This is a genomic window from Ollibium composti, from assembly GCF_004801285.1.
In the GTDB taxonomy this organism is placed as follows: domain Bacteria; phylum Pseudomonadota; class Alphaproteobacteria; order Rhizobiales; family Rhizobiaceae; genus Mesorhizobium; species Mesorhizobium composti.
This window is the reverse complement of the sequence record NZ_SSNY01000007.1, coordinates 1-57,671: the sequence shown is the minus strand read 5'-3', so window position 1 is coordinate 57,671 and position 57,671 is coordinate 1. Positions and strand designations below refer to the sequence as shown.

Annotated in this window: 43 protein-coding genes, 1 tRNA gene and 8 pseudogenes (1 of these 52 running past the window's edge); 18 read left to right on the top strand and 34 right to left on the bottom strand. The window is 61.5% G+C overall.

Annotated elements, in window-relative coordinates:
* The 8 genes from glgX to E6C48_RS12975 all read right to left on the bottom strand — a co-directional run.
* Nucleotides 1–59, bottom strand: partial view of a glycogen debranching protein GlgX gene (gene glgX / locus E6C48_RS13010; protein ID WP_136357850.1) — the 5' portion only. 1,939 nt of this gene lie to the left of the window's left edge; 59 of the gene's 1,998 nt are visible here — the first part of the coding sequence; the start codon lies at nucleotides 57–59; the stop codon falls past the left edge of the window.
* Nucleotides 60–229: 170 nt separating this feature from the next.
* Nucleotides 230–1,858: an alpha-D-glucose phosphate-specific phosphoglucomutase gene (locus E6C48_RS13005; protein ID WP_136357848.1), complete on the bottom strand. Its 1,629-nt coding sequence runs from the start codon at nucleotides 1,856–1,858 to the stop codon at nucleotides 230–232.
* A 3-nt stretch (nucleotides 1,859–1,861) separates the two neighbouring features.
* On the bottom strand, nucleotides 1,862–3,307 hold the full coding sequence (glgA, locus tag E6C48_RS13000) for a glycogen synthase GlgA (RefSeq protein WP_136358213.1): 1,446 nt from the start codon (nucleotides 3,305–3,307) through the stop codon (nucleotides 1,862–1,864).
* A gap of 35 nt (nucleotides 3,308–3,342) precedes the next feature.
* Entirely contained in the window at nucleotides 3,343–4,605 is a 1,263-nt protein-coding gene (gene glgC, locus E6C48_RS12995; protein WP_136357846.1) for a glucose-1-phosphate adenylyltransferase, read from the bottom strand.
* Nucleotides 4,606–4,623: 18 nt separating this feature from the next.
* The gene (glgB, locus tag E6C48_RS12990; protein ID WP_136358211.1) at nucleotides 4,624–6,810 is read right to left on the bottom strand and encodes a 1,4-alpha-glucan branching protein GlgB; all 2,187 of its coding nucleotides are present in this window, start codon (nucleotides 6,808–6,810) and stop codon (nucleotides 4,624–4,626) included.
* 168 nt (nucleotides 6,811–6,978) lie between these two features.
* The gene (locus tag E6C48_RS12985; protein WP_136357844.1) at nucleotides 6,979–7,299 is read right to left on the bottom strand and encodes a type II toxin-antitoxin system PemK/MazF family toxin; all 321 of its coding nucleotides are present in this window, start codon (nucleotides 7,297–7,299) and stop codon (nucleotides 6,979–6,981) included.
* Nucleotides 7,293–7,547 (bottom strand): AbrB/MazE/SpoVT family DNA-binding domain-containing protein, encoded by a 255-nt coding sequence (locus tag E6C48_RS12980; protein WP_136357842.1) that lies wholly within the window; start codon nucleotides 7,545–7,547, stop codon nucleotides 7,293–7,295. The genes E6C48_RS12985 and E6C48_RS12980 overlap by 7 nt, the downstream gene beginning before the upstream one ends.
* A gap of 95 nt (nucleotides 7,548–7,642) precedes the next feature.
* Entirely contained in the window at nucleotides 7,643–10,111 is a 2,469-nt protein-coding gene (locus E6C48_RS12975; RefSeq protein WP_136357840.1) for a glycogen/starch/alpha-glucan phosphorylase, read from the bottom strand.
* 366 nt (nucleotides 10,112–10,477) lie between these two features.
* On the opposite strand from E6C48_RS12975, the gene E6C48_RS12970 reads away from it, so the two are divergent.
* From E6C48_RS12970 to E6C48_RS12960, 3 genes are all read left to right on the top strand, one after another.
* A complete protein-coding gene (locus tag E6C48_RS12970; RefSeq protein ID WP_136358210.1) occupies nucleotides 10,478–11,650 on the top strand; it encodes an ROK family transcriptional regulator in 1,173 nt (390 codons plus the stop codon).
* A complete protein-coding gene (locus tag E6C48_RS12965) occupies nucleotides 11,647–12,570 on the top strand; it encodes a carbohydrate kinase family protein (RefSeq protein ID WP_136357838.1) in 924 nt (307 codons plus the stop codon). The genes E6C48_RS12970 and E6C48_RS12965 overlap by 4 nt, the downstream gene beginning before the upstream one ends.
* A 203-nt stretch (nucleotides 12,571–12,773) precedes the next feature.
* Nucleotides 12,774–13,913, top strand: a complete 1,140-nt coding sequence (locus E6C48_RS12960) for a DegT/DnrJ/EryC1/StrS family aminotransferase (protein ID WP_136357836.1) — start codon at nucleotides 12,774–12,776, stop codon at nucleotides 13,911–13,913.
* A gap of 62 nt (nucleotides 13,914–13,975) precedes the next feature.
* Here E6C48_RS12960 and cysQ read toward each other — a convergent pair whose 3' ends face one another.
* The 4 genes from cysQ to E6C48_RS12940 form a co-directional block, all read right to left on the bottom strand.
* Nucleotides 13,976–14,776, bottom strand: coding sequence for a 3'(2'),5'-bisphosphate nucleotidase CysQ (gene cysQ, locus E6C48_RS12955; RefSeq protein ID WP_206086499.1), 801 nt, complete (start codon nucleotides 14,774–14,776; stop codon nucleotides 13,976–13,978).
* Nucleotides 14,760–16,712, bottom strand: a complete 1,953-nt coding sequence (gene cysN, locus E6C48_RS12950) for a sulfate adenylyltransferase subunit CysN (RefSeq protein ID WP_136357832.1) — start codon at nucleotides 16,710–16,712, stop codon at nucleotides 14,760–14,762. Before cysN ends, cysQ begins: the two co-directional genes overlap by 17 nt.
* 2 nt (nucleotides 16,713–16,714) lie before the next feature.
* Nucleotides 16,715–17,611, bottom strand: a complete 897-nt coding sequence (gene cysD / locus E6C48_RS12945; protein ID WP_136357830.1) for a sulfate adenylyltransferase subunit CysD — start codon at nucleotides 17,609–17,611, stop codon at nucleotides 16,715–16,717.
* A gap of 291 nt (nucleotides 17,612–17,902) precedes the next feature.
* On the bottom strand, nucleotides 17,903–18,490 hold the full coding sequence (locus E6C48_RS12940) for a biotin transporter BioY (RefSeq protein WP_136357828.1): 588 nt from the start codon (nucleotides 18,488–18,490) through the stop codon (nucleotides 17,903–17,905).
* A 116-nt stretch (nucleotides 18,491–18,606) separates the two neighbouring features.
* Between E6C48_RS12940 and E6C48_RS12935 the strand changes: the two genes are divergently transcribed.
* Nucleotides 18,607–19,515, top strand: a complete 909-nt coding sequence (locus tag E6C48_RS12935) for an MBL fold metallo-hydrolase (RefSeq protein WP_136357826.1) — start codon at nucleotides 18,607–18,609, stop codon at nucleotides 19,513–19,515.
* Between the two features lie 4 nt (nucleotides 19,516–19,519).
* Here E6C48_RS12935 and E6C48_RS12930 read toward each other — a convergent pair whose 3' ends face one another.
* Both E6C48_RS12930 and E6C48_RS12925 read right to left on the bottom strand, forming a co-directional pair.
* A complete protein-coding gene (locus E6C48_RS12930) occupies nucleotides 19,520–20,311 on the bottom strand; it encodes a DUF1499 domain-containing protein (protein WP_136357824.1) in 792 nt (263 codons plus the stop codon).
* 81 nt (nucleotides 20,312–20,392) lie between these two features.
* The gene (locus E6C48_RS12925; protein WP_136357822.1) at nucleotides 20,393–22,021 is read right to left on the bottom strand and encodes a fatty-acid--CoA ligase; all 1,629 of its coding nucleotides are present in this window, start codon (nucleotides 22,019–22,021) and stop codon (nucleotides 20,393–20,395) included.
* A 160-nt stretch (nucleotides 22,022–22,181) separates the two neighbouring features.
* Between E6C48_RS12925 and E6C48_RS12920 the strand changes: the two genes are divergently transcribed.
* Together E6C48_RS12920 and E6C48_RS12915 are read left to right on the top strand one after the other, a co-directional pair.
* The gene (locus E6C48_RS12920) at nucleotides 22,182–22,568 is read left to right on the top strand and encodes a hypothetical protein (protein ID WP_230978752.1); all 387 of its coding nucleotides are present in this window, start codon (nucleotides 22,182–22,184) and stop codon (nucleotides 22,566–22,568) included.
* A 116-nt stretch (nucleotides 22,569–22,684) separates the two neighbouring features.
* Nucleotides 22,685–23,089: a DUF427 domain-containing protein gene (locus tag E6C48_RS12915; RefSeq protein WP_136357820.1), complete on the top strand. Its 405-nt coding sequence runs from the start codon at nucleotides 22,685–22,687 to the stop codon at nucleotides 23,087–23,089.
* A gap of 10 nt (nucleotides 23,090–23,099) precedes the next feature.
* Here the strand turns inward: E6C48_RS12915 and ppdK are convergent, their stop codons facing one another.
* Entirely contained in the window at nucleotides 23,100–25,766 is a 2,667-nt protein-coding gene (ppdK, locus tag E6C48_RS12910; protein WP_136357818.1) for a pyruvate, phosphate dikinase, read from the bottom strand.
* Nucleotides 25,767–25,953: 187 nt separating this feature from the next.
* Between ppdK and E6C48_RS12905 the strand changes: the two genes are divergently transcribed.
* A complete protein-coding gene (locus tag E6C48_RS12905; protein ID WP_136357816.1) occupies nucleotides 25,954–26,298 on the top strand; it encodes a VOC family protein in 345 nt (114 codons plus the stop codon).
* Nucleotides 26,299–26,382: 84 nt separating this feature from the next.
* Nucleotides 26,383–26,457 (top strand) — tRNA-Gln (locus E6C48_RS12900).
* Nucleotides 26,458–26,578: 121 nt separating this feature from the next.
* Here the strand turns inward: E6C48_RS12900 and E6C48_RS12895 are convergent.
* The 7 genes from E6C48_RS12895 to E6C48_RS12865 all read right to left on the bottom strand — a co-directional run bounded on the left by E6C48_RS12895 (nucleotide 26,579) and on the right by E6C48_RS12865 (nucleotide 34,673).
* Nucleotides 26,579–28,531 (bottom strand): polysaccharide biosynthesis protein, encoded by a 1,953-nt coding sequence (locus E6C48_RS12895; protein ID WP_136357814.1) that lies wholly within the window; start codon nucleotides 28,529–28,531, stop codon nucleotides 26,579–26,581.
* Nucleotides 28,532–28,728: 197 nt separating this feature from the next.
* Complete coding sequence (locus E6C48_RS12890) at nucleotides 28,729–29,937, bottom strand: DegT/DnrJ/EryC1/StrS family aminotransferase (protein WP_136357812.1); 1,209 nt, start codon at nucleotides 29,935–29,937, stop codon at nucleotides 28,729–28,731.
* A gap of 11 nt (nucleotides 29,938–29,948) precedes the next feature.
* Complete coding sequence (locus E6C48_RS12885) at nucleotides 29,949–30,578, bottom strand: acetyltransferase (RefSeq protein WP_136357810.1); 630 nt, start codon at nucleotides 30,576–30,578, stop codon at nucleotides 29,949–29,951.
* Nucleotides 30,575–31,186: a sugar transferase gene (locus tag E6C48_RS12880; protein ID WP_136357808.1), complete on the bottom strand. Its 612-nt coding sequence runs from the start codon at nucleotides 31,184–31,186 to the stop codon at nucleotides 30,575–30,577. Before E6C48_RS12880 ends, E6C48_RS12885 begins: the two co-directional genes overlap by 4 nt.
* A gap of 204 nt (nucleotides 31,187–31,390) precedes the next feature.
* Nucleotides 31,391–32,524: a non-hydrolyzing UDP-N-acetylglucosamine 2-epimerase gene (wecB, locus tag E6C48_RS12875; protein ID WP_136357806.1), complete on the bottom strand. Its 1,134-nt coding sequence runs from the start codon at nucleotides 32,522–32,524 to the stop codon at nucleotides 31,391–31,393.
* Nucleotides 32,521–33,633 carry a UDP-2-acetamido-2,6-beta-L-arabino-hexul-4-ose reductase gene (gene wbjC / locus E6C48_RS12870; protein ID WP_136357804.1) on the bottom strand — a complete coding sequence of 371 codons (1,113 nt, stop codon included), beginning with the start codon at nucleotides 33,631–33,633 and terminating at the stop codon, nucleotides 32,521–32,523. Before wbjC ends, wecB begins: the two co-directional genes overlap by 4 nt.
* Nucleotides 33,634–33,638: 5 nt before the next feature.
* Complete coding sequence (locus E6C48_RS12865; RefSeq protein WP_136357802.1) at nucleotides 33,639–34,673, bottom strand: polysaccharide biosynthesis protein; 1,035 nt, start codon at nucleotides 34,671–34,673, stop codon at nucleotides 33,639–33,641.
* 286 nt (nucleotides 34,674–34,959) lie between these two features.
* Between E6C48_RS12865 and E6C48_RS23175 the strand changes: the two are divergent.
* Nucleotides 34,960–35,116, top strand: a pseudogene (locus tag E6C48_RS23175) (transposase); the annotation flags it as partial.
* 227 nt (nucleotides 35,117–35,343) lie between these two features.
* Here E6C48_RS23175 and E6C48_RS23170 read toward each other — a convergent pair.
* Together E6C48_RS23170 and E6C48_RS12855 are read right to left on the bottom strand one after the other, a co-directional pair.
* A pseudogene (locus E6C48_RS23170) lies at nucleotides 35,344–35,479 on the bottom strand (transposase domain-containing protein); the annotation flags it as partial.
* A 101-nt stretch (nucleotides 35,480–35,580) separates the two neighbouring features.
* Nucleotides 35,581–35,928 (bottom strand): annotated as a pseudogene (locus tag E6C48_RS12855) (tyrosine-type recombinase/integrase); the annotation flags it as partial.
* A 294-nt stretch (nucleotides 35,929–36,222) separates the two neighbouring features.
* On the opposite strand from E6C48_RS12855, the gene E6C48_RS12845 reads away from it, so the two are divergent.
* Both E6C48_RS12845 and E6C48_RS12840 read left to right on the top strand, forming a co-directional pair.
* Nucleotides 36,223–37,321 (top strand): IS3 family transposase gene (locus tag E6C48_RS12845; RefSeq protein ID WP_230978750.1). Its coding sequence is split into 2 segments (ribosomal slippage): nucleotides 36,223–36,476 and nucleotides 36,475–37,321, totalling 1,101 coding nucleotides; the frame shifts between segments, so codons are not numbered across the junction.
* Nucleotides 37,322–37,599: 278 nt separating this feature from the next.
* Nucleotides 37,600–38,790 carry a glycosyltransferase family 4 protein gene (locus E6C48_RS12840; RefSeq protein ID WP_136357798.1) on the top strand — a complete coding sequence of 397 codons (1,191 nt, stop codon included), beginning with the start codon at nucleotides 37,600–37,602 and terminating at the stop codon, nucleotides 38,788–38,790.
* A gap of 203 nt (nucleotides 38,791–38,993) precedes the next feature.
* Here E6C48_RS12840 and E6C48_RS12835 read toward each other — a convergent pair.
* Nucleotides 38,994–39,167: pseudogene (locus tag E6C48_RS12835) on the bottom strand (IS21-like element helper ATPase IstB); the annotation flags it as partial.
* Between the two features lie 41 nt (nucleotides 39,168–39,208).
* Nucleotides 39,209–39,612 (bottom strand): annotated as a pseudogene (locus tag E6C48_RS22825) (IS21 family transposase); the annotation flags it as partial.
* A 334-nt stretch (nucleotides 39,613–39,946) separates the two neighbouring features.
* Between E6C48_RS22825 and E6C48_RS12825 the strand changes: the two are divergent.
* Entirely contained in the window at nucleotides 39,947–41,095 is a 1,149-nt protein-coding gene (locus E6C48_RS12825; protein ID WP_168734523.1) for a glycosyltransferase, read from the top strand.
* Nucleotides 41,095–42,372, top strand: coding sequence for a hypothetical protein (locus tag E6C48_RS12820; RefSeq protein WP_136357792.1), 1,278 nt, complete (start codon nucleotides 41,095–41,097; stop codon nucleotides 42,370–42,372). Before E6C48_RS12825 ends, E6C48_RS12820 begins: the two co-directional genes overlap by 1 nt.
* Nucleotides 42,373–42,584: 212 nt before the next feature.
* On the opposite strand, the pseudogene E6C48_RS12815 reads toward E6C48_RS12820, so the two are convergent.
* Together E6C48_RS12815 and E6C48_RS12810 are read right to left on the bottom strand one after the other, a co-directional pair.
* Nucleotides 42,585–42,821, bottom strand: a pseudogene (locus E6C48_RS12815) (integrase core domain-containing protein); the annotation flags it as partial.
* A gap of 161 nt (nucleotides 42,822–42,982) precedes the next feature.
* A protein-coding gene (locus E6C48_RS12810) for an IS3 family transposase (RefSeq protein ID WP_136357790.1) occupies nucleotides 42,983–44,088 on the bottom strand; the annotation gives its coding sequence in 2 pieces (ribosomal slippage) (nucleotides 42,983–43,827 and nucleotides 43,827–44,088; 1,107 coding nt in all).
* 83 nt (nucleotides 44,089–44,171) lie between these two features.
* On the opposite strand from E6C48_RS12810, the pseudogene E6C48_RS22820 reads away from it, so the two are divergent.
* Nucleotides 44,172–44,344: pseudogene (locus tag E6C48_RS22820) on the top strand (transposase); the annotation flags it as partial.
* A 21-nt stretch (nucleotides 44,345–44,365) separates the two neighbouring features.
* Here E6C48_RS22820 and E6C48_RS12800 read toward each other — a convergent pair.
* Complete coding sequence (locus tag E6C48_RS12800) at nucleotides 44,366–45,787, bottom strand: hypothetical protein (protein ID WP_136357788.1); 1,422 nt, start codon at nucleotides 45,785–45,787, stop codon at nucleotides 44,366–44,368.
* 331 nt (nucleotides 45,788–46,118) lie between these two features.
* Between E6C48_RS12800 and E6C48_RS12795 the strand changes: the two are divergent.
* The 3 genes and pseudogenes from E6C48_RS12795 to E6C48_RS12785 all read left to right on the top strand — a co-directional run.
* Nucleotides 46,119–46,432 (top strand): annotated as a pseudogene (locus tag E6C48_RS12795) (integrase core domain-containing protein); the annotation flags it as partial.
* A gap of 488 nt (nucleotides 46,433–46,920) precedes the next feature.
* Nucleotides 46,921–47,994: an acyltransferase family protein gene (locus E6C48_RS12790; protein WP_330998604.1), complete on the top strand. Its 1,074-nt coding sequence runs from the start codon at nucleotides 46,921–46,923 to the stop codon at nucleotides 47,992–47,994.
* A gap of 158 nt (nucleotides 47,995–48,152) precedes the next feature.
* Nucleotides 48,153–49,286 (top strand): hypothetical protein, encoded by a 1,134-nt coding sequence (locus E6C48_RS12785; protein ID WP_136357784.1) that lies wholly within the window; start codon nucleotides 48,153–48,155, stop codon nucleotides 49,284–49,286.
* A 303-nt stretch (nucleotides 49,287–49,589) separates the two neighbouring features.
* Here the strand turns inward: E6C48_RS12785 and E6C48_RS12780 are convergent, their stop codons facing one another.
* The 4 genes from E6C48_RS12780 to E6C48_RS12765 all read right to left on the bottom strand — a co-directional run bounded on the left by E6C48_RS12780 (nucleotide 49,590) and on the right by E6C48_RS12765 (nucleotide 55,909).
* The gene (locus E6C48_RS12780) at nucleotides 49,590–50,819 is read right to left on the bottom strand and encodes an O-antigen ligase family protein (RefSeq protein WP_136357782.1); all 1,230 of its coding nucleotides are present in this window, start codon (nucleotides 50,817–50,819) and stop codon (nucleotides 49,590–49,592) included.
* A gap of 237 nt (nucleotides 50,820–51,056) precedes the next feature.
* The gene (gene smc / locus E6C48_RS12775; protein ID WP_136357779.1) at nucleotides 51,057–54,515 is read right to left on the bottom strand and encodes a chromosome segregation protein SMC; all 3,459 of its coding nucleotides are present in this window, start codon (nucleotides 54,513–54,515) and stop codon (nucleotides 51,057–51,059) included.
* 27 nt (nucleotides 54,516–54,542) lie between these two features.
* On the bottom strand, nucleotides 54,543–55,280 hold the full coding sequence (locus tag E6C48_RS12770) for a DsbA family protein (RefSeq protein ID WP_136357777.1): 738 nt from the start codon (nucleotides 55,278–55,280) through the stop codon (nucleotides 54,543–54,545).
* A gap of 131 nt (nucleotides 55,281–55,411) precedes the next feature.
* Nucleotides 55,412–55,909 (bottom strand): DUF721 domain-containing protein, encoded by a 498-nt coding sequence (locus E6C48_RS12765; protein ID WP_136357775.1) that lies wholly within the window; start codon nucleotides 55,907–55,909, stop codon nucleotides 55,412–55,414.
* Between the two features lie 65 nt (nucleotides 55,910–55,974).
* On the opposite strand from E6C48_RS12765, the gene mutY reads away from it, so the two are divergent.
* The gene (gene mutY, locus E6C48_RS12760; protein WP_230978749.1) at nucleotides 55,975–57,108 is read left to right on the top strand and encodes an A/G-specific adenine glycosylase; all 1,134 of its coding nucleotides are present in this window, start codon (nucleotides 55,975–55,977) and stop codon (nucleotides 57,106–57,108) included.
* A 450-nt stretch (nucleotides 57,109–57,558) separates the two neighbouring features.
* Here the strand turns inward: mutY and E6C48_RS12755 are convergent.
* Nucleotides 57,559–57,671 (bottom strand): transposase domain-containing protein (locus E6C48_RS12755; RefSeq protein ID WP_136357771.1); only part of this gene is annotated, 113 nt, incomplete at its 5' end.

The following is a 57,671-nucleotide window of genomic DNA, read 5'->3' as shown; positions in this document are numbered from 1 at the left end:
GTGACGGTAGCGCCGAGGGGTATGGTCGAGCCCTTCCCTTGTGAATATGGCTGCTGCATTGGCCGAAGCCCCCCCTCTCCGGCTCGCTAGGCTCGCCACCTCTCCCCCTGCCCGGGGGAGAGGAAACACCGGCCGCAAGGTTCCACGCTCTTCCTCTCCCCCGTCGAACAGGGCTTGCGAAGCAAGACGGAGTGGGGGTCGATTATCCGACAGCAGAAGAAGAGAGACTTCACGTAATCACGCTCGGCGCGGCACGACCGGTGTGGCTGTGTATCCCGGCGATGTCGTCCGCAGCCGCGATCAGGTCGGCAAGCGCTTCCTGCGTGTCGATGCCGTGTTTGGATGGGTCCGCCTCATAGCGCTCCATATAGACGCGCAACGTGGCGCCGGAAGTACCCGTTCCGGACAGTCGGAAGACGACGCGCGAGCCACCGGCAAACATCACGCGGACGCCCTGATGCTCGCTGACCGAGCCGTCGACCGGGTCGTGATAGGAAAAGTCGTCGGCTTTCTCGACGGTCAGGCCGCGCACCTGCGTTCCCGGCAAGGAATCCAGTTTCGCCCCAAGATCCTTCATCAGCGCGTTGGCTTTCTCGCTCTCGACCTCCTCGTAGTCGTGGCGCGAATAGTAGTTGCGGCCGTAAGTCGCCCAGTGCTTGGTGACGATGTCCTTCACGCTCTCGCCGCGAGCGGCGACGATGGCGAGCCAGAACAGCACCGCCCAAAGCCCGTCCTTCTCGCGCACATGGCTGGAGCCGGTACCGAAGCTCTCCTCGCCGCACAGAGTCACCTTGCCAGCATCCAGAAGATTGCCGAAGAACTTCCAGCCGGTCGGCGTCTCGTAGCAGCCGACGCCGAGCTTTTCAGCCACACGGTCTGCGGCGGCACTCGTCGGCATGGAGCGTGCAACGCCGGAAATGCCCTTGGCATAACCCGGCGCCAACTTCGCGTTGGCCGCGATGATGGCGAGGCTGTCGGATGGGGTGACGAACATGCCCTTGCCGACGATCATGTTGCGGTCGCCGTCACCGTCGGAGGCGGCGCCGAAATCCGGACCGGACGGGCTCATGACGTCGTCATAGAGTTTCTTGGCGTGGACGAGGTTCGGATCGGGGTGATGGCCGCCGAAATCGGGCAGCGGTTTGAAATTTCGGCAGGTGCCGACCGGCGCGCCGAGGCGGTTTTCCAGAATCTCCTTGCCGTAGGGGCCGGTCACCGCGTGCATGGAATCGAAAGCCATGCGGAAGCCGGACTTGAACAGCGCCCTCAGCGCGTCGAAGTCGAACAGGCTCTCCATCAACTCGGCATAGTCCTTGACCGGATCGATGACCTCGACCGTCATGCCGGCGACCTCGACGGTGCCCACCTTGTCGAGATCGACCGCGCCGATATCGGCGATGCGGTATTGGCTGATCGCCTTCGACTTGGCGAAGATGGCGTCGGTGATCTTTTCCGGCGCCGGGCCGCCGTTTTCGGCATTGTACTTGATGCCGAAATCTTCCTTCGGCCCGCCGGGATTGTGGCTGGCCGAGAGAATAATGCCGCCGAAGGCCTTGTATTTGCGGATGATGTTGGAGGCGGCCGGCGTCGACAGGATGCCGCCCTGTCCGACCATCACCTTGCCGAAGCCGTTGGCGGCGGCGATCGCCAGCACCTTCTGGATAACCTCGCGGTTGTAGAAGCGGCCGTCGCCGCCCAGCACCAGCATCTTGCCCTCAAAACCGTCCAGCGCGTCGAAGATCGACTGGACGAAGTTCTCGACATAGTGCGGCTGCTGGAACACCGGCACTTTCTTGCGCAGGCCGGAGGTGCCCGGCTTCTGGTCGTCGAAAGGTTTGGTGGCGACGGTGCGGATCATTCTTCAAACAGCCTTTCTCGATAGGAGCGAGCGGTAGAGCCCGGCATATTTTTCCGCGCTCCTGTCCCAAGATAGATCGGCTTTCATGCCCTGCCGCTGGATCGAGGCCCAGATCACCGGGTTTTGATGCAGCTCGACCATCCGGTGAACGGCGTGGAGCAGCGCCTCGCCGCTGTTCGGCGCGAACTGGAAGCCGGTGGCGGCGCTTGCCTCGACGGCCGCCTCGTTGGCGTCGATGACAGTGTCCGCGAGCCCACCGGTGCGGGCGACGACCGGCACGCAGCCGTAGCGCAGGCCGTAGAGCTGGGTCAGCCCGCAGGGCTCGAAGCGCGACGGGATGAGGATGGCGTCGCTGCCGCCCTGCAGCAGATGCGACAGCGCCTCGTCGTAGCCAATCACCACGCCGATGCGGCCGCGATGGCGGGCGGCGGCAGCGAGCAGCGCGCCTTCCAGCCCGGCGTCGCCGGAGCCGAGCACGGCTAGCCGCGCGCCGGCGGCGACGATGCCGTCGGCCACGGCGGCGAGGATGTCCATGCCCTTCTGCCAGGTCAGCCGGCTGACGATGCAGAGGAGTGGGCTATTGTCGCGGTCGAGGCCGAAGCGCTCCTCAACGGCGGCCCTGTTGCGCGCGCGCGCTTTCAGCGTTTTGGCCGAATACGGTGCGGCAAGATGCTTGTCGGTGGCCGGATTCCAGATGTCGGTGTCGATGCCGTTGACGATGCCATGGAGATCGCCGGCGCGCAGGTTGACGAGGCCGTCGAGGCCCATGCCGAATTCCGGCGTGCGGATTTCCTGCGCATAGGTGGGCGAGACGGTGGTAAGCGCCCACGCCGCCTGCAAGCCGGCCTTGAGGTAGCCGACGCCACCATAATATTCGACGCCGTCCAGCGTCATTGCCTCGGCCGGCAGGCCGAGTTCGCCGAAGATGCCGGCGCCGAACTGCCCCTGAAAAGCGAGGTTATGGACAGTCATCACCGAGGGCGTGGCGGGCGCGCGGCCATAGCGCATATAGGCCAGCGTCATCGCCGCCTGCCAGTCGTGCGCGTGCACCACGTCGGGGTGATATCCGGCCACGGCGCCGCCGGCGATGTCGCCGCCGACGCGGCTGAGCGCGGCGAAGCGGCGCCAGCTGTCCGGCCAGTCACGGCCGGCCGCATCGCCATAGGGGCTGCCCGGGCGGTCAAACAGATGCAGCGCATCGAGCACCAGAAGATCCAGCCCCGCGGCCTCGGCCGCCAGCACGGAAGCCTTGCCGCCGAACAGGGCCGGATAATCCGCCACGGTCTTTGCCTGCTTCAGCGCCTCCATCACCGCCGGGTAGCCGGGCACGAGCGAGCGCATGGCGACACTCTTTCCCTTCAAGGCAATGGGCAGCGCGCCGGCGACGTCCGCCAGGCCGCCGGTCTTGACGAGCGGGAAGATTTCGGAGGCGACGGAGAGCACCTGCATGTTTTTGTCCGTCATTCGGCCTGCTTCCGGAACCGTCATCCCAGCTTGTCGATCATCGGCTGGGTGATCAGGCAGATGCCCTTTTCCGACACGCGGAAGCGTTTGGCGTCCAGCGCCGGGTCTTCGCCGACCACCAGCCCTTCGGGGATCTTGACGCCGTGATCGATGACGACGCGCTTCAGCCGCGCGTTGCGGCCGACGGTGCAGTCGGGCAGCATCACCACCTCTTCCAGCTTGGAATAGGAATTGATGCGCGCGCCGGTGAAGATCAGGCTGCGGCGCAGCGAGGCGCCGGAAACGATGCAGTCGCCCGACACCAGCGAGGAGATCGCCTCGCCGCGGCGCCCCTCCTCGTCATGCACGAACTTCGCCGGCGGCTTCAGTTCGGCATAGGTCCAGATCGGCCAGTCGCGGTCGTAGAGATCGAGTTCGGGCGTCACATCCGTCAGGTCGATATTGGCCTCCCAATAGGCGTCGACCGTGCCGACGTCACGCCAGTATGGCAACGCTTCCTGGCTGGAGCGCACGCAGGACTTGGCGAAGCGGTGGGCGATCGCCTTACCGCCCTTGACGATCTTCGGGATAATGTCCTTGCCGAAATCGCGGCTGGAATTCGGATCGGCTGCATCCTCGCGCAGCAACTGCATGAGGAATTTCGTGCGGAAGACGTAGATGCCCATGGAAGCGAGCGCGAAATCCGGCTTGTCGGGGATGCCGGGCGGATCGGCCGGTTTCTCAACGAAGGCGATGATGTTGTCCTTGCCGTCGACATGCATGACACCGAAACCCGTCGCCTCCATGCGCGGCACTTCGAGACAGCCCACGGTGACGTCGGCATTGGCGTCGACGTGCTGGCGCAGCATCAGTTCATAGTCCATCTTGTAGATGTGGTCGCCGGCCAGGATGACCATGAATTCCGGATTGTAGCTCTCGATGATGTCGATGTTCTGGTAGACGGCGTCCGCGGTGCCCTCGTACCACTGGGTTTCCGACACGCGCTGCGAGGCCGGCAGGATGTCGAAGCTCTCGTTGCGTTCCGGCCGCAGGAAATTCCAGCCGCGTTGCAGGTGACGGATCAGGGAATGGGCCTTGTACTGCGTCGCCACGCCGAGGCGGCGTATGCCGGAATTCAGCGCGTTGGACAGCGCGAAGTCGATGATGCGGGTCTTGCCGCCGAAATAGACGGCCGGCTTGGCGCGCCGGTCGGTCAGTTCCTTCAACCGGCTGCCACGCCCACCTGCCAGCACGTAGGCCATCGCGTCGCGGGCCAGCGGCTGGGTTCGTTTCATATCGGCCATGTTACCCTCCCAAGACCCTCATTCGGAAACGAATTCAAGCATCAATGTGGCAAGCGGCGGCAAGGTGAGCAGAGCCGCCGCCCTCTCGCCCTCGGCCATGGCCTTCACGGCCGCGCCGTTGCCCACGCCGGACCCGCCATAGTCGGCGGCGTCGGTGTTGACGATCTCGCGCCATGCGCCGGCGTGCGGCAGCGGCAGCCGATAGTTCTCGCGCGGCACCGGCGTGAAATTGCAGACGACCGCGACCGGATTCGCGCCGGGCGCCTTGCGCAGCCAGGCAAAGACGGAGCGCTGCTTGTCGTCGACGACCAGCCATTCAAACCCTTCCGGCTCGCAGTCGCGCGCGTGCAGAGCCGGATAGTTGCGGTAGAGACGGTTCAGGTCCTTCACCACCTTCTGCATGCCGCTGTGCGGGGCGTATTGCAGCAGGTCCCAGTCGAGCGCCCTCGCCTCGCTCCATTCGCGGCGCTGAGCGAATTCCTGCCCCATGAACAGCAGCTTCTTGCCGGGATAACCCCACATGAAGGCATAGAAGGCCCGGAGCGTGGCGAACTTCTGCCAGTCGTCGCCCGCCATCTTCGAGATCAGCGTGCCCTTGCCGTGAACCACCTCGTCATGGCTCAGCGGCAGGACGAAATTCTCGCTGAAGGCGTACATCAGCCCGAAGGTGAGTTCGTCGTGATGGTGCTGGCGATGGATGGGCTCACGCGCGAAATATTGCAGCGTATCGTGCATGAAGCCCATGTTCCACTTGAAGCCAAAGCCGAGGCCGCCTTCGTGAACCGGTTTCGACACCTTCGGCCATGATGTCGATTCCTCGGCAATGGTGACGACGCCGGGGTGGTGGCCGTAGAGCTCCTTGTTCATCTTTTGCAGGAAGGCGACGGCTTCCAGATTCTCGCGGCCGCCCTTCTCGTTGGGAATCCATTCGCCGGCTTTGCGCGAATAGTCGAGGTAGAGCATGGAGGCGACGGCATCCACGCGCAGCCCGTCGACATGGTATTTCTCGGCCCAGTAGAGGGCGTTGTTGACGAGGAATTCGATGACCTCGCGGCGGCCGAAATTGTAGATCAGCGTATTCCAGTCCGGATGAAACCCCTTGCGCGGATCCTCGTGCTCGTAGAGCGCGGTGCCGTCGAAGCGCACCAGCCCGAACTGATCGACGGGAAAATGCGCCGGCACCCAGTCGAGGATGACGCCAACGCCGGCGCGGTGGGCGCCGTCGACGAACCGGGCGAAGCCGTCAGGATCGCCGAAGCGCGCAGACGGGGCATAGAGGCCGGTCGTCTGGTAGCCCCAGGACGGATCATAAGGATGCTCCGAGATCGGCAGAAACTCGATATGAGTGAAGCCCATGTCGACCACATAGGGGATCAGCCGGTCGGCCAGTTCATCCCAGGTCAGGAATGTGCCATCCTCGTTGCGCTGCCAGGAACCGGCATGGACTTCGTAGATCGCCATCGGCTGGCGCCGCGGATCGGCGCCGCGCCAGAACGTGCGGTGCGCCTCGTCGCCCCATTGGTGCTGTGACGGCTCGGCCGTCACCGAAGCCGTGGCCGGCCTCAGTTCCGACTGGAAAGCGAAGGGATCGGCCTTGAGCGGCAGCCGGACGCCCTGCGCGCCGATGACCTCGAATTTGTAGGGCCGACCGGCACCGATATCGGGAATGAAGATTTCCCAGATACCGGTGTCGCGGCGCAGGCGCATCGGGTGGCGGCGGCCGTCCCAGTCGTTGAAGTCGCCGACGACAGAGACGCGTTTGGCGTTCGGCGCCCAGACGGCGAAATGGACGCCGCCCGCACCTTCGTGGTCGATCAGGTGGGCGCCGAGCTTGTCGAAAAGCCTGAGGTGCGAGCCCTGGGCGATATAGTAGTCGTCCATCGGCCCGAGCACAGGACCGAAGGAATAAGGGTCGGTCAGCCACCATTCGCCGCCGGCGTTTTCCGCGTGATAGCGCAGCGGCTGGCGCTTGCGGATCGACAGTTTTCCCTCGAAGAAACCGGCCTCGTTACGCTTCGAAAGTTCGCCTATCGCCTTGCCGGCCAACGTGTGGGCCGTCACGCGCTCGGCATGAGGAATGAAGCAGCGGGCGACGAAACCCTTGCCGGCAGCCTGCACGCCGAGAACCGCGAACGGATCGCCATGCGTGCCCGAAACAATGGCGGAGACATCGCCGGCTGATGCCAGTCCGTCCGTTCCGCCCATCGTCGCGGTCGCACGCGGCTTCTTCGTCAAGCGGCTCCCCTTTCCGGGTACAACAATACGTTGCCGTTTCTCATGCAATCACATCAGGCAGGCACGTTCCAGATATCTTTCGCATATTCGCGGATGGTGCGATCGGAGGAGAATCAATTCATCCGACAGTCCCTCTCGTTATTCCTCATAAAGTTCCCGCAACGTTCGCAGAGCCTGCACCAGCACATCGTTGGAGACCTGGCCCAGGCACTTGATCAGCCGTCGCTTGTCGAGTGCCCGCGACTGCTCCAAAAGAATCAATCCCTCGACGCCCTGAAACGACACCGGCACCCGGAAGCCGGCCGGCCGGCTGCCCGAAGTCATCGGCGCGACAATGACCGTTCGCAGATGATCGTGAATCTCAGGGGGCGATATGATGAGGCAGGGCCGAGTCTTATGGATCTCGCTGCCAATCGTGGGATCAAGCGCGGCAAGCCAGACGTCCCCGCGCTTCACCATGTGAGGCCGGCATCCTCGTCATTGCCGAATTCCGGCCATACAATCATGTCGTCCCCCTCGGCGGCGAGACGCCGCGCATCCTCCGCCCAGCCCTTACGGGCGGGTCCCGGCGCGCGCTCGATGACAATCCGGCCCTGCTCGAGCCGCAAGTTGACGCTGTCGCCCGCTTGCGCACCCAATTCCGCGAGCAGCGGCTTCGGGATTATGATCCCGGCCGAATTGCCGAATTTCTTCACCGCGCTCAACATCGCTGTCTCCTTGCCTCACTGATCCATATAGAACGCAGCACCGTTCGTTACAACAATGTTATTACACCAATCTTCCTATTCCAGCCCCCTCCCGGTCACGCAGGCACGTTCCAGATATCTTTCGCATATTCGCGGATGGTGCGATCGGAGGAGAACCAGCCGACACGCGCGACGTTGCGGATGGCCCGGGCGTACCAGGCGGGACTGTCGCGCCAGACGTCGTCGATGGAGCGTTGCGCGGCGGCGTAGGCGTCGAAATCGGCGGCGACCATGAACCAGTCGCTGTCATAGAGCCCGTTCATGAGGTCGCGATAGCGGTCTGGGTCGTCGGGCGAGAACACGCCGGACGAGACGGCGGCTATGGCCTGCGACAATTCACGCGAGCCTTCGATGATCGCGCGCGGCTGGTAGCCGTTGGCACGCCGCTCGGCCACCTCGTCGGCCTTCAGGCCGAAGATGAAGATGTTGTCGTCGCCGACGCGCTCCCTGATCTCGACATTGGCGCCGTCTAGCGTGCCGATGGTGAGCGCGCCGTTCAGCGCGAACTTCATGTTGCCGGTGCCGGAGGCCTCCATACCGGCCGTCGATATCTGCTCCGACAGGTCGGCAGCCGGCATCATCACCTCGGCGGCGCTGACATTGTAGTTGGGAACGAACACCACCTTGAGCAAGCCACGCACCGACGGATCGCCGTTGATGACTTTCGCCACATCGTTGGCCAGTTTGATGATGAGCTTGGCGTTGTGGTAACTGGGCGCCGCCTTGCCGCCGAAGAACTTCACGCGCGGCACCCAGTCGCGTTCCGGGTGCGAGCGGATCTGGTCGTAGAGCGCAATGGCTTCGAGGATGTTGAGAAGCTGGCGCTTGTATTCGTGGATACGCTTGATCTGAATATCGAACAGCGCCGACGGATCGACCTTGATGCCCAGCCGCTCGGCGACCAGGGTGGCCAGCCGCTCCTTGTTGGCGCGCTTGACGGCGGCGAACTTGTCGCGGAACCCGGCATCCTCGGCGAAGCGATCGAGATCGTGGATCGCCTCGATGTCGTCGAGGAAACGGTCGCCGATCGTCTCGCGCGCGAGTTCCGTCAGGCCCGGATTGCACTGGAACAGCCAGCGGCGCGGCGTTATGCCGTTGGTCTTGTTGTTGATGCGGTTCGGATAGAGGCTGTGCAGGTCGGCGAACACCGTCTGCTTCATCAGTTCGGTATGCAGTGCCGACACGCCGTTGATCGAATGCGAGCCGACGAAGGCGAGGTTGCCCATGCGAACGCGGCGGTCGCCGTTTTCCTGAATCAGCGAGATGCGGGCGATCTGGTCGCCGTTGAAGCGGCCGGTTGCGCGCGCTTCCAAGAGCACCGCAGCATTGATGGCATAGACGATCTGCATATGGCGCGGCAGAAGCCGCTCGAACAGCGGCACCGGCCAGCTTTCCAGCGCTTCCGGCAAAAGCGTGTGGTTAGTGTAGCCGAAAGTGCGCCTGGTGATGTCCCAGGCCTGATCGAAATCGATGCCGTGGACGTCCATCAAAAGCCGCATCAGTTCCGGCACGGCGACCGCCGGATGGGTGTCGTTCAGGTGGATCGCCGCCTTGTCCGGCAGGGATCCGAGATCGCCATATTGACTCAGATGTCGCTGGAGGATGTCCTGCAAGGAGGCCGAGGAGAAGAAATACTCCTGCCGGAGCCTGAGTTCCTGCCCTTCCTTGTGCGAGTCGGCCGGATAGAGCACACGCGACAGGGCGTCTGCCTTGTTGCTTTCGGCCAGCGCGCCCATGTGATCGCCGGCATTGAACTTGTCGAGCAGGATCGGGTCGACCGGCATGCCCGACCACAGGCGCAGCGTGTTGACGCGGTTGGCCCGCCAGCCGACGACCGGGGTGTCGTAGGCGACGGCGAGCACGCGCTCGCCGGGCTTCCAGACGTGGCGCTCCAGACGCCCGTCCTTGTCGGTCACGGATTCGACCGAGCCGCCGAAGCCGACCTCGAAGGCACGCTCGCGGCGCTCGAACTCCCACGGATTTCCGTGGTCGAGCCAGGTTTCGGGCAGCTCGACCTGCCAGCCGTCCTGGATTTCCTGACGAAACATGCCGTTGGCGTAGCGGATGCCGTAGCCGTGCGCCGGGATGTCGACGGTGGCCATCGATTCCATGAAACAGGCGGCGAGCCGGCCTAACCCGCCATTGCCAAGTGCAGCGTCCGGTTCGAGCTGGGCAATCGCATCGAGATCGACGCCGAGCGAAACAAGGGCCTGCCGCATCGTCTCCATCATGCCGAGATTGGAGAAGGCATCGCGCATCAGACGACCGATGAGGAATTCGAGCGACAGGTAGTAGACGCGCTTTTCCTGCCGGTCGTAGGCTTCCTTGGTCGCCTCCATCCAATGATCGATGACGCGGTCGCGCACCACCTGTATGGACGCAGTCAGCCAGTCGTAGCGGGTGGCGACGGTGGTGTCCTTGCCGACGCGATAACGCAGCACCCTGAGGATCTCGGCGGCGAGAGCCTGAGGGTCCGGATCTTCCGGGAGAGCCTGTGGAATTTGAACAGTCTTTGCGCTCGCCATGTGGCCTCTGGTAATTGGCTTTCGAAACGGTGCGACCGCGGCCGCTCACCCCGTTCTATCATTCCATCCGTTTCATGCTAGCCGATATCTCTTGTCGTTTTCAATCGATTTAAATCTTGCCAACCGCAATGGACAGCACTGCATGATCGGCGCCCAAGCCAGCCTGCGAGGAACGCCTTAGCATCAGTTTGACAATAAATAAATCACTCTTATTTATTATTGACAGCCTTGCCAAGCTTGCGCAATTTGACGAGAAAACAGCGCGGAAGGCAACGGCGGGAGGACGGGGTGGACGGCGACGTTATCAGGCACGGTTCGCGCGAAGCCGCGACGGGCCCGCTCCATCGCGGCACGAACCAGAGCGGCATGCGTGCCCATAACGAACGGCTGGTGCTGTCGCTGGTGCGCCAGCACGGCAGCCTTGCCAAGTCTGACATCGCCCGCATGACCGGGCTCTCGGCGCAGACCGTCTCCGTCATCATGCGCGAGCTGGAGGCCGACGGCCTGCTCGTTCGGCAGGCACCGGTGCGCGGGCGCATCGGCCAACCGTCCGTGCCGATGGCTCTCGACCCGGACGGTGCCTTCTTCATCGGCCTCAAGATCGGCCGGCGCAGCGCCGAACTGGTGCTCATCGATTTCCTCGGCAGCGTGCGTTCCATGCTGCACCATTCCTATCGCTACCCGACGACCGGCGAGACCGTGGCATTCGTCGCCACCGGTTTGAAGGAGTTGCGCAGCGGCCTCGACGCCAGGCAGAACGGGCGTATCGCCGGCCTCGGCATCGCCATGCCGTTCGAACTCTGGAACTGGATCGACGCCGCCGGCGCGCCCCGCGAGGTCATGGACGCCTGGCGCCATTGCGACATACGCGCCGAGATCCAGGCCCTGTGCGACTTCCCGGTCCACCTGCAGAACGACGCGACCTCCGCCTGCGGTGCCGAGATGGTGTTCGGGCAGGCAGCCAGCCTGCGCGATTTCGTCTATTTCTATATCGGCGCCTTCGCCGGCGGCGGCATCGTGCTAGACGGCAGGCTCTACGGCGGCAGGACCGGCAACGCCGGGGCGCTGGGCTCGATGCCGGTACCGGGGCCGGACGGCAGGCCGACCCAGCTCATCGACAGGGCTTCCATCGCTGTCCTGGAAAGGACGCTCGCCGCGCGCGGGATCGAAGCGTCGCATCTGTGGACCTCGCCCCAGGACTGGGGCGACATCGGCCCGGAACTCGACGCCTGGATCGCCGACGCGGCGGACGCGCTGGCCTACGCCATCGTCGCCGCCTCTTCGGTGATCGATTTCGAGGCGGCCGTCATTGACGGCTGGATGCCGACCGCGGTGCGCCGCCGGCTGGTGGAGGCGGTGGCGAAAGCCGTCGGCCGGATCGATGCCGAGGGCCTCAAGCTGCCGGTGGTGCGTGAAGGAACCGTTGGCATCCATGCGCGTGCGCTGGGCGGGGCGAGCCTGCCTCTTTCCGAACGATTCCTTCTCGGCGCCACGGCCCTCACCGGCGCGACCCACATGGAAGAAAGCAGGCCATCATGATCCTGTGTTGCGGCGAGGCCCTCATCGACATGCTGCCGCGCCGCTCGGCCGCCGGGGAACCGGCCTTCGCGCCCTATGCCGGCGGTGCGGTGTTCAACACGGCCATCGCGCTCGGTCGCCTCGGCGTGCCGGTCGAATTCTTCTCCGGCCTCTCCACCGACCTGTTCGGCCAGCAGATCGCGCGCGTCCTGGCCGAAAGCAGGGCCGGCACGCGCTACGCCCACTTCTCGGCGCGCCCGACCACGCTCGCCTTCGTCGATCTGAAGGACGGCCATGCTACTTACGTCTTCTACGACGAAGGCACGGCCGGGCGCATGCTTTCGCCCGAGGACCTGCCCGACCTCGCCGGCGACGTCGAGGCGCTGCTGTTCGGCGCCATCAGCCTCATTCCAGAGCCCTGCGGTTCCACCTATGAAGCCTTGATGGCGCGCGAGCACGCGAAACGGGTGACGATGCTCGACCCGAACATCCGCCCCGGCTTCATTCCCGACCGTGCCAGGCACGCCGAGCGCATCCGCCGCATGATGACGATGGCCGACATCGTCAAACTGTCGGACGAGGACCTCGCCTGGTTCGGGGAAGCGGGTTCCGCGGAAGATGTCATCCGGGGCTGGCTGGAGCGCGGCCCCAAGCTCATTGTACTGACGCAAGGCAGCAAGGGCGCCATAGGCTACACACGCAACCATGCCGTCACCGTTATGCCGCGACAGGTCGAGGTCGTCGACACCGTCGGCGCCGGCGACACTTTCAATGCCGGCATCCTGGCCTCGCTGCATGAGCAGGGCCTGCTGACGAAAGCAGCCCTCGGCAACCTGCCGCGCGACGCCATCGAGCAGGCGCTCAACCTCGGCGCACGCGCGGCGGCCGTCACGGTTTCGCGCGCCGGCGCCAATCCACCCTGGCGGCACGAGATCGCCTGAAGCCAGCCGGGGCAACCACGCCAATCACAATATGTTGCGCGCCGTCACCAGCTTGGCGACGAGACGAGAATCCGGCCGGAACCCGGCCGTTTCCACCGTCAGTCGGTAACAGGCGCGCCTTGCGGCCGAAGGGCTGCGCCTTTCGTGACAGCTGCAACTCTGCTACCAGCGACCCCACATCAGATTGAGAAGTGTGGAACGTCATGCAATTCATCGATCTCGGCGCCCAGCGCGAGCGCATCAGCAGCAGGTTGAAGGCGGCCATCGATGCGGTGGTCGAGGAAGGCCGCTACATCCTCGGCCCGCAGGTCGCGGAGTTCGAAAAGAAGCTTGCCGCCTATGTCGGGGTCGAGCATGTCATAGCCTGCGCCAACGGCACCGACGCCCTGCTCCTGCCGCTCTATGCCTCCGGTATCGGACCCGGTGATGCCGTGTTCGTGCCGAGCTTCACTTTCGCGGCGACCGCCGAGGTGGTGGCGCTGGCCAAGGCCGAGCCAGTGTTCGTCGATGTCGATGCCGACACCTATAACATCGACCTCGCAAGCCTCGAGGCGGCGATCGCCATGGTGAAGAAGGAAGGCCGCCTGAAGCCGAAGGCGATCATCCCGGTCGACCTGTTCGGGCTCGCCGCCGACTACGACGCCATCATGGCGATCGCTAGGCGCGAGAACCTTTTGGTCATCGAAGATGCGGCGCAGTCCATCGGCGGCTCGGCCGACGGCAAGATGTGCGGCGCGTTCGGCCATGTCGCCGGCACCAGCTTCTATCCGGCCAAGCCGCTCGGCTGCTACGGCGACGGCGGTGCGATGTTCACCAACGACGCGGCTCTTGCCGACAGGCTGCGCTCCTTCGCTTTCCACGGCAAGGGCGAGACGCAATATGACAACGTCCATGTCGGTATCAATTCGCGCCTCGACACGCTGCAGGCGGCGATCCTGATCGAGAAGCTGGCCATCATCGAAGACGAGATGGAGGCGCGCCGGACGGTGGCGCAGCGCTATGCGGACGGCCTGGGCGACGTGGTCAAGGCCGCGAACAATCCCGGCCACGGTCGCTCGGCTTGGGCGCAGTATGCGATCGAAACGCCGAAGCGGGACGGGCTCAGGGCGCACCTGACCGAAAAGGGCATCCCCTCGGTCATCTATTACGTCAAGCCGCTGCACGAGCAGGTCGCCTATCGTGACTATCCGCGCACGCCGACCGGGCTGAAGGTTTCGGAGACGCTGCCGCAAAACATCCTGTGCCTGCCGATGCATCCCTATCTCAGCGAAGCCGACCAGGACCGGATCATCGAGACGATCCGCAATTATGTCGGCTCCAACTCGGCCGAGGCGGCGGAGTAGCGCCGCGCACCCCTCCGCCAAGGCCTCGGGCGTCCGATTCGCTCTCGGCTAAGCGCCCTTCCCTACCTGCCCTTTGCGATGAAATGCGGATTGGCGAAATCCGCGTCGTCGGGCTGGTTGCGCTTGCCGTAGCGAAGCGGCGCGCCGTCCAGCGTGACGGTGACGCCGCCGGCGGCGCGCAGCACCGCGTCGCCCGCCGCGGTGTCCCATTCCATGGTGCGGCCGAAGCGCGGATAGACGTCTGCCTCCGCGCCCGCCACCAGGCAGAATTTCAGCGACGAGCCGACCGAGACGATCTCGGCCCCGCCGAGGCTCGCGATATAGGCTTCGGTTTCAGGCGTGTTGTGCGAACGGCTGGCGACGACGGCGAGCGGCTTCACGCCCTGGCGCGCGGCGATCGGCCGGCGATCCGCGACACGGAAATCAGCATCGACCTCGGCAGCCTCGGCATGGCCGGGCAGGCCGGAATAGAGCTTGCCGGTGCAAGGCGCGAAGACCACGCCGACCTGCGGCACGCCGTTACGGACCAGCGCGATGTTGACGGTGAAGTCGGTGCGGCGATTGACGAATTCCTTCGTGCCGTCGAGCGGATCGATGAGGAAGAATTCCGCGCCGAGATCGGCCGGCACAATGCCTGCCGAAACTTCTTCCTCGGCGACGCAGGGGACGTGCGGACAAGCGGCGCGCAGGCCGGCGAGGATGATTTTTTCCGCCTTCCTGTCGGCTTCGGTGACCGGAGAGGCGTCGGCCTTGCGGTCCACCTCACAGCCTTCCCGATAGACGCGCATGACCTCGCGGCCGGCTTCCAAGGCCAGCCGCTCGAACAGCGCCACCAAAGCCGCGTCGTCAGATACCGCCGCCATCGTCGTAACTGTCCTCCGCAAGGTCGCGCTCCGCCAGCCAGCGGTCGAGAATATCCACCATGTCTTCGGGCGTGCGGCCCAGCGTCTTTAGGCGGACTTCGGGGTTTTCGGGAGCCTCGTATGGCGAATCGACGCCGGTGAAGTTCTTGATCTCGCCCTTCAGCGCGCGGGCGTAAAGGCCCTTGGGATCGCGCCGGGCGCATTCCTCGAAGGGCGTATCCACGAAAACCTCGACGAATTCGCCGCCGACCATCAGCTCGCGCGCCATGCGCCGCTCGGCCTTGAAGGGCGAGATGAAGGACACGATGACGATCAAACCGGCATCCGCCATCAGCTTCGCCACCTCCGCGACACGGCGGATGTTTTCCACGCGGTCGGCATCGGTGAAGCCGAGATCGCGGTTCAGGCCATGCCGGACGTTGTCGCCGTCCAGCAGGTAGGTGTGGCGGCCGGTGGCGTGAAGCTTCTTCTCCAGGAGGTTGGCGATGGTCGACTTGCCGGAACCCGACAGGCCGGTGAACCAGAGAACGGCCGGACGCTGGTTCTTCATGTCGGCGCGGGCGCGCTTGCCGACGTCCAGCGACTGCCAGTGGATGTTCTCCGCACGACGCAGGGGATGCAGGATCATGCCCGCGCCGACGGTAGCATTGGTGATGCGGTCGACGAGGATGAAAGCGCCGGTCGCCCTGTTCTGCGCGAAGGGATCGAAGACGACAGGCGCGCGCGTGGCGATGCTGACGACACCGACCTCGTTCATGGCCAGCGACTTCGCCGCCTCATGTGCGAAGTCGTTGACGTTGAGCCGATGCTTCAGCTCGGAAACGGTCGCGCTCGCCTGGTCGGTGGCGGTGCGCAGGATGTAGGAACGGCCGGGCAGCAACGCCTGCTCGTCGAACCATACGATGTTGGCGGCGAACTGGTCGGCAACCTGGGGCCTTGCGGCCGCCGCCACCAGCATGTTGCCGCGCGAAACCTCGATCTCCTCGTCCAGCACCAGCGTAACAGCCTGCCCTGCCATAGCTTCCTTCAGGTCACCGTCCCGTGTGACGATGCGCTTCACGCGCGCCGACGTTCCCGATTTGGCGACGACGATCTCGTCGCCCTCGGCAACGCTGCCTGACGCTATCGTGCCGGCGAAACCGCGGAAGTCGAGATTGGGCCGGTTCACGTATTGAACGGGGAACCGGAACGGCAGCGCAAGTGCCTCGTCCTCGACGGCCACGGTCTCCAGATGCCCGATCAGCGTCGGCCCGGCATACCAGTTCATGCGCGGCGAGCGCGCGGTGACGTTGTCGCCATAGCGAGCAGACAAGGGGATAGGGACGATGGACTTGAAGCCGAGGTCGGCCGCGAAGGCGCGATAGTCTTCCGCGATCTTTGCGAACACCGCCTCGTCGAAACCGACGAGATCGATCTTGTTCACCGCAACCACGATGTGGCGGATGCCGAGCAGCGAAGCGATGATGGAATGGCGTCGTGTCTGGCGCAGGACGCCCTGACGGGCGTCCACGAGCACGATGGCAAGATCGGCGGTGGAAGCGCCGGTCGCCATGTTGCGCGTGTACTGCTCGTGGCCGGGCGTATCGGCGACGATGAACTTGCGTTTCGGCGTGGCGAAGAAGCGGTAGGCGACATCGATGGTGATGCCCTGCTCGCGCTCGGCCTCCAGCCCGTCGACCAGCAGGGCGAAATCGACCTCCTCGCCGGTTGTGCCGTGCTTGCGGGAATCGCGCTCCAGCGCGGCGAGCTGGTCCTCGAATATCTGGCGCGTATCGGACAGGAGCCGACCGATCAGCGTGGACTTGCCGTCATCCACCGAGCCGCATGTCAAAAAGCGCAACAGCGACTTCTTCTCCTGCGCGAGCAGGTAGTCACGCACGCTGTCTGTTCCGGCGGCCGTGCGGGCTTCGGAAAGGGTCTCGGCGGTCGAGCGCATCGTCAAAAATACCCTTCGCGCTTCTTTTTTTCCATGGAGCCGGCTTCGTCGCGGTCGATGAGGCGGCCCTGCCGCTCGGAGGTGCGTGCCGTCAGCATCTCGCCGACGATGGCTTCCAGTGTGTCGGCATCGGATTCGATGGCGCCCGTCAGCGGATAGCAGCCGAGCGTACGGAACCGCACCATGCGGTTTTCGACGCGCTCGCCGGGCCTCAGCTTCATGCGCTCGTCGTCCTTCATGATCAGCATGCCGTCGCGCTCGACCACCGGCCGCGGCCTGGCGAAATAGAGCGGTACGATGGGGATGTCTTCCTGCAGGATGTACTGCCAGATATCGAGCTCGGTCCAGTTGGACAGAGGGAAGACGCGGATCGACTCGCCGGCAGAAATGCGTGTGTTGTAGATGTTCCACATTTCAGGCCGCTGGCTCTTCGGGTCCCAGGCGTGGCTCGCATTGCGGAAGGAGAATATGCGTTCCTTGGCGCGCGACTTCTCCTCGTCGCGCCGCGCCCCGCCCAGCGCGGCGTCGAAACCGTATTTGTCGAGCGCCTGGCGAAGCCCTACCGTCTTCATGATGTGGGTGTGGGTGTTCGAACCATGGTCGAACGGATTGATGCCATCCCTCACCCCCTCCTCGTTGATGTGGACGAGCAGGTCGAAGCCGAGCTTCTTCGCCATCTCGTCGCGGAAGGCGATCATCTCGCGGAACTTCCAGGTGGTGTCGACATGCAGGAAGGGAAACGGCGGCTTGGCCGGATAGAAGGCCTTCATCGCCAGATGCATCAGGACGGACGAATCCTTGCCGACGGAATAGAGCATCACCGGCTTGGAGAAGTTCGCCGCAACTTCACGGAAGATGTGGATGGATTCCGCTTCGAGGCGCTGGAGATGGGTCAACATGGCTTTGGCCTGGAAAGCTCGCTAGGCGGGTACAGACTGTGGCGCCTTCGGCACTATGCGTCCGGTCGTGCCCGCGTTCTAGCAGGTCGATATGCCCCCTTACAGAAAGGCGCCCGCAGGATCGATCCGGTTTGCGAACATTATATTTGCCATTCGGCACGAAGACGCAAATTCCTACCATGCGCCCGATACACACACGGCCCGGTCATCGCCGGGCCGCGTGTCGATCTGAAATCGTGTGCCGCTGCTGTCGCGTGCTCCGGCAAGCCGGTACGCCAAGCGGCCTTCAGCCTATTTCCTGATCAGCGACCATACGGCCGGCACGGAAACCGCGGCCAGCGCCAGCTTGACCAGGTCCGGCACGATGAACGGAAGTACGCCGAACTGCCAGGCCTTTTCCGCGCCGATCAGCGTGGCCAGCCAGGCGAAGCCCATGGCCATCATGATGACCTCGGCCGCCATGAATGCGCCGAACAGCTTGAAGAGGTTGCGGTCGAAGCCACGGTCGGCCGCCCAGCCGGCGATGGCCGCCATGACGACGAAGCCGGCGAGATAGCCGCCGGTGGTGCCGAGCATATAGGCGATGCCGATGCCCTTTTCCGGCGTGCTCTGGAAGACCGGCAGGCCCATGGCGCCTTCGGCAAGGTAGAGCAGAAGCGTGGCAACGCCGAGGCGCAGGCCGAAAGCCGAGGCGATCAGCAGAACCGCCAGCGTCTGCAAATTCATGTCCACCGGCCCGAGCACCACCTTGGTCTTGGCCGACAGGGTCAGAAGCAGGGTTCCGCCCAGCGCCAGGCCGAACTGCATGGCGAGGCGCGCCGCCCGATTCTGCGGCAGGGCCAGTGAAACGAGGGGACGCATTGTCGTAGCGAGAGCCATTTGTCTTTCCATTCCCGATTTCAATCCGGCGCCTGACAAGGCGTCGCATTTTCCTATATTGAGTCCGGCGTCCTGCGGCAATCCATTTTGCCTCCCGTCCCCAGCGCGAGCCTGCAATGTCCCTGAAATTCGATGCCAGCTTCGATCCTGCCTACGGTAGCGCCGTCGCGGTGGCGCCCGGCGTGATGCGGCTTACCGCCCGCAATCCGAGCCCGTTCACCTTCCACGGCACCAACAGCTATCTGGTTGGCCAGGATACGCTGGCGGTCATCGATCCAGGTCCCGACGACAACGCCCATCTGCAAGCGCTGCTTCGTGCGATCGACGGGCGGCCGGTCAGCCATATCTTCGTCAGCCATACCCACAAGGATCATTCCCCACTGGCCGCACGGCTCCAGCAGGAAACCGGCGCGACGGTGCTGGCCGAGGGTCCGCACCGGCCGGCCCGCGCCTTGCGGACGGGCGAGGGCATCCGGCTCGACGCCAGCGGCGACCTTGCCTTCCGGCCCGACGCGACGCTGGCGGACGACGCGCTGACATCGGGCGACGGCTGGGCGATCCGCACGGTGCTGACGCCGGGCCACGCCGCCAACCACGCCGCCTTCGCGCTGGAGGGTAGCGGAATCCTTTTCTCGGCCGACCACGTCATGGCCTGGTCGACCAGCATCGTGGCGCCGCCGGACGGCGCGATGGCCGACTACATGCGCTCGCTCGACAAGCTCCTGGCGCGCGACGACCGGCTGATGCTGCCGGGGCACGGCGGCCCCGTCACCAAGCCGCGCGTCTTCATGCGCGGCCTCAAGGCCCACCGGAAGATGCGGGAACAGGCCATACTGGACCGTATCGAGAAAGGCGACCGGACGATCCCCGAGATCGTGGCGGCGATCTACCGCGAAACCGATCCTCGCCTGCACGGCGCCGCCGGCCTTTCCGTGCTCGCCCACCTGGAAGACCTGGTGGCGCGCGGCGCGGTCGAAACGGACGGCGAACCGGCGCTCGGCGGCGTCTTCCTGCCGGTGCGCTGAGCCGTTACTGGGCCGCGTCGGGACCGATCTGGCCGTTGATCTGCTGGTCGAGTTCGGCCAGGAATTCGACGATGCGGGCTGCGTTGTCGCCGAGGTCGTGGCGGCCATAGCGGGAAGCGGAGCGCATATCCACCAGCGTGGCGTCGTCTTCGGAAACCACCCGGATCGCCACATCGGCCGGCAATTCCAGAACGAAACTCGGGGCCACCGCGGCGATGACCAGTTCGCCGCTCGCCTCGTCCGCCGGCGGGATCGGTGCGGCCAGCCGCCAGCCGCGCCGTTGCAGGACGGCCGCCACCGCATCCACCACCGCGTCGAACGGCAAGTCGTAGCGGCGCCCCGCCACCAGCGGATAAGTCTCGTCCTGCAATCGCCGCTCGCCGGGCGTCGGCTCCGTCAGGGCGTTCATGTCCGGCGTCCGCTCCGCCGCCGTCGTCAATAGCAAGGGATCGTCCGTATCCGTCGCTATGTCGCGCAGCGGCGGATACGTCGCGATCCAATAGGCCGCGACGCCATAGGGTGCCAGAACCAGCAAGGCGATCATCGCACCGACCGTCAGGTCGCGGCCGCCGAGATCGCCGTACTGCCACAGCTTCGAGAAGGCGAAGCCGGCGAAGATCAGCGCGACGGCCGCGAGCAGAGCCACGATCGCCAGCACCCACAGATAGGCCAGATGCTCGACAAGGCCGAAATGGTGGCCGACCCACACGCAGATCAGCAGGACGGCTGAGAAGGCCGCAGTCCGTCGTGCCCATCCGGCCGCCCTCGTCGTCCGCCGTTCCGGATATTCGGTCATCTGCTGCGCCGCACCACTCACCCCGCGTCGAAGCCTTATCGGCTTTTGCGACGCGATTGAAGCCGAAAGGCGCGCGATCCTTCAATCCGTAGGCAGGCGATAGTCGCTGAACTGCTTGCGAAGCGCCGTCTTCTGGATCTTGCCGGTGGCGGTGTGCGGAATCTCGGCGACGAAAGTCACGTCGTCCGGCATCCACCACTTCGCGACCTTACCCTCCATGAAATCCAATATATCGTCCCGCGACGGCTTCCGGCCCGGCTTGCGCACGGCCACCAGCAACGGCCGCTCGCCCCATTTGGAATGGGCGACGCCGATGACCGCGGCCTCCGCCACGTCGGGATGGCCAACGGCGAGGTTTTCCAGTTCGATGGTCGAGATCCACTCACCGCCGGACTTGATGACGTCCTTGGCGCGGTCGGTGATCTGCATGTAGCCGTTGGGGTCGATATGGGCGACGTCGCCTGTGTCGAACCAGCCGTCGGCGTCGAACTGCTCGGCGCCGGCGCCGCCATAATAGGCACGCGCGACGGCCGGGCCGCGCACCTTCAGGCGACCGAACGTCTTGCCGTCCCACGGCAGGTGGTTGTCCTCGTCGTCGGTAACAGTCATTTCGACGCCGAACTGCGCGTAGCCTTGCGTCTGCTGGACGTCGAGCCGGGCGCCGCCCTCCAGTCCGGCATATTCGGGCTTGAGCGTGCACAGCGTGCCGAGCGGTGACATTTCCGTCATGCCCCAGGCGTGGACGACCTCGACGCCATAGTCGTCCTGGAATTTCTTCGTGATCATGCGCGGGCAGGCCGAGCCGCCGATGACGACCTTGTTGAGGTAGGGCAGTTTCCTGCCCGTCTCCTCCAGATATTGCAGCAGCATGAGCCACACCGTCGGCACGGCGGCGCTGAACGTCACCTTCTCGGTGTCGAGCAGTTCGTAGATCGAGGCGCCGTCCATCTTGCCGCCCGGCATCACCATCTTGGCGCCGATCATCGGGCAGGCCTGGCCGAGACCCCAGGCGTTGGCGTGGAACATCGGCACCACCGGCAGCACCACGTCGCGCGAGGAAAGACCCATGGCATCGGGCATGGCCGCGATCATGGCGTGCAAGACGTTGGAGCGGTGGCTGTAGAGGACGCCCTTCGGCTCGCCGGTCGTGCCGGAGGTGTAGCACATGCCGGCCGCGGTGCCCTCGTCGAACGTCTTCCAGCGGAAATCGCCGTCCGCCTCGGCCAGCCATTCCTCGTAGGCGACGGCGTTGGCGAGCGTCGTCTGAGGCATGTGCGCACTGTCGGTCAGCACGATGACCTGTCGCAGCGACTTCACCTGCCCGGCAATCTTTTCGACCAGCGGCAGGAAGGTGAGGTCGACGAAGACGGCCTTGTCCTCGGCATGGTTCATGATCCAGACGATCTGTTCGGCAAACAGGCGCGGGTTCAGCGTGTGATAGATCGCGCCGATGCCCATGATGCCGTACCATGCTTCCAGGTGGCGGGCCGTGTTCCAGGCCAGCGTGGCGATGCGGTCGCCGAGCCCATAGCCGTCGCGCTCCAGCCGCTGCGCCACCTTAAGCGCGCGGCTGCGCAACTCGGCATAGGTGGTGCGCACGATCGGCCCTTCCAGCGAGCGCGACACGATCTCGCGCCTGCCGTGCTGGATCGCCGCCTCGTCGATCAGCTTATGGCAAAGCAGCGGCCATTCCTGCATCAGACCGAGCATGTCGTTCCTCCCGTTTTTTCAGGCATTGTGAAGCGAACGCCGACAATGTCCAGCGACCTGTTCGGCCCTTGAACAAAGGTAGAATGCGTCACAATCCGGCCATTGTCGGCGGGAATCGTAATTTCCGGCGGGGTGCCGTTGGCGAATGGATGAGGTTCGCATGGGCGCGCAACTCGAAGACAAGGACATGGAAGACAAGAGCCTCGAAGACGGGGCTTTGGAAGAAAAGCTGGCCGAGAGCCTGGCAGACCTCGTGCCGGAGACTCATACCGTTTCCGAAGGCGAATTCGCCGAGGTCGTCGGCGGAGCGCTGGAAGCCGTCGGCGGCAGGTTGCTGTTCAAGATGCGGCTCGACAGAAACGGCGAGAGCGAGCATGTGGCCGCCGCGTCCATTGGCGACGGCGGCGAGCGCCAGTTCCTCGTGCTCACCCTGCCCGCCAGCGGCGGGGCGCTGAAGGTGGAGGCAGCCTCCAAAAGCGAGAACCCGGTCGCCAGCCTGGCCGCTTCCTATGCCGGACTGATGGATGTCTTCCAGGCGGCCGCATAACGGCCCTTCCAAAGGTCTGCACCGAGGCAAACATGGGTCAAACGGTCCGGCGAAGCCGCGATGTTGCGGAACATGCCGGCTCGGCGCACGTTATGCGGCAAAGATGGAGACGCCGCATGGACAATCCTTCACCGGGTTTTAAGAGCAATCCTTCGCACCACATTCCGGTCGACCCGTTCGATGGCGTGGTGACCGTGCGTTTTTCAAGTGCGGTCATCGCTTCCTCGAAGAACGCCAAGGTCCTGAAGGAGGCCGGGCACGCCGACGTGCTCTATATCCCTTTCGAAGACATCTACTTCGACTTCCTTCGCCGCAGCGAGACTTCGACGCACTGCCCCTACAAGGGAGATGCGAGCTATTGGAGCGTGATCGCGGCAGGAGAAGCGCGCCCGGATATCATGTGGGCCTACGAGCATCCCTACGACGAGATGCTCGCCATTCGCGGCCACGGCGCCTTCTACCCCGAAAAGGTGTCGATCGAGGCGACGGCCGCAGCCGCGACGGACAGGCCGATACCCTGAACCCGGCCGGTCAGTTCTTGCCGCGCACCGCCGCCTGCGCGGCGGCCAGCTTGGCGATGGGCACACGGAAGGGCGAACAGGACACGTAGTCCAGACCGACCTCCTCGCAGAAGCGGATCGAGGCCGGGTCGCCGCCATGCTCGCCGCAGATGCCGAGCTTTATTCCCGGCCGGGCCGCCCTGCCCTTTTCCGCCGCCAAGCGCACCAGTTCACCGACGCCTTCGATATCGAGGGAAACGAACGGGTCCTGCTCGATGATGCCCTTGTGCCTGTACGTTTCCAGGAAAGAGGCGGCATCGTCGCGCGAAATGCCGAAGGTGGTCTGGGTGAGGTCGTTGGTGCCGAACGAAAAGAACTCGGCCGTCTCGGCAATGACGTTGGCGCGGATCGCGGCGCGCGGCAGCTCGATCATCGTGCCGACGAGATAGTCGATGTGGACGCCGGTCTCTTCCATCACCGCCTTCGCGGCCTGGTCGATGCGGGCCTTCACGTAGTCAAGTTCCTTGACCAGACCGACCAGCGGCACCATCACTTCCGGCACCACCAGTTGCCCTGCCTTGCGGCCGGCCTCGACGGCGGCCTCGAAGATGGCGCGCGCCTGCATCTCGGCGATCTCCGGATAAGAGACGGCGAGGCGGCAGCCGCGATGACCCAGCATCGGGTTGAACTCGTGCAGCGCCTCAGTGCGCTGGCGCAGCTTGTCGGCCGAGACGTTCATGGCCGCGGCGACCTCGGCGATTTCCTCCTCGGTCTTCGGCAGGAACTCATGCAGCGGCGGGTCGAGCAGGCGGATCGTCACCGGCAGGCCTGCCATGATCTCGAACAGTTCGAGGAAGTCGGCGCGCTGCATGGGCAGCAGCTTGGCAAGCGCGGCACGCCTGTCCTTTTCCGTATCGGCCAAAATCATCTCGCGCATGGCGACGATACGCTGGCCGTCGAAGAACATATGCTCTGTACGGCACAGGCCGATGCCTTCCGCGCCGAAGGAGCGGGCCATGCGCGCGTCCGCAGGCGTTTCGGCATTGGTGCGCACCTTCATGCGCCGGGCAGCATCCGCCCATTCCATGATGGCGGCGAAATCACCCGAAAGCTCGGGTTGCAGCATCGGCACCGCGCCCTTCAGCACCTGGCCGTTGCCGCCGTCGATGGTGATGACGTCACCTTTCTTCAAGGCGGTCCCCATCGCCATCAGCGTGCCTGTGCGATGATCGACACGCAGCGAGCCGGCGCCTGAGACGCAAGGCTTGCCCATGCCGCGCGCCACCACCGCAGCATGGCTGGTCATGCCGCCGCGCGTGGTCAGGATGCCCTCCGCCGCGTGCATGCCGTGGATATCTTCCGGGCTCGTCTCGACGCGCACCAGGATGACCTTGCGCCCGACCGCCTTGGCCTCCTCGGCCTCGTCGGAGGAAAAGACGATCTCGCCGGTGGCCGCCCCCGGCGAGGCCGGCAGGCCGATGCCCAGCACGTCACGCTTGGCCTTCGGGTCGATGGTGGGATGCAGGAGTTGGTCCAGCGAGGCCGGATCGATGCGCGCCACCGCCTCCGCACGGGTGACCAGGCCCTCGTTCGCCATATCCACCGCGATCTTCAGCGCCGCCTTGGCCGTGCGCTTGCCCGACCGCGTCTGCAGCATCCACAATTTGCCGCGCTCGATGGTGAACTCCAGATCCTGCATGTCGCGGTAGTGCTTTTCCAGCCTCGACGATATGTCGACGAAGTTCTGGAAGGCATCCGGCATTAGCTTCTGCAAGGAAGGCTTGTCGGAGCCGGCGGCGATACGAGCGGCCTCGGTGATGTTCTGCGGCGTGCGGATGCCGGCCACCACGTCCTCTCCCTGCGCGTTGACCAGGAATTCGCCATAGAGCGACTTTTCGCCGGTCGAAGGGTTGCGGGTGAAGGCAACGCCGGTAGCCGAGGTTTCGCCCATGTTGCCGAACACCATGGCCTGCACGTTGACGGCCGTGCCCCAGCTCTCGGGAATGTCGTGCAGCCGGCGATAGGTGATGGCGCGCGCATTCATCCAGCTCGAAAAGACCGCGCCGATGGCACCCCAGAGCTGTTCCTGCGGGTCCTGCGGAAACGGCTTGCCCAGTTCCTCCTCGATCCGCGCCTTGTAGAGGGCGATCACCTCCTGCCATTCCAGCGCGGTCAGATCGGTATCGAGCTCGTGACCGAGGCTCGCCTTGCGATCCTCGAGGATCTCCTCGAATACCTCGTGATCGAGACCGAGCACGACATTGCAATACATCTGGATGAAGCGCCGGTAGCTGTCATAGGCGAAGCGCTCGTCGCCGGAATCTGCGGCCAGCGCCCCGACCGTCTCGTCATTGAGGCCGAGATTGAGCACCGTGTCCATCATGCCCGGCATCGACGCGCGGGCACCGGAGCGGACTGAGACCAGCAGCAGCTTACCAGGATCGCCGAAGCGGCGGCCGGTAAGCCTGCCGACATGGTTCAGGGCTTCCTCGACCTCGCCTTCGAGAGCCGCGGGATAGGAACGGCCGTTGGCATAATACCAGTTGCAGGCTTCGGTGGTGACGGTGAAGCCGGGCGGCACCGGCAGGCCCAGACTGCACATCTCGGCAAGGTTGGCTCCCTTGCCGCCGAGCAGGTTGCGGTCGCTCGCGCGCCCTTCGGCCGCGCCGTCGCCGAAGGTGTAGACCCACTTGGTCATGTTCGCTCCCTAGCCTTCCAGGTTGGCGGACATCCTGTGCGGACGTTCGTCGGGAGCGATAGAATGCTGCGGTGCGAAAGGCAAGAAGTGCGGCGGCGTACAATCGATTAAGAAAAAATCTTGCCCCTGCTCTTGCCCGGTCGGGATACAAGATATAGAACATAAAGGGAACAAAAAGGACGGTGCCATGAAACAGACAGGCAAGCTCGACTATCTGGAATTGCCGGCGGCGCACGGCAGGCTCGACAGCGTCAAGGCGTTCTACAGTGCCGCTTTTTCATGGTCCTTCACCGACTACGGGCCGACCTATTCGGCCTTCGACGAAGGGCTGGAGGGCGGCTTCCAGGCCGATGCGGCAGAGGTGGCGGCAAAGCCGCTGCCGATCCTCTATTCGGAAAAGCTGGAGGAAACGCTGCTTGCCGTCACAAACGCCGGCGGAACGATCGTCAAACCGATCTTTTCCTTTCCCGGCGGCCGGCGTTTCCACTTCCTCGATCCCGCCGGCAACGAACTGGCCGTGTGGGGAGATTAGGCACTTTGGCGATCGTAGGTGATTGTGCTTTTTGACGGCTCTGCCTATAAGGCCGCTCACATTCGATCCGACGTGATCGAACGTTGGGGCGTCGCCAAGTGGTAAGGCATCGGTTTTTGGTACCGACATTCCCAGGTTCGAATCCTGGCGCCCCAGCCACTTTCCGGAAAGCCATCAAGAGCAGCCTCATTTGCTCCCCGTTCAGGACGGCTTGATCGTTTGGCGTGAATCTACTTGGCGGGCTTTGTAGCGCAGGCATTGGCGGCCCTGCTGCCGCAGCTCAGAACGAGCCCGCCCTCCGGTCCAGAAACGGCTCGTCTTCCGGTTGACGCCAGCTATTCGCGGCGGTCGGCGCCGTTTCGCCGTTCCAGTTGAAGCCGGCAACCGTGCGCATCAGCACGCCAGCAAGCATGGCAACGTCCTGTCTCTCGACGCAGTGGCGTATGGTCTCGATCTCCCCGGCAAGCTGCTCAGGCGGGACAAAACTCTCACGCGCCATCATGATGTGCGAATTCGACGTGCGTTGCGGATCGTTGCCGATAAGAAGTTCCTCATAGAGCTTCTCACCCGGCCTCAGGCCAACGATCTTGATTTCGATATCGCCATAGGGATTGGCGGGCGTGCGCTCGACATGACCGGACAGGCGGATCATCTTGCGCGCAAGATCGATGATCTTGACCGGGTCGCCCATGTCCAGCACGAAGACCTCCCCGCCCTGCGCCATTTGCGACGACTGGAGGACGAGGCCGACAGCCTCCGGGATGGTCATGAAATAGCGGATGACCTCGGGATCGGTGACGGTCAACGGACCGCCCGATGCGATCTGGCGCCGGAAAAGCGGAACCACCGAGCCGCTGCTGCCCAGCACGTTGCCGAAGCGCACCATGGAGAAAACGGTCTTCTGTCCTGGTTTCGCCGCCAGCCCCTGGACGATCTGCTCGGCCAGACGCTTGCTTGCGCCCATGAAATTCGTCGGGCGGACGGCCTTGTCGGTGGAAATCAGGGTGAAGCGCTCGACGCCTGCCGCTTCCGCCTGGTTCGCCACGATTGCCGTACCGAGTATGTTGTTCGTCGCCGCCTCAATCGGGTTGGATTCGACCAGCGGCACATGCTTGTATGCGGCGGCATGATAGACGAGCTGCGGCTTGTGCCCCTCCATCACCATCCTGACCCGGATTTCGTCGCGGATGGAGCCCAAGCATGAGACGATCTCGGTCGGCACCTTCAGTTGCGGCGCCAGCCGGCGCAATTCGTCATCGATCATGTAGAGGCTGAACTCGTTGTGATCGAACAAGACCAGCTCGGCCGGCCCCAGTGAAAGGATCTGTCGGCTCAGTTCGCTGCCGATCGAACCGCCGGCACCGGTAACCAGCACCGTCTTGCCAGCTATCCTGGACCTGTCCAGAGGCGTGACGATCGGCGCCCGTTCCAAAAGGTCGATAATCTGCAACTCCTGGATCTCGTCGATCCGCGCGGTACCGCGCGCCAGATCGAGGATGCCGGGAATCGTCCGCACACGAACCTGGAGCGCTGCCAGCGAATCGACGATCTGGCGCCGCCGCTCGATACCGGCGCTCGGGACGGCGATCAGAATATCGCTGATGCCGAAGCGGGCGACGACTTCGGCGGCATGCCTGGGATCGATGACCGGACGCCCGTGCAGACGCCAGTTATGCTTTGCCGGATCGTCGTCAAGAAACCCCCTGACCCGATATTCGGGAGTCATGGCCAGGGCCTCGCAAGCCTGCGCGCCCGCCTGGCCGGCACCATAGATCAGCACGTTCTTGACCGTCGCCACCCCCGGCACGGCCCGAATGAGCAATTGCGAGGCGACCACGCGGCTACCAAATACAAGCGTAAAGAACAGGATAGGCTGAAGAATGCCGATCGAACGGGGCACGCCGGGAAATTTGGCGATGAAAAGAATAAGGCTCAACAGGATACCGTACAAGAAGACGGCGCTGGCAACGGCAGCAAGGCTCGAAGCGCCCGAATAACGAAAAATCGCCCGATACAGACCCAGCCTGACAAAAAAAGGAATGAAAAGGAAAGCAGCTAGGCCGTAAGGGACCCATTCAAAATTGCGAGGCGCGTGATCCACATCCAGCCTGAGCGAAAAAGCCAGCCACATCGCCACCAATGACATCACTACATCGGCAAACAGGGCGAAAAGCTGCTTCTGTCGCCGCGGCAGACCGATCAGTTTGACGCTAATATCCAGTATGGGTGCCATAGATTGGCCTTCTACAGGCGCGCATTGGATGACGGAAGCCGAAAAAGAAGAAAGGGCACCGATACTCTCATGAGCACTCTCCGCAAAAACTATCTTGATCAGATCTTTTCCGGATTGGCCGACCTTACAAGCAACCCCGCGATGGCATGAATCGAAAACGGATCGGATTCGTACGTCGCTAGCCTTGCGAAGGAAGATCAGACCGCGGCCCTGCGCAAGACGTCTGACACCACCGCTGCCGTCTTGGCGATTTCCTCGCTCCGCAACGTCGGGTGCACCAGGAACATCAGGCTCGTCTCGCCAAGCGCGCGCGCGATCGGCAAGGGTTCGGCAGGGCGCCATCCGGTGCCGTCGAACGCCTTCTCAAGATAGACCTCTGAACAGGATCCCTGATAGCAGGGAACGCCGGCACCGTTGACCTCGCTTACGATACGGTCTCGGGTCCATCCGGCTGCAAGATTCTCCGGACGGACAAAGGCATAGAACTTGTAGAAGGCGTGGCGGGAGCCGTCATTCCTGCCGGCAATGTCCTGGTGCAAGGCCGGTACGCGCACAGGGCCATCCGCTCCGGCGAGGCGCTCCAAGGCCTCCCGGATCCCCATCGCATTCCGGGTCCGTGCCTGCGTCCATTCGCTCATGCGCCGCAACTGGATGCGCCCGATCGCAGCCTGCATCTCCAGCATGCGCCAGTTGGTGCCGAAGCTTTCGTGCAGCCAGCGGAAACCGGGCGGGTGCGCACGCTCGTAGACAGCCTCCCAGCTTTTGCCGTGATCCTTGAAGGACCACATGCGTGACCACACTTCGGGATCGTCCGTCGTCACCATGCCGCCCTCGCCGCCGGTGGTGACGATCTTATCCTGGCAGAACGACCATGCGCCGACATGCCCGATCGAACCGACGGACCGGCCTTTGTAGCGGGCGCCATGAGCTTGGGCGCAGTCCTCGATAATCTTCAAGCCGCGAGCGGCGGCGAGATCCATGATCGGGTCCATGTCACAGGGCCAGCCGGCCAGATGTACCGGGATGACGGCTCTGGTGCGCGGGGTCAACACTGCGGCAATGGTGTCGGCTGTGATGTTGCCACTGTCACTATCGACATCGGCGAAGACCGGAACGGCTCCTGCGTTCACCACGCACGAAACCGATGCGAGGAAGGTACGCGGCGTGACCACCACCTCGTCGCCCGGCCCGATGCCCAAGCCATGCAAAGCAAGATCGAGCGCCAGCGTGCCGTTGCCGAGCGCGATGGCATGGCGCGATCCGGTCCACTCCGCAAATTCGCGTTCGAATTTGCGGCATTCCTCGCCGGTCCAATAGTTGACCCGGTTGGATCGCATGACACCTGCAACGGCCTCCACTTCCTCTTCGGAAAAGGCGGGCCAGGGTGAAAAGGGCGTATTGAGCATAAGCAGAGGTCCTATCTGGCGTTCTTAAGCACACGGGCAGGAACACCGACATAAGTTAGACCATCAGCAAGGTCCGACACGACAGCAGCTCCTACGCCGACCATCACCTTTTCGCCGATCCTAGTTCCCTGGCGAACCGAGCAGCCGGTTCCAAGCCATGTCCGTTGACCAACGACAACGCTTCCAGACAGTGTCGCCCCAGGGGCAATGTGGCTGCCAACGCCTATCTCACAATCATGGTCGATGCGTGCGCCGGTATTGACGATCACCGCATCCCCTATCCGCGCGTCGGTGTTGATAATCGCACCGGCCGCAACGAATACTCCATTGCCGATGAGCGCGCCACGGCTGACGACGGCCGACGGATGAACGATGCTGGGCGTCTCAAACCCTAGCTGCCGTATGTCGTGGAACAGCCTCAGGCGCAGATCGCCGTTTCCCACTGCAGCAATCGCTGCCGGCCAGTCAGGCGCGAAGTCCGCCGTCGCAGCGAATGGCCCGAGCACCTTGAGACCACGAGGTTGATGCGCCGATCCTACATCGTCGAGAAAGGCAACCTCGTCATAGCCACATTCGAATGCGGCATCGGCAACCACGCGACCATGTCCACCACAACCGAGGACAAGCAGCGACCGTTTCACCGGGCGCGCCCGTTGCCGTTTCGGGTGCCTGAAAAGCGCGGCATGGTCGCCTCGCCCTCGGCCGATATGCCGGAACGCTTCAGCACACGGACAACCGTGAGCGCGACGATCTTCAAATCCAGGAAAAACGACCGGTTGTCGACGTACCAGACATCAAGCGCGAACTTGTCGTCCCACGACAGCGCATTGCGACCGTTGACCTGCGCCCAGCCAGTTAGACCGGGGCGCACCTCATGCCGGCGGGCCTGTTCGGGAGAATAGAGCGGCAGATATTCCATCAGCAACGGGCGGGGGCCAACAAGACTCATATCGCCTTTCAACACATTCCACAGCTCAGGCAATTCGTCCAAACTGGTGGAACGCAGGAAGCCCCCGAACCCCGTCAGCCGCTCGGCATCCGGCAGCAAATTGCCATCGGCGCCGCGGCCGTCCGTCATCGTACGGAACTTCAGCATCCCGAATGGCACAGCATTTTTTCCAGGACGCGTTTGACGAAACAGAACAGGGCTGCCGAGCCGCCAGCGCACGAGTAAGGCAATCATCGCAATGAACGGTGAAAGAATGATACCGGCAAGGCCGGATACAATAATATCAAACGCCCGTTTCATACTGGATTCGAACCGTCGAGTGCGGATGCAAGTCGAGAGGCAAACGTCTCATGTCATAGTTTTAATCAAGGTATCGGCGGATAACTGCCTCATTGTCCCTGCGGCTCAAGTTATCCCCCTGTTGGCCGCCCATGATGCGAGTGGCGACCGACGTGGTCTTTCTCCATCGATGTAGAGGGCCGCCGCCGCTGGAATCCACACACATTATTTGTAGTCACGCCATACGACGCGCTTCACGTAATCCGTATAGCTGTGAATAATCCTCAAGACCTTGTCCGAAACATTCGGCATGCTGTAGTCGGTGACCAGTCTTAGACCTCGCAACTCACCACGCGGCTGGGAGGGCAGGATGGAAAGCGCTTGGCGCACACGCTCCACCTCCAGCCCGACCATCATGACGGAGGCCTCCTCCATTCCCTCTGGCCGCTCATGCGCTTCGCGGAGATTAAGCGCAGGAAAATTCAAGATGGACGATTCTTCATTGATCGTACCGCTGTCAGACAGGACCGCACGGGCAGAAAGTTGCAGCTTAACATAGTCGTGAAAGCCGAGCGGCTTCAAGAGCCGTACATTATCATGAAATTTCGCACCAACCGCTTCGACGCGCTTCATCGTGCGCGGATGCGTCGAAACGATAATAGGCAAGCCATGGTCCTCGGCGACCGCGTTCAGAACCGCTACCAACTTCGCGAAACTGCGCGGCGCATCGATATTTTCCTCGCGGTGTGCGCTAACCACGAAATAGCCGAATTCGGCGAGCCCAAGACGCCCTACCACATCGGACGCGTCGATACGCCCCCGATAGTGGGTGAGAACCTCGAACATTGGGCTCCCGGTCTTGATCACCATGTCGGGCGGGAGGCCTTCGCGTAACAGATACTCGCGCGCGATCGAGCTATAGGTCAAATTGATATCGGCCGTGTGGTCGACGATCCTGCGGTTAGTCTCCTCTGGCACTCGCTGGTCGAAGCAGCGATTACCGGCTTCCATGTGGAAAATCGGAATCTTGCGCCGCTTGGCCGGGATCACCGAGAGGCAGGAATTGGTGTCGCCCAGAACCAGCACGGCGTCCGGCTTCTCTACCTCGAGCACCCTGTCTACTGTGATAATGATGTTGCCTATAGTTTCGGCCGCGGTTCCGGCAGCGCCTGAAAGGAAATGATCCGGCTTGCGCACGCCGAGGTCGTCGAAAAACACCTGATTGAGTTCGTAGTCATAATTCTGGCCGGTATGGACCAGAACGTGCTCACAATGCTCGTCGAGCCGCGCCATTACACGTGAGAGGCGGATAATCTCCGGCCGCGTGCCGACGACGGTGAGGACTTTCAACTTCTTCAAGGCTTCACCTTCATGCCAATCGTATCGGGCCTCGTCCGGTCGAATATCTCGTTCGCCCACAACATAACGATCAGTTCGTCGTCGCCGATATTGGTGATGTTGTGCGCCCACCCCGGAACCGTCTCCACGATGCAGGCCTCCCCGCCTCTGGTCATCAGTTCGAAGGCTTCACCAGTATTGATATTGCGGAACCCGAAATGCGCGGTCCCCCGGATGACGAGGAACTTTTCCGTCTTGGTATGATGGTAGTGCTCGCCCCGCGTGATGCCGGGGTGCGCAGTGAAATACGAAAATTGGCCACTGTCCCCAGTCTTAAGCATCTCAACGAACTCGCCGCGCGGATCGGAGTGGACTGGCACCGAATAGGCGAAATCTTCAACCGGCAGGTAGGTGAGATACGTTGCATGCAGGGCGCGAAGTAGGCCGCAGCCGACGCGTGGCGTGATCATCGTCTTGCGGCTGGCTGAAAAGGACGCGACCATATCGGCTACTTTGCCAACGGTCGTCTCGTAGACGGGCGCTACCTCAACAAAGCCACTGACGACAGAAGCGGCCGCTAGTGTGTCGACGAGGGCGGCAATCACATCGTCCACATAAACAAGCTTCAGCGGAGCTGCCGGGTCACTGACCTTGATCGGCAGGCCGCGCGCGATGTTATGGCAAAAAGTGGCAACGGCGGAGTTGTAGTTCGGCCGCGACCATTTTCCGAAGACATTGGTCAGGCGGAAGATATGGATCGGCGCGCCCGTTTCACGGCCGTAAGCCAGTAGGGCATCTTCGGCCGCGAGTTTGCTTGCGCCGTAAGGATTTTGGAGCGTCGCCTGCGTCGAAGACGTGTAGGCGACCGGCACCGGCCGTCCAAGTGTGCGCAGCGCATCGCAGAGTTCGTTGGTAAAGCCGACATTGCCGGTGGCAAACTCCGTCACTGCCTTCGGGCGGTTCGTGCCAGCCAGATGAAAAACAAAATCGGCGCTTTCGAGCGCAGCGGCAAGACCTTCACTTGTGGTCGCCCTGGTAACGGGCACCACATCGGCATAGCCAAGCTCGGTAAACCTGACCATCAGGTTTCGGCCGATAAATCCGTTCGCGCCGGTAACGACGATCCGCATACGGCTCAATCCTCCAATGCGGCATATTCGCCCTTTATGATTCGGCGTATGAAGTCGAGCTTGAGCAGTAATTCCTTCATACCCTCGACATCGAGCCTGCGAGTGTTGTGAGAATGATATTCCTCGCTGGCACTGATCTTAGGCTCTCCCTGTTCGACGAATTTCGTGTAATTTAGATTGCGCCCGTCCGGACGGATACGATAATAATCCCCAAGATCCTCAGCGCCTGCCATCTCTTCGCGGCTAAGAAGAGCCTCATAAAGCTTTTCGCCGTGCCGCGTGCCGATTTCGCGGACAGGATGGTCCGGTTTGTTCATCAGTTCGACGATTGCCCGTATCAGCGTGGCAATCGTCGCTGCGGGTGCCTTCTGGACGAAAATATCGCCGTTGCCGCCATGCTGGAATGCATAAAGAACCAATTCCACAGCGTCGTCGAGCGTCATCATGAAGCGCGTCATCGCGGGATCGGTGACGGTGATGGGCTGGCCGTTCAAAATTTGATCGACAAACAGCGGAATAACCGAGCCGCGCGAAGCCATGACATTGCCGTAGCGCGTTCCGCAAATCACGGTGCCCATGCCTTCGAGATTGCGCGATACTGCAACCATCACCTTTTCCATTATCGCCTTGGACATACCCATAGCGTTGATCGGGTAGACTGCCTTGTCGGTCGACAGGCAGATGACACGCTTAACGCCGGCAGCTATTGCTGCGTCCAGCACGTTCTCGGTACCGAGAACGTTTGTGCGGACAGCTTCCATAGGATAGAACTCGCATGAGGGCACCTGTTTCAGCGCTGCCGCGTGGAAACAGAAATCGACTCCGCGCATCGCCCCTGCGACACCCAACCGGTCGCGCACGTCACCGAGATAGAAGCGCAACTTTGGATGACGGTACCGCTTGCGCATATCATCCTGCTTTTTCTCGTCGCGGCTGAATACCCTGATCTCACCAACGTCGGTATTGAGGAAGCGGCGCAGCACCGCATTGCCAAATGAGCCGGTACCACCGGTTAGAAGTACGACTTTATCTTCAAACATATTATCTCGATGAGATTCGGAGGCTCGAAAGGCACCGCACCAGCCAAGCTAGGGCTAGTGCAGGTGATCTTCCTTCTGCACTGATTGGCGGGGCGGATCAAGACCGGGCAGCAAATTCTCTTGGACACTTTTTTGATCTTTGGCTAAGGAGTTCGCCCATAGTCCCATTCTGAGCGCGGCAAGTTTTAGCGGTCGGCAGAAGTGTTTATCGGGGTGTAAGGCTAGGCTCGGGACCTAATAATTCTATTTGAGGCATGATTCAAAGTCTCCGGATATGGAGGCTTTGATGGGTGATTTGTTTTTGCTGAGCGAGCATCAGATGGCGCGGCTGTCGCCACATTTTCCGCTAGCGCATGGCGTGCCGTGGGTCGATGACCGCCGTGTCGTCGGCGGCATCGTCTATGCCATTCGCAACGGCTTGCAATGGAAGGACGCGCCGAAGGACTGGTCCACATTAGACGCGGTACAATCGTTTTATCCGCTAGAGTCGGCTCGGTGTGTTCGACCGCATATTCGCAAGCCTTTCGCGGAAAGATCAAAGCCTGAGTGCATCATGATCGATTCCACGCATCTGAAGGCGCATCGAACAGCTGCGAGCCTGGTAAAAAAAAACCCGAACCCGGTTGTCTCGTGACCGATATTTGTTTCGCCCGTGGGTCGTAGCCTCGTCCTATGCAGCGATGGCCTTCGATGATAGACGTTTCCAATTCCATGTAGGAGTTCGCTCAGTCGGCATTGCGGCCGAGGATGCGGCCAAGCACATCGGCGAGCCAGGCCTGGGGATCGACGTGATCGAGCTTCGCGGTTTATGCCGGACGGCGAACTATGCCGAGCATCATGCGCAGGCAGCCCCGATCCCAATGTAATCGTCGACCAACGACGGCTGACACTCGGCATAGTTTGGGCCTCAAAGAGCATTCAGGAATTCAAGCAGACGGTCATTGAGCCGAAATCGTTTTGCCCTTTCCCGTTCGTACGGCTTGAGCTTGGCCAGGGCGGCTTCCTTGAGTTCGAGGTGAGCATGGAGATAGGTCTGGGTCGTCTCGATCGAATCATGGCCCAGCCAAAGTGCTATCACCGAGCAATCGACGCCAGCTTGCAGCAATTCCATGGCGGCGGTGTGCCTGAGAACATGCGGCGAGATCCGCTTCGATCGCAGCGAAGCGCAGCCACCGCGTGCTTGTGCCACATATTTTTTCAGCAGCGACTGGACACCGTCGGTGCTGAGCTGACCGCCATGCATGTTCGGGAACAGCCACCGCAACCAGCCCGAACAAGCAGTGATAAGTCCAGCGGCGTAAGGCATTCGCCGGCGGCAGCGCCAGTGCCGCGGCTAACAGAGCCTCGATCTCGGTGTCATTGTAGATATAGGGCTTCGCCCGTCGAACCGCAGGTATGGCGTCCGTCGGCGGCACCTCCGTCAAGGGATCGAAATGTGCGACATGTTGGGCGAAGCAGCGCACGTCGGTCAGGCGAATAGCCCATGACCTGAGCCCCTAATCCTCCTCCAGATTTTGGTAGAGTCCGTCACGAGGCAGGAGACGGACGGATGAAGCGTTCACGGTTCAACGAAGAGCAGATCATCGGGATATTGAAGGAGCAGGAGGCCGGTCTGGGGACGGTCGATCTGTGTCGCAAGCATGGGATCAGCAGCGCCACCTTCTACAAGTGGAAGGCGAAGTATGGGGGCCTGGAGGTGTCGGATGCCCGCAAGCTCAGGGCGCTGGAGGACGAGAACGCCAAGCTGAAGAAGCTGTTGGCCGAAGCGATGCTGGACAACGCCATCCTCAAGGAGGTCGCTGCAAAAAATGGTGACGCCCGCCGCCAAGCGGGAGGCTGTGGGGCACGCCTGCCTGATGCATGGGGTGAGCCAGCGGCGGGCGTGTGAAGCTCTTGAGGTCGATCGCTCAAGCGTCAGGTATCGAAGCATCCGAGCCCCTGACCTGGTACTGCGTGAAGCCATGAAGGCCGTCGCCTCGGAACGCCGGCGCTTCGGCTATCGACGCATCCACGTGATGCTGCAGCGCCAGGGCCTCGCCATGAACATCAAGAAGCTGCGGCGGCTCTATGGCGAAGAGAAGCTACAGGTGCGCCGGCGAGGTGGCCGCAAGCGTGCCTTGGGCACCAGGCGTCCGATGCTGGTGCCGGATCGGCCCAACCAGCGCTGGAGCCTCGATTTCGTCAGCGACGCTTTCACCGATGGCCGCCGCTTCCGGGTTCTGGCGGTGGTGGATGACCATACTCGGGAGTGCCTGGCACTGGTGGCTGACACCTCGCTGTCTGGCCGTCGTGTCGTGCGCGAGTTGGATGCCGTCATCGCCCTGCGCGGGCGTCCGCAGACGATGGTCAGCGACAACGGCACCGAGTTCACCAGCATGGCGATCCTGCGCTGGTCCCAGGACCGGGCCATCGACTGGCACTACATCGCCCCGGGCAAGCCGATGCAGAATGGCTTCATCGAGAGCTTCAACGGCAGCTTCCGGGATGAATGCCTCAACGAGACGCTGTTCTCGTCATTGGTCGAGGCCCAGGACCGGATCGCCTCATGGAAGGAGGACTACAACACCCATCGACCGCATTCCTCGCTGGGCAATCTCACGCCCAGCGATTTCGCAAGAAATCTGGCACTGGAAATCCAGGCCGCATAGGCCCAAACATCAATCTAAGGACTCTCCTCAAAACCGGAGGGAACTTGGGGCGCAGGTCAGCTAGATTGATCCTACCGGAACCGTGGCTTTGGCGCGCAGGACATCGTTTGGACGCCCTGATCTAGTACGCCGACGCAACTTGACTTATCCACTCGCCATGAATACGGCATACACGGATACATCAGTATCGTCTGACGTGCTGCCCAACAACTAAATTGACCTCAAAGGCAGGCTTTGTTGCAATCGACGATCACCATTTAATAAAAGTCAGATTTACTATGTCATCTATCGTTATTGTCAATCGCTATTTCTGGCCCGAGACAGTTCTGGTCAATGACATCGCCACTTGGCTCGTCGAGGCAGGCCATGAGGTCGAAGTTATCACCAGCCAACCGAGTTATAACCCAGAGGCGCGTTTGCCAAAGCGCCCCACGCGCGAAATATGGAATGGGGTCACGGTGCGGCGCATATCTCTGCTGCCCGAAAGGAAAAGAGGCTTGGTGAGGCAGCTAAACAATTTGTTATTTTGCTGGTGTGCGGCACTGCTGGTGCTGTTCGGGCGCCGGCACCGCGTGGTCTGGACCACGTCAATCCCGCCCGTCCTGCAGCCGCTGTTGCTGCGGATCGTCACGAGGCTACGAGGGTCACAGTTAATCTACTTTGTGCAGGATATTTATCCCGAGATCGCTATTCTAATGGGGATGATAAAGAGAGGCGCGTTTACTGGGCTTATTACTAGGCTCGACAATTGGACGATCAGCCGCGCTGATGTCGTGGTGACTCTCTCCAACGATATGGCGGATTCAATCAAGGCGCGTGGCGTAGTGCCTCGCAGGCTGCTCCACATCAATAATTTCTCGGCGATAGAGAGCGCTGTAGGATTGCCCCGACCGGCTGTCGACGGCCCATGCCGGTTCGTATTTGCTGGCAATATTGGACGCTTCCAGCATCTCGAACAAACCATAGAGCTATTTGCCGATATCGACCCGGCGGAAGGGCGGTTGGAATTAATTGGCGAAGGTCGGTTAAAGCAGGCGCTTGAGGAAAAGGTTCTGCGTGATGGTATTAAGTCGGTGTTCTTCCACGCCTATCGACCGGCGATCGAGGCGTTCGAACTGATCCGCGATCGCGATGTGGGCATCGTCTCTTTGTCACCGGGGCTGTATGCCTATGCCTATCCAAGCAAGACCTTCACCTATCTCGCTGCTGGTGTTCCGCTGCTCTGTTTCATCGAAAAACAAAGTGAACTGGCGCGCTACATTGAAGAACGCGGTATTGGGGTTGCCGTCGACTGGTCCGTGCCACGTGCGCAATTGCTGGAAGCAATCCAGCACGTGATCGTGACACACCGAGAGATGGCGCAAAATCTTGGCGAAAAGAGGCATGATCTCTATGACCGCCAGGCAGCACGTCTCCGATGGACGGCATTGTTCGACGAGTTGCTCGCAACAGATCGGAGGCCGGTATAACAAGGCGTTCTTTCGATATTATTGTGTCCTGCTGGTGTTGGCCGCGATCGTGCTTCTGCTGCGCTTGAAGGTCGGTTGTTCGATGCTGCTTATGCAAGTGCAGCGGGTTTGACGCAGCCTTTTCACCGTGATGAAATATCGAGACAGAAGACTGGCACGGCGACGAGACTCTTGGCGAGCGGCAGCTTGGCGACGGTCAGCTAGTATTTGATGGAGCGCGCCTGCTTCTCTATAATCTCCGCCGATAGGAGATCGCTGACGATCCGCGGCGGCTCGTGCTGACGCTTGATCCCTGCGGCCATGATCTCGTCATAGGCGCCGCGCATGAAGTAGAGCTTCAAGGTGCCCGTCAGTTCGAAAACCTGCGTCCTTTCCATCAGTTTGCCCTCCTGAGGCTGTCGTAACGGGCACAGTCGGCCTACGGCTCATGCTTCAGGCGTACTGCGTCCGGAGTGAGCACGGTCATCGCCGGCGCCGGATCGCGGCGGTGGGCCAGGATGCTGAGGATGACTGCCAACGAGCAGACGTTCTGGTCGAGCGCCTCTTGGCAGGCCATCTCGATGGCCTCGATCCCGTCGGAGACCACCGTGGCCGGGATGGCGACCATCTGCCGGTCGCCGTCGTCGGCGTCCTTGAGTTTGCGGCGGACCTTCTCTGTGGCCGATGGCAGAGGCCAATTCCGGAACGGTGCGCCGTTGCGTAGCGTTTCGAGCTTTCGAGCAAGGGCCCGGACGTAGTGCCAGACCGTCTCGCCGCGCCCGAAGGAACGGGCGTGCTCGTCGACGATGAGGCGTCCTGGCGGACGACGATGCGGTCGGCATAGCCCATTCGACATTGCTGGGCATGGAAGCGGATAAGACCTGCGATGTAATCGGCCAGGTGCTTGGTTTGGCGCTGGCGTGAGGATGCCCTAGTGGTTTATATACCGCCCGGCATTCGCAACAAGAGTAAGATGGCTTATGAATATTCAAACGTCATCGACCGCAGAAGCGGCAGCTGAGCTCACGTCCCAGCTGGATGGTAATGTCGATGTATCGACCGTCGCCGGTTCAGTTGCATTTGGCCGCCAATGATGTCTCTGGCCAGTCCCCAAGAGCATCCGGCGGTTCCGGGTCCGCAGTTCCTCTTCTTTGGCTTTTTGGCTGGCCGGGAGCAGTTGGATCGGGCATTCTCCAGTGATCCGACGCCGCAGGTGTCGGCGGTCAATTTCGAGATGGCTCTGCTCGACGGCCTAGCTGCGAATGGCGCCAATATACGCATCATCGGGGCACTGCCGGTCGCCTCATACCCGCGTTGCAAGCGCCTAGTTGTTATAGGGGCGCCATTTTCCACGGTCATCGGAGGCGTTTCGGGCGTGCTCGCCACATCCCTTAACCTTCCCCTGGTGAAACTTGGCATAAGGCTGCTAACTAGCCTTTATCACGGTCGCCGTATGCTTCGTAGGGGGATAGGGCGCAACGGCATTATTGTCTATTCTCTGCATACCCCTTATGTGGCAGCTGCCTTGTGGCTGAAACGGCTATATCGTGTGCCGGTTGCGGTTTTCATCCCCGATCTGCCCTTGCATATGAGTGGCAAGCGGTCTCGGGGATTGCACGGTGCCATCAAAGGCTTGGATGATCGCCTCCTGCGGCATCTTATGGAGAAAGTCGATTTCGCCTTCCCAATTACCGAAGGCGTCGCCCGATCATGGCTACCGACTAGCTTACCATACCATGTTGTTGAGGGGATCGCTCCCGTATTTGTGCCCTCATCCCGCCGCCCGCGCTCGCGAGGTCAAGCCCGCCCCCGCATTCTTTATACGGGCAGCTTTTCTCACATCCATAGGGTGGTGCAGTTGTTTGCTGCCCGGCCTGATCTTGATGCTGAGTTGGTGCTCGTTGGCGGCGGCCCTGACCTTGAGGCGCTACAGCAACTTGCGACGCAAGATATGCGGATAAAGATCAAACCGTTTGTAGTCGGTGAAGCGCTGCAACGCGAATTCGACGCCGCAGATTTTCTTATCAACCCTCGCGACCCGCAGTGGATGGGCGCGCAATTTTCGTTTCCGTCCAAGCTATTCGACTACATGACACGCAAATTGCCTATCCTCTCAACAAGAATGCCTGGCATTCCGCCTGAGTATTTTAACTGCTTCTTCGCGTTGGACGAACAAGATGAAATTGCCTTGGCGACTAGTCTGGAGAAGGCATTGGCAGCTGGATCGAGCGAGATCGAAGCCAGGATTGCTGCTGGAGAGCGCTTGCTAAGTACCGATAAATCCGCGAAAGTTGTAGGTGCCCGTATCCTGAAGGCTCTGTCTTAGTGCCGGCTTCACGCCTGCTGCGCCAGACAATTATGTTCGGCATTGCCCTGCTCAGTGTTCAGGGCACGATCTACCTTCTACAATTTACTGCCGCGGCACAAATGAGCGCCGCCGATTACAGCATCGTCCGTATCGCCGAAAGTCTCGCGGCGATCGGCGCACTGATGGCCAGTTTCGGGTTGCCTTCGATTGCCTTGGTGCGGGTAGGCATTGCTCCTACCGACCAGCAGCGTCGCCAGTTAATTAAACTCTGCCTGCTTACTGTGTTCTGCTTCGGTATCGTCACGGTTGCCAGCTTCATGATCGCCGTACGTCTCGGTTTTCTACGCAATTATATAGGTATCTATACTCCTGCAGTGGCGGCATTAGCACTTCTAATGGCGCTCCGCTTGTTGCTAACATCGGTTGTTCAGTCGCGACAGCATTATGCGAGGTTGGCATCCTTATCCGCGGCGGGCTGTGGGCTTGCAGCCGTCGTATATGGCGGCGCCCAACTCGCCGGAGGCAACCACATTACCGGCTGGTTGGTTGCGCGCGGGGTGCTAGAGGCGACGCTTTGTATCGGCGTTCTGGTAACTGAATTTGGCCCCTATGCGGTTACATCCGGTGATCGCGCCAACGCAACGGCCGCGACTGCATCTCCACGCGGGATAGGTCCCCTTATTATCCTCGCTTTGCCCATAGGAGCGTCGTTGGTGACCCGTTCGTTAATCGACAATGGACCCGTGCTCTGGCTGGCCGCGGCCGGTGCCGATACGCAGGTCGTGGCTCGGCTCGGTATTGTAGTCTCGATCATTGCCGTTGCTTTGGTGCCCGGGGGGATCGTGCAGGGCATTGCAGTCCCTCGCCTTGCTCACATTCTTGAGGGTGGGCGAACAAGCGGAACTTATGCGCGACTTTTTGCCGGGGTGAGCGTGCTAACGGGAATGGGCTTTGCTATTCTCATAGGATTGGCGCATTTTCTGTTACCGTGGGGGCACTTGGACACATGGGAGATTCTCGTGCCAGGCGTCGTGATCGTGATTGCGAAGATGTCCGCTAGCGCGATGGGTGGTTATCTGTTGGTCGCCAATCGGGGTGATCTTATTTTTGGACTAAACTGCTTAACCCTTGGGATTAGCATCATCGCGGCGACATGCCTCATCATTACTCATGCGCCGCTCAGTTTAGCCGTCCTGTTGTCCATTCTTGCCGTGATCGAAACCATTGCGGCCGTGTGTTATGGCGTCGTTGCATCGTTTGCGTCGCGCGCTAGATTGAGGACATGTAATTTGTAAAGTTTGGGAGTGTTTCCGTTAGGTGTTACCCGCGCCGGGGTTCCGTAGGTCATTTGGTTTGAGTTATGCGACCCTCTTTGCAAAGGTCTGATGAGAAACGCTAACGATCTGATTTGAATGATTTTTTTGTGTCGGGACTTGACCATAGACTTGAGGTGGACCCGCTTGGTGAGACAGTTCGGCGGCCTGGCTAAGGTGGATCGGGTTGGTTTCTACGCCGCCAATTGCTCCGTCATTTCCGCCGTAGCATAGACCTCGTCGGGCGTCCTGTCGCCGAAGGTCGAGTGCGGTCGTTGCTGGTTGTAAAGGTCGATCCGGGAGCTGATGCCGTTGCGGGCTTCGCTTCCGCTCTCGAAGGCGCTGAGGAAGACGCATTCGTATTTGAGGCTGCGCCATGGCCGCTCGATGAAGGCGTTGGCCATACAGCGACCACGCCCGTCCATGGAGAGACCATTACCGTGGCGCTGGCCATGGAGTGGATCACGCAGATCGGAAGGCAACCAAGCTGGGTGACCTGCGCCCCAAGTTCCCTCCGGTTTTGAGGAGAGTCCTTAGATTGATTGGACTGCTCCCCGATGCGCCCTCGGCGGGGGCTAGAGTTTTCCGGCCTTCATTGGCAACACGGGCTGGTTGCGTGTGCCGATTTCATGAGCGCGGCCGGGACCTTGTTCCCGATCGCGCCGTGTGGCCGCTGCTCATTATAGTCTCTACGCCAAGCCTCCAACTTTTCCGCCGCATCCGCAAGGCTCAAGAACCAGTGGGCGCTAAGGCATTCAGCCCGCAGCCGGCCGTTGAATGCCTCAATGAAGGCATTGTCGGTCGGCTTGCCGGGACGTGAGAAGTCTAGCGTGACGCCACGCTGGTAGGCCCACAGATCGAGGTCGCGGGAGATGAACTCCGATCCCTGATCCACTCGGATCGTCTTCGGATATCCAGTGCGTGAGCAGACGCGCTCCAGCGTGGCAACCACATCTTCGCCCCGATAGCTGAACCGTGGATCGAGCACGGGCGAGTAGCGCGAGAACGTGTCGACCACGGTCAGAACCCGAACCTTGCGACCGGTCGCCAACTGATCATGCACGAAGTCCATGGCCCACACGTCATTCGGGCCGACGGCTTCGGCACGATCCTCGCGCAACTTTGCCTTCACACGTCGCTTGGGCGTCTTGTTCCTGAGTTGCATGCCCAACTCCCTGTAAATCCGATATGTCTTTTTCTGGTTGATTGGCCACCCCTCCCGCTTGAGCAGGACATGCACGCGCCGATAGCCGAAGCGCACGCGGGTCTGACAAATCTCCCTCATCCGCTGCTCCAGAGCGGCCTGGTCGGGCCGACGTGACTTGTATCGGTAGGTCTTCGGATCGAACACGATCGCCGCACAGGCACGGCGGATCGAGATCGCCCAGTCCGATCGCATCACATCGACCAGCGTTCTCTTCCGGCCAGGCCTCAGATTTTTCGCCGGACGATGTCCTGCAGCATCTCCTTGTCGAGGCTGAGGTCCGCCACGATCTTCTTCAGCCGGGCGTTCTCTTGCTCCAGCTCGCGCAGTCGCTTCATATCCGACGGCATCATGCCGGAATACTTCTTCTTCCAGTTGAAGTAGGTCGCTTGGCTGATTCCGGCCTTCCGGCAGATCTCCGCTACCGATGTGCCGTCTTCGCCCTGCTTGATGATGAACGCTTTCTGCGCGTCCGAAAATTGCGATGCCTTCATCGCTTCCGCTCCTCTCCCAGCCAGGAAAAATGGCGCGGAAAACTCTAAGCCGATTCGAGGGCATTTAGCGGAGGCAGATCAACAGCCGTATCGCGGCACTCGATCGTGAATTTGTTGAACTGGCTCGTGCGGATTCTGGTGCAAAGCGCCTGTCGTCGGCGCCGGGCATTGGCCCTCTCACGCGACGGCGATGATCGCTGCAGTCGGTGATTGCACAAACTTTGCCCACGCGCGGGATCTCGCCGCATGGGTCGGGTTCACCACTTAGGTTCTTTCCTCATTCGACCGTGCCCCCGTCAACGATGCCCTTTAGGGACTGGCGACCACTATGGACGTCACGCCGTCGATACACCGACCACACTAAGATGACCAGTAGCAGAAGAGCCGTCCATAGAAGGCCATGGTCGAAGATGATCACGCCTTCCAGCGGTAGTTGAGACATATGATACCCGGCCATCGCGCCCACTATCGCGACGGTTCCCGCTACCGCGCTGTGGTCTAGGGGAAGACTAGCGAAGACGCCAAGGATGACTGACGCACTGATCAACATGAAGAAGGCCATCGGCCAACCTCCCAGAGCGTATCCTGATACGTGGACCGACGATGGGGAAGTTCCGCGCCCCTCGAAACCATCTGCACGGAAAATCCGACTGTAAACAAGCGTGCTTGGGCGACATTTTTGCCCGAAATGCAATTGGGCAAGAAGACCGCCGCAGACCGAACCTTCCTTAGTGAAGATTTGGTAGTAGTAAGGATAAGTGACGGCCATGCGGTTGAGGGCAACGATCAGAAGGACCGGCGCATGGGAGGCCGCCGCCTCAGAAGTCGTGGCAATCGCCTCAGAAGTCGTGGCAATCGCCTCAGAAGTCGTGGCATTTCTAGCTGCATCTAACTCCGATGTCGAGACTCCCGAAGCGGGAGCGAGACGGAAAACAAAGGTGGAGACCATCAGGAAGGCTATCACTAGCAGCATCGCTCCAACGGCAGCTTTAAGGTAGGCCCATCGCGCAGAATACACGAAAACCGCCATGACAAGACCGATATAAAATAGCAGCACGGGCCATTTCATGTTGAGAAGGATCAGAAGAATTGACATCATCGTGGTGTTGAAAATCGTTGCCAATATCCAGAACAGAATCCTATCGCGCGTGGCTCGAATAAGCGAGTAAATCGCGAGGAAAGGCAAAAAGGACTGAAGGGTAACAAGCGTGAAATAGCCTATTCTATCGAGGATCTCGAAACGTGCCTCGACGGAGGAAACGGCATCGGTGCCGCTGATGAAAAGGGCTGCGACATCGGCTAGCCAGAAGCGATAACCTACGAAAGCATAACAGAGCACTGTCAGCGCTGCATACGTGCCAGGCGTCAGGTCGGACACGAACGACGACGCCCAATTCAGGGGTACCGCGGCCACCTTGCGAGTCAGGAAAACAGTTATCGGCGTCACTACAAACGGGCAGAGCAGCAGAGCCCAGAAACCGAACGTGAACGTGTTTTCAAACGTTAGCAACGCGGTATCGAGTCCGCTGGCGCGCAGCGATGCTGCCCCCCACGGCGTGGCATAAATCAGATTACCAGCAACGATGGTAACGAAATAGGCTGACAGAAAAGCGAGAGGCTGGATGTTTCTCGATATCCAAAGCCGCAGCGGGTCTCGCTGGATCATAGCACGAACACTCGGATTTTTTGCCAGCAACAAGCCCAAACCTGCTGCCGCTCTTTAGAATTGCAGGCCCGTGACCTTATACCGCCCACAGCGGTTTGCAACGCGAAGTTACCTGATTATCTACGATATGACGATGCCGACCCAAGCAATCCAAAACGCCGGCTGTAGCCCCACCCTTCGATTGCAACTTTCTCTCATATTGACCTTGACGCGCCTCCGGTTTTTCGGACCGTTCTGAGCTGGAATTTTCCAATTATGATCCCGATGACGGGAGAAGGAGAGTTCCATGAAGAGTCGAAGTTCTCGGAGGCGCAGATCGCATTCATTTTGCGCCAGGCGGATGAAGGAACGCCCGTCGCGGAGGTATCCGAGGACGACCCGGGTCGACCAGGGATCGGAGTTCATCTCCCGCGATCTCGACTTGTGGGCCTATCAGCGTGGCGTCGAACTGGACTTCTCGCGCCGGGCAAGCCAACGGACAACGCCTTCATCGAGGCGTTCAACGGCAAGTTCCGCAGCGAATGCCTCAACGCCCACGGGATCCTGACGCTTGACGACGCCCGCTTGAAAATGGAGGAATGGCGTAAGGACTACAATACCGTCCGACCCCACAGCGCGATCGGCAACAAGCCACCGATTTCGCTCATGAAAGGCTCATCGGCGGCTTCCGCCACCTGAGCCAGACACCCCGGAAATTCCGGCCCGGGGCGATCCAAAGACGGCGAGCACCTCAAAAACGTGAACAGGGCTAACTTATAAACGCGGACAAAACGGGGAGCAGGTCACGCGTAGTGAAGACGCATTCCGTTATTGGTCGAGCGGCTGCTTTCCCTGTCGCCATGGACAACCTACTTCGCACTTGCAAACCGCCGCGCAGGAGATAGGCTCGAAAAGCTACAGTTCCAATGAGCGGTAGTAGGTTCGATAATCACCCTGGCACATAGAACCGCGACCGGGCTTCAATCTCCGTCCTTACGGACAGATTGTCTATTTACCGATTCGTACGGATTCAACCTGCCGGCACAAGGAACGCAGCATTGTCGAAGAGAATTGAATTTGCCCATATGCTTAGAGGCGTTGCTGCTTTCTCTGTTGTCTTGGCTCACTAATGTGGGATTTTCTTCCAATACCACACAGGAATCGCAGACCTCCTGCATGTCCCTGCATTGCCAACATTGCCCTCTGTAACCGGTCCCGCTAAATACATCGCGGACTACGACGTGCTCTTGGGTCAGTTTGGCGTAGGTATATTTTTCATTATAAGCGGATTTGTAATTCCGTTCTCCATTGCTTCAGGGGGAATGTTAGGGTTCCTCAAACGACGGGCGTTCCGAATTTTCCCAACATATGCTGCCGGCTTCAGTCTCGTTGTTTTCTCAATATGGGTCATCACGCGATATCGTGGCACTGACTTTGGATACTCAGTCCCCCATATCCTATCTCATTATGGAATTCTGACACGAGGCATCCTAGGTTATTCTAGAATCGACGGTATCAGCTGGACACTTGAAATAGAGTTAGTCTTTTACCTGATCGTGGCCTTACTCGGAACCAGGCTGGCCTTTAGCGGCCCTCGTACATTAATCACTGCAGCATTGATCGTCTCTGGCGCCTCTGTTGCAAGTATATTTAGCTTGCGAGCAGGTTTTTACAACACCGTCGGTAACACCGGGGTACAGTTCTGGGCGTCCCTGTTATTAATCATTGGGGTCAGTTATCACCTATTATTCATTGGTTGTCTTACGCGACTTGAATTCTCTGTCGTAAACAGCGCCATCACCGCTCTGGTGATTGCCGTGTGGCTTTGTTCTGACCGAACCGTTTATAATTGGCAATTGGTCGGAGGTTATATCCTAGCAATACTTATCTTCTCCATAGGGTTTAGAACTCGGGCGAGAATCTACTCCAACATCATCCTTTCCCATCTCGCTGATATCAGTTATCCGTTATATGTCGTGCATGCTCTTACAGGCTATGCAGTTATGTACTGGGCGATTGATAACGATGCGAGTTCGTACGAAGCGGTTGGGCTCGCGCTTTTGATCTCATATCTTCTATCAGTTCTTATTCACATCTCAGTTGAGCAGCCCTTTATGGAAAAATCCGGAAAGTCGAGAAAAATAAAGGGTCAACAACCCAGTAAAATTCGGCAAACACCCTATTTACGCGAGCAAGAAGAGATAGTCGGCGCTGGTCGTCCCGCTGACCCTGGCAAGCTACAGGACGGGCAAAGACTATAGCGATACAGACAAGATATCGACAAGTACGGTTGCATGGATTTATTATCGGTTCAAAGCAATGATGGTTTTTTTGACCCGCAGAAAGGTTTCACCACTTGGGTTTCAGATTTAGAAGATCGCCAACTCGCGCAATACTTGGTTGGGATTTGGAGATAGCTGTGAAGGCGGCAGCTATGATCCTTGGGTTGCTGTTTTTTGGTCTCGGAAATGGCAATGCTGCGGAGTTCGTCTTCGGTCAGAATTCAGAGCCGACCCGACTTAATCAGGACATCAGCATCACGCGAGTCTCGATAAAGGTTTCAGGTTTTTTCGTTGGCGGATTTGCTGATTATTGCCTTGAATTGAAGCGCGACAAACCGCCTCTCTACTCCCCTACCATTGGACGGGGTGGCTATATCGAACCCATGTGTTTCAATACCGTTCGCACGCAGTCGACCGAGAGCGCTCTGGCAACCCTATGGAGGTGGGCCAAATCAAAACTGTTACGAGCCAATCTCACTCTCGTCCCCGCAGGAGATTGGGAGCAGCAGGTCGAGTTGTCGAACACGCCTATCTTCGTCCCTGACGGGACACTGATCAACTGCGGTTCTCTAGGTGCCCTTAGTTCAACCTATGACGCAAAGAGCTTGGTAGGTACGTGTACTGTCGAGTACCAAGCATATGAAGCAGGCGACCCGCGTTTTCGGTTGCTCCGAATGCCATACTACGATCAGTTCTTCCACTACGAGAAGCCTTTGATTACGTCCTACCTAAGATCCTTCGAAGGTCACGCGCTACACATTTCAGGTGCAGTCGTTTATATCGGTAACAACAATCACGGATCGCAAATGGAGGCCTGCCTGACGAAGGAACGGAATGGTAAAACAATTGGCCATCTGTGCTTTCCACCAGCAAACCAAGATTCTCCGGGGCAAGTATTTTTCGACTGGACGATCAATAAAAACGAGCGGGTCGGCCTCGACTGCTACTATCCCGCTGATGACAGAACAAGCTCCGGGGATTGTGCGGCCTACCTCATCGTGAAACTCCCCGACGATCTTGAACGTTCACCGGAAAACGCCTTTCGCGATTATGGCGAACTGCCCCGCGATTATGTCCAGACGTGGTGCGAACAGACCGCTCACATCATTAGCGAGGAGTCAATGCACGACCCTAAGCTATGTCTCGGAAAGGACGCATGCTCTTTCGAGGAAAAAATGGCAAACTGCCGCGACGCCTTCGAACACACGACATTCCCACGAGCCTCATGTATGGCTGACAGTTCCTGCTACAGTCATTCCCTCATCGATTAACTGCTGCCAAACGGCGTATTGGAAATAGAAACGGTCGAGGCTTGTCTTATGACGGATGGGGATCGAAGAAGGTGCCGTCGTGATTGGGCCGACGGGGTGCAGGTCACGCGCAATGTGGGGCGAGCCACCTCACTGACAGAAGCGGACATACGGTCTTACTTCGCGTTGGTCACCAAGCCCGCTCAACCGCGCAAGACGCTCATCAATGTCAAGCACGACTGATCCATGTCCCACCTTGCGAAAACCAAAAGGGACTGAATCAGAAACTGCCGTTCAAAACCAGAGGTTCTTCGAACCGTCCAGCTAACACATTCCACGCTCCCGGCGCCGACGAGCGACGGTGGCGTGCAGGACGCCAAGATAGAGGAATATCGTCGCGATCGTCATTTCGTGCAGAAGCGGGTTGTGGAACATCCCGTATGACAGGAAGATGAGGAAGAAGTAGACAAGGTTTCTCTTTTCCACGCAACGTGTGCAACCGCGCCACAGACATCCGGCAATCGACCCGAAAAGACCGATCACGATCAGCAGTCCGACCGCCCCGTCATTAAGAAGTTCATCGAGGACGGCGTTGTGGGTGTGAATAAACGGTTCAAGAATTTGCTGTTCCGCAGATGACGATTGCATAGCCACGATCGCCTGCATTTTGGCTTCCGAGCCTACGCCGACGATGGGATGGGCGGCGATGACCTTCACCGCTCCGACCCAGAGATAGCCCCGGATCATGTCCGATTCGGAAATTCCGTCCTGTTCGGACGACTTGTTGGAGGTCATATAGTCGACCCACGGGTCGATGCGGGCGACCAGGTTTTGCTGCGTCACGGGCAGCACAGCGAGTAAGACCATTCCGGCCAGTGCCGCAATCAGCGCGATCGACTTCGAGCGGCGAGGGAGCGTCAGTATCGCCCATGCGATCTCGACAAGGGCGAAGAACAGCAGCGGAACGTAGACCGCCCTGGTTTCCGAAAACATGACCGCAAAGCAGCCGGCGATCAGGTAGAAAGGGCAGTTTGGTGCCCAGCGCGGCGGATTTTTCACCGGAATGGTCGCCACCAAGGTTGAAACGGCTGCGGTGAAAGCGAAGACCGCCTCATTGCCACCCATTCCCTGCCTGATCGGATCGAATAACGCGTAGCCCAGCCCGACGGCGAAGGCGCCAGCGATGCCGATCCTCGACCCCACCACGAAGCTTCGCAAAGGATCGGTGATCAGCACCATTCCCGCCCCTGAAAAAGCGAAAAAGCCGCAAAGCAGGGAGTAGCCCATCTGGCGATCCTGAAGCGGGTGATGGCTGCGCAGCAGGATCAGGCCGCAGGACCAGGCGACATAGCAAAGCGCCAGCCAAAGGAAAGGCTGGTCGAAGTAGCGTGCTGATTTGTGCCGTGCCACCCAAAGATAGAATCCTATGCAGGAAAACACAAAGGTCACAAGGCCGGACATACCGAAGCGGACAGCCTGAGCGACGCCGGCAGCGAACAGAATCCATCTGTCGACCCGGCGGCGAAGGAGAAAATTTCTGGCGGCAAATCTCATCGAGCGCGGCTCATCTCGACCCTTTTGAACGCGTAGACTATCCGTCGAAGATAGTCATCGGTGCGAAAGATTAGTGTTCCTATTCTTTTGTAAGGCGGAAAGGTAGCTTTTTGATGGACGCTGGATGCCGTCGCTATCGTGCTAGATTCCGCGAAACTGAGCGCCTTTCCAGGGCGAAGCGATAGGGGAGATACATTCAGGATAGGGCATCGCGTGCGAGACTTGCCTGCCCGTAGGTCAGCACGCCTCGCGCATCGCTTCCGCGGCTTGAAGATCGACAGACACCAGCTGGCTCACGCCTTGCTCGGCCATCGTCACACCGAACAGGCGGTCCATCCGGGCCATGGTGATGGGGTTGTGGGTGATGACGACGAAGCGCGTCTCGGTCGACTTCGCCATCTCGTCCATCAGGTTGCAGAAGCGCTCGACATTGTGGTCGTCGAGCGGTGCGTCGACCTCGTCCAGCACGCAGATGGGCGCCGGATTGGTCAGGAACACGGCAAAGATCAGCGACATCGCCGTCAGCGCCTGTTCGCCGCCTGAAAGCAACGTCATCGTCTGTGGCTTTTTGCCGGGCGGGCGGGCGAGAATTTCCAGGCCGGCTTCCAGCGGGTCTTCCGATTCGATCAATTGCAGTTCGGCCGTACCGCCGCCGAACAGGTGCGAAAACAGGCGCTGGAAATGGCCATTGACGACATCGAAGGCCGCCAGCAGCCGGTCGCGGCCTTCGCGGTTCAGGCTCTGGATCGCCTGACGCAGCTTGCGGATCGCTTCGATGACGTCCTCGCGCTCGGAGACGATCGTCTCCAGCCGTTCCGACAGTTCCTTCTGCTCTTCCTCGGCGCGCAGGTTGACGGCGCCCAGCCGTTCGCGCTCAATCTTGAACCGCTCCAGCTGGCGCTCCACCTCGGCCATGTCCGGCATCGAAGCGTCGACCTCCAGGCCGGTGTGGCGGATGACCAGATGCGGCGGCACCGCCAGCGCTTCCTGGATGCGCGCCTCGACCTCCTGCCGGCGCTCGTCGGCGGCGGTCAGCCGCTCCTCTGCGCGCACGCGCAGCTCACGCGACTCGGCCAGCGCCTGAATAGCGGCGGTGGCCGCCTTGTCGAGCACCGCCTGCCGGTTCTCCGCTTCCTGCAAACGGTCGCTCGCTTCCTTGCGCAAATCCTCGGCCTGCGACAGTTGCGACAGCAATGCGCGACGCCTTGCATCGAGTTCATCGGGCGCGTCGGCGAGTTTTTCCCGCTCGGCCGCCGCCTCGGCCTTGCGCTCGCCAAGCGCCACGATCTGCGCCGCCGCATTCTCGGCACGCCCGGTCCAGCTTCCGCGCTCGGAGGCGATTGCCGCGAGCCGCCGCGTGCGGGCTTCCGCCTCGCGCTTCAACCCGTCATGAGTGGCGCGCGCCTCGGCAAGAGCTGCGCGGTCGCCCGCCACCCGCGTGGAGGCCTGCTCCAGTCGAGCCTGCAAGTCGCCGAGATCGGGCGCCTTGGCCAAGGCCGCCTCGGCCTGCACAAAGGCCGCGGAGACCTCCTCGTGATCGGCAACGATGCGGCCGCGCGTCTCGGTCAGCGCCGAGCGGCGGCTGGAAAGCTCGCCGGCGGCCTTTTCCGCCGCCGCAAGTGCTGCGCGCGCGACGTCGAGCGCCTGCCTTGCGTCGCGCGTGGCCTGCCGTGCCGTCTTCTCGGCCTCGATCGCGCCACGAAGGCCCGCTTCCGCGCCAGACAGCGTCTCTTCGGCGGCACGGACGCTTTTCGTCGCCGCGACCGCCTCAGCGTCGAGTTCAGCCAGCCGATTCTTCTGCGCCAGCCTGAGCGCCGCCGCCGTCGGCGCGTCGGCGCTGGCGGTCAGGCCGTCCCAGCGCCACAGCGCGCCGTTGCGACTCACAAGTCGCTGGCCGGGTGCCAGCAAGGGTTGCAGGCGCGGGCCGTCTGCGGCCTCGACGATGCCGATCTGTGCCAACCGGCGGGCCAGCTGGGCAGGCGCGCGCACAACGCTGGCCAGCGCCTTGGCGCCCTGCGGCAGTGTCGGGTCGCCGGGCTGTATGCTGCTTTCGCCCCAATGCGCCGGGGCGCTGCGGTCGAGCGGTACGTCGAGGTCCTCGCCGAGTGCGGCACCCAGCGCCGTCTCGAAGCCGCGCTCGACGCTGACCTGCTCCAGCACCGCCGGGAAAAGGTCGCCGGAGGCGGCGTTGAGCATTTTCGCCAGCGTGCGCGCTTCGGTCTCGACGCGCGCCAGTTCTGCCCTGGCTTCCTGCAAGGGCGTGCGCGCGGCCGTTTCTGCCGCACGCGCGGCAAAGACGGCCTGTTCGGCAGCGACGGCGGCCGCTTCCGTGCGTTCCAGCGCTGCCGACGCCTGTTCGGCCAGCGCCTTTTTTTCGACCGGGTCGGGCAGGCCGGCGATCTTCGTCGTCAGGTCGGCCAGTTCGCGGTCGATCTCGCCGAGCTGGCGGGCGATGCGGTCGCGGCGCTCGGCCGTATCGCGCAGCGCGCGCTCCATCTGCTGACGAGAGGCGGTTGCCTCGGCGCGGTTGGCCGTCAGCTTCGACAGCGCTTCCTCGCTGGCGGCGAGCACCAGCGTCGCCTGTTCGAAGGCGGCGCGCGTGGCCGCCTCGTGATCGGTCGCGCCGGCGTTCTCGGCGTTGAGGGTCGTTTCCTCGGTCGCCAGGCGTTCCAGAACCTCCGCATTATCGCGCACCATGCGCTCCTCGCGGACGATGTCGGCGTCGAGCTGCTGCAGGCGGCGGTCCAACTCGGTCTGGCGTGCGCGGATACGATCCGCTTCCTCCTCGATCTGCGTCTTGGCGATGGAAAGCCGCTGGAAGGCGGCAGCGGCGGCGGCTTCGGCCTCGCGCAGGTCCGGCAGCCGATGCGCGCCGACCGCCTGCTCCTTCGCCGCCTCCATCTGGCTTGCCGCGCGGTCGCCGACCAGCGCGGTGGCGGTCGCCAGCGCCGAACGGGCCTCACCTTCCTGCGCCTTGGCCTGCGTCCAGCGCAGATGCAGCAGGATCGCTTCGGCCTTGCGGATATCGGCGGACAGGTTCTTGAAACGGGAAGCCTGCCTAGCCTGGCGCTTCAGGCTTTCGATCTGGCTTTCCAGTTCTCCCACGACATCGTCCAGCCGCTCAAGGTTCTGCTCGGCTCCCTTCAGGCGCAGCTCGGCCTCGTGGCGGCGGGTGTGCAGACCGGAAATACCGGCGGCCTCCTCCAGCAGCGCGCGCCGTGCCTGAGGCTTGGCCTGGATGAGCTCGCCAATGCGCCCCTGCCCCACCATCGAGGGCGAACGGGCGCCAGTCGACTGGTCTGCGAACAGGAGTTGCACGTCCTTGGCGCGCGCTTCCTTGCCGTTGATGCGATAGACGGAACCTGCCTCGCGCTCGATGCGGCGCGAAACCTGCAACTCGTCCGCGTCGTTGAAGGCGGATGGCGCGGTGCGGTCGCCGTTGTCGAGGAACAGCGTGACCTCGGCCGTGTTGCGGGCCGGTCTGGTGTTGGAACCGGAGAAGATGACGTCGTCCATGCCGGACGCACGCATGTTCTTGTAGGAGCTTTCGCCCATCACCCAGCGCAGCGCCTCAACAAGGTTCGACTTGCCGCAGCCGTTCGGGCCGACGATGCCGGTCAGCCCGCGCTCGATGACGAACTCGCCGGGCTCGACGAAGGATTTGAAGCCGAGCAGGCGCAGGCGCGAAAATTTCATCCGCGCCGCCCCGCGCTCACGGAGACGTCAGAGCAGAGGGTCGATGATGGCCGACATTTCTGCAATCGACATAGCTCCCTTGTAGGTCTTGCCGTTGATGAAGAAGGTCGGCGTGGAGTCGATCTTGAATTCCTCCGCACCGCGCTTCTGAACCGCTCTCACTTGGTCGAGAAGCTTCTGGTCCGTCAAGCAGGCGTTGAAGCTCTCCTGTGTAAAACCGGCCAGTTTGGAAAGCTGGAACAGCGCATCTTTGGCGTTTTCAGCCGCCGCCCAGTTGACCTGCTGCTTGAACAGCACATCCACCATGGGGAAATAGTTGTCGCCGGCACAACGCGCCAGCATGAAGCCGGCCTCGGCGCGCGGATCGAAGGGAAATTCGCGCAGGATGTAACGAACCTTGCCGGTGTCGATGTATTTCGTCTTCAATTCCGGGAAAGTCGTCTCGGCGAAATGCGCGCAGTGCGGGCAGGTCATCGAGGCATATTCGACGATGGTGACCTTGGCGTCGTCCTTGCCCATGGATTTGTCCGGCAAAGCGCCCGGCTTGAGCAGTTCCGCCATATCGACGGTGCCTTGCGGCTGCGGCGCCTCGGCCGCCGGCTCGGCTGGCGTGGCGGGCGTCGCGGCCTCGGCGGGCTTTGCCGGCTCGGCCGGCTTGGTTTCAGCCTCGGCCTTGCCGGAATCGCTGCATGCCGCCAGCACCATGACTGCCGGCACGGCGGCCAGCGTCGACAGGACGTTTCTGCGGGACAAGATACGGATCATGCGAATCACCTGACTGAAGCTGGATTGTGCAATGCAAAGGCACGAAAAGGCGAGAGTTGGCGCGAATTAAGGCATCGGCCCGCGCAAGCCAACGGACAAACTTGCCAGCCGCGATCACGAATATGCGAGTTTCATTTGCGATGACCCAGCACGCTAGCGCCGAGCCGCTCCAGCGAGGCGCGCAGGCTTGCATCTTCTATGCCGCCGACCGTGCCTGCCAGCCGGCTCTTTTCCGTCTCCGACAGTGGCCGGAGGACGGGCCGGTGCGGCCTGGGTGCGAGCGCTCCCGGCTTCTGCACGATGCGGATGCGGCCAATGGCGGCAAAGCCGAGGAACGTATTGGCGCGGCTGACGATCTCGCCCGTTTGGTGCTGGATGTGGAGGGCGGCCACGCCTTCGCAGGCGATGACCAGCACGGCCGGCTCGAACGGATCGTCCTCGTGCAGGCGGCGCGGCCACTGGATCCGTTCCGGCCGCGACAGGCGCGCCAGCCGCGACCCGACGATCTCCTCCCACGACTGGACGAGGCCGACCGAGATGCCGGCGCGCTTGCGCAGCATCGGATCGAGAATGCCGGTCGCGAGATCGCTGACCGCAACGGGATTGCCAGAGGGCCTTTTCCCTGCCATGCGTGCTCCAATTGCCAGCGCCAGCCGCCCGCCGCAGTCCGATTGAAGGATCAATGACACCGCCCATGCCCGTCCGCAACCCTGCTCCGCAAGACGCCGACGTCGCCGGCAGGCTGCTTGCCTGGTACGACGCGCATCACCGCGACCTGCCCTGGCGCGTGCCTCCGCACGAACTGGCGCGCGGTATGAGGCCGGACCCTTACCGCGTCTGGCTTTCGGAAGTGATGCTGCAGCAGACGACGGTGGAGGCGGTGAAAAGCTATTTCCGCAGCTTTGTGCGGAAATGGCCTACCGTCACGGCTCTGGCGTCCGCATCGAGCGACGACATCATGAAGGCGTGGGCGGGGCTCGGCTACTATTCGCGGGCGCGCAACCTGAAGGCGTGCGCCGACCAGGTCGCGGTTAAAGGCGGCACCTTTCCGGACACCGAAGAGAGCCTGCGCGCCCTGCCCGGCATCGGCGCCTACACCGCCGCCGCGATCGCCGCCATCGCCTTCGACCGGCCGGCCGCCGTCGTCGACGGCAATGTCGAACGGGTGGTGACGCGCCTGTTTTCCATCGCCACGCCGCTGCCGCAGGCGAAGATGGAAGTCCGCGCCATTGTGGAAGGACTGGTGCCGGACAAGAGGCCGGGCGATTTCGCCCAGGCGACGATGGATCTCGGCGCCACCATCTGCACGCCGCGCCGGCCGCGCTGCATGCTGTGCCCGCTGCGCGAGAATTGCAGCGCGCAGGCAAACGGCGATCCGGAATTCTATCCCGTCCGCCTCGCCAAGCCGGAAAAACCGCTGCGCCGGGGCGCCGCCTTCGTTGCGGTCAGGAGCGACGGCGCCGTCCTTTTGCGCAAACGCCCGGAAAAAGGCCTGCTCGGCGGAATGAGCGAGGTGCCCACCACCGGCTGGACCGCGCGCGTTGACGGCGCCACCGGCGTTTCGGCTGCGCCGTTTGCTGCTGACTGGCGGCGTGCCGGAACGATCGGCCAAGTCTTCACGCATTTTTCGCTCGAACTCGAGGTCTTCCGCACCGAAACGAACGCCCCGGCGCCAGCCGGTCATTTCTGGTCGGGCGCCGGTGGGATTCTGGGCGAAGCGCTACCGACCATCATGAAAAAAGCTATCGAAGCAGCCATTCCCGGCGCGACCAACGGCAAGTTGGGCGATACTGCTACAGCCAATCACCTCATCACGACGATCCCGTAAAGCCTGCTTTGCGCGGTAGGCAGGTCGAGCGCCCACTACGAAGAGGATACAGATCAGGATGATCGGTTTGAATTTCGCGCCGCTGGGAAAACCGAATAGCTTTCCAGTAATGAACCGAAGAGCCTGAGACAGATCGCACGTGGGCTCTGCGTCGCCGCAGCATGAAACAGTCGTATGCAACGGCACGCCACCTAGGTGGTGGGGACCAAAGCCCATATAAGTATCATCGTTATGGTCATAATTATTTTATGCACCGTAGGTCTGATCGAATTTCGGCAAACGATTTTTCTGCCTAATAGACATTTTTGTCGCGCGGAATTTCATGGTCCTTCGCACGAGAAATGTTAGCGGAGTGCAAGATTTTGTGAAACGCTCCAAATATCGTCAATCGTCGTTTCATCAAATCATAAATCAACGGCCATGCCGACGCCTTTCTCGTAACCGCTGTTCTCAGGCCACGGCCTTGAGTGGCGCTGGGGCATAGGCCCAGGGCAAAAGGTCATCGATCTGGTTTTGAGGGTGGCCGGCGATGATGCGGGTGATGACGTCGGCGAGGTAGGCGT

What these genes read in the sequence shown, in the direction of transcription:
- E6C48_RS13005 (WP_136357848.1), bottom strand. Translation starts at nt 1,858, where the DNA reads ATGATCCGCACCGTCGCCACCAAACCTTTCGACGACCAGAAGCCGGGC.
- glgA (WP_136358213.1), bottom strand. Translation starts at nt 3,307, where the DNA reads ATGCAGGTGCTCTCCGTCGCCTCCGAAATCTTCCCGCTCGTCAAGACC.
- glgC (WP_136357846.1), bottom strand. Translation starts at nt 4,605, where the DNA reads ATGGCCGATATGAAACGAACCCAGCCGCTGGCCCGCGACGCGATGGCC.
- glgB (WP_136358211.1), bottom strand. Translation starts at nt 6,810, where the DNA reads ATGGGCGGAACGGACGGACTGGCATCAGCCGGCGATGTCTCCGCCATT.
- E6C48_RS12985 (WP_136357844.1), bottom strand. Translation starts at nt 7,299, where the DNA reads ATGGTGAAGCGCGGGGACGTCTGGCTTGCCGCGCTTGATCCCACGATT.
- E6C48_RS12980 (WP_136357842.1), bottom strand. Translation starts at nt 7,547, where the DNA reads ATGTTGAGCGCGGTGAAGAAATTCGGCAATTCGGCCGGGATCATAATC.
- E6C48_RS12975 (WP_136357840.1), bottom strand. Translation starts at nt 10,111, where the DNA reads ATGGCGAGCGCAAAGACTGTTCAAATTCCACAGGCTCTCCCGGAAGAT.
- E6C48_RS12970 (WP_136358210.1), top strand. Translation starts at nt 10,478, where the DNA reads ATGCGTGCCCATAACGAACGGCTGGTGCTGTCGCTGGTGCGCCAGCAC.
- E6C48_RS12965 (WP_136357838.1), top strand. Translation starts at nt 11,647, where the DNA reads ATGATCCTGTGTTGCGGCGAGGCCCTCATCGACATGCTGCCGCGCCGC.
- E6C48_RS12960 (WP_136357836.1), top strand. Translation starts at nt 12,774, where the DNA reads ATGCAATTCATCGATCTCGGCGCCCAGCGCGAGCGCATCAGCAGCAGG.
- cysQ (WP_206086499.1), bottom strand. Translation starts at nt 14,776, where the DNA reads ATGGCGGCGGTATCTGACGACGCGGCTTTGGTGGCGCTGTTCGAGCGG.
- cysN (WP_136357832.1), bottom strand. Translation starts at nt 16,712, where the DNA reads ATGCGCTCGACCGCCGAGACCCTTTCCGAAGCCCGCACGGCCGCCGGA.
- cysD (WP_136357830.1), bottom strand. Translation starts at nt 17,611, where the DNA reads ATGTTGACCCATCTCCAGCGCCTCGAAGCGGAATCCATCCACATCTTC.
- E6C48_RS12940 (WP_136357828.1), bottom strand. Translation starts at nt 18,490, where the DNA reads ATGGCTCTCGCTACGACAATGCGTCCCCTCGTTTCACTGGCCCTGCCG.
- E6C48_RS12935 (WP_136357826.1), top strand. Translation starts at nt 18,607, where the DNA reads ATGTCCCTGAAATTCGATGCCAGCTTCGATCCTGCCTACGGTAGCGCC.
- E6C48_RS12930 (WP_136357824.1), bottom strand. Translation starts at nt 20,311, where the DNA reads ATGACCGAATATCCGGAACGGCGGACGACGAGGGCGGCCGGATGGGCA.
- E6C48_RS12925 (WP_136357822.1), bottom strand. Translation starts at nt 22,021, where the DNA reads ATGCTCGGTCTGATGCAGGAATGGCCGCTGCTTTGCCATAAGCTGATC.
- E6C48_RS12920 (WP_230978752.1), top strand. Translation starts at nt 22,182, where the DNA reads ATGGGCGCGCAACTCGAAGACAAGGACATGGAAGACAAGAGCCTCGAA.
- E6C48_RS12915 (WP_136357820.1), top strand. Translation starts at nt 22,685, where the DNA reads ATGGACAATCCTTCACCGGGTTTTAAGAGCAATCCTTCGCACCACATT.
- ppdK (WP_136357818.1), bottom strand. Translation starts at nt 25,766, where the DNA reads ATGACCAAGTGGGTCTACACCTTCGGCGACGGCGCGGCCGAAGGGCGC.
- E6C48_RS12905 (WP_136357816.1), top strand. Translation starts at nt 25,954, where the DNA reads ATGAAACAGACAGGCAAGCTCGACTATCTGGAATTGCCGGCGGCGCAC.
- E6C48_RS12895 (WP_136357814.1), bottom strand. Translation starts at nt 28,531, where the DNA reads ATGGCACCCATACTGGATATTAGCGTCAAACTGATCGGTCTGCCGCGG.
- E6C48_RS12890 (WP_136357812.1), bottom strand. Translation starts at nt 29,937, where the DNA reads ATGCTCAATACGCCCTTTTCACCCTGGCCCGCCTTTTCCGAAGAGGAA.
- E6C48_RS12880 (WP_136357808.1), bottom strand. Translation starts at nt 31,186, where the DNA reads ATGAAACGGGCGTTTGATATTATTGTATCCGGCCTTGCCGGTATCATT.
- wbjC (WP_136357804.1), bottom strand. Translation starts at nt 33,633, where the DNA reads ATGCGGATCGTCGTTACCGGCGCGAACGGATTTATCGGCCGAAACCTG.
- E6C48_RS12865 (WP_136357802.1), bottom strand. Translation starts at nt 34,673, where the DNA reads ATGTTTGAAGATAAAGTCGTACTTCTAACCGGTGGTACCGGCTCATTT.
- E6C48_RS12840 (WP_136357798.1), top strand. Translation starts at nt 37,600, where the DNA reads ATGTCATCTATCGTTATTGTCAATCGCTATTTCTGGCCCGAGACAGTT.
- E6C48_RS12780 (WP_136357782.1), bottom strand. Translation starts at nt 50,819, where the DNA reads ATGAGATTTGCCGCCAGAAATTTTCTCCTTCGCCGCCGGGTCGACAGA.
- smc (WP_136357779.1), bottom strand. Translation starts at nt 54,515, where the DNA reads ATGAAATTTTCGCGCCTGCGCCTGCTCGGCTTCAAATCCTTCGTCGAG.
- E6C48_RS12770 (WP_136357777.1), bottom strand. Translation starts at nt 55,280, where the DNA reads ATGATCCGTATCTTGTCCCGCAGAAACGTCCTGTCGACGCTGGCCGCC.
- E6C48_RS12765 (WP_136357775.1), bottom strand. Translation starts at nt 55,909, where the DNA reads ATGGCAGGGAAAAGGCCCTCTGGCAATCCCGTTGCGGTCAGCGATCTC.
- mutY (WP_230978749.1), top strand. Translation starts at nt 55,975, where the DNA reads ATGCCCGTCCGCAACCCTGCTCCGCAAGACGCCGACGTCGCCGGCAGG.